Below are 55,647 nucleotides of genomic sequence, written 5' to 3' on the forward strand. Positions count from 1 at the left end.
GTGGCGTCGCCGCCCATGATGCCGGCGAGCGACTCGACCTCGCGGTCGTCGGCGATCACGCCGACCTTGTCGTCGACCGTGATGGTGGTGCCGTTGAGCAGCTTGAGCTGTTCGCCCGCCTTGCCCCAGCGCACCGTGAGGCCGCCATGGATCTTGTCGAGGTCGAAGATGTGGGTCGGCTGGCCGTACTCGAACATCACGTAGTTCGAGATGTCGACCAGCGGCGTGACGCTGCGTTGGCCGCAGCGCGCGAGGCGCTCGACCATCCACGCCGGCGTGGCCACCTTGGTGTTCACGCCGCGCATGATGCGGCCCGAGAAACGGCCGCAGAGCTCGGGCGCCTCGACCTTGACGGGCAGCACGTCGGTGAAGGCAGTGGCCACCGGCGTGATGGCCGGCGTCTTCAGCGGGGTACCGGTGAGCGCCGAGAGTTCGCGCGCCACGCCGTACACGCTCAGGCCGTGCGCCAGGTTGGGCGTGAGCTTGAGCGTGAGCAGCGCGTCGTCGAGCTTGAGCACATCGCGCACGTCGGCGCCGATGGGCGCGTCGGCGGCGAGCTCGAGCAGGCCGCCGTGGTCTTCGCTCAGGTGCAGTTCGCGTGCCGAGCACAGCATGCCCTGGCTCTCGACGCCGCGCAGCTTGCCGAGCTTGATGAGGAAAGGCTTGCCGTCTTCACCCGGCGGCAGTTCGGCGCCGACGAGTGCGCACGGCACCTTGATGCCGACGCGCGCGTTGGGCGCGCCGCACACGATGTTGAGCAAGGCGCCCTGCCCCGCATCGACCTGGCACACGCGCAGGCGATCGGCGTTGGGGTGCTGCACGGCTTCCTTGATTTCGCCGACCACGATGCGCGTGAAAGGCGGCGCCACCGGTCGGCGCTCTTCGACCTCGAAGCCGCCCATGGTGAGCGTTTCGGCCAGTGCGGCGCTGTCGAGGGGCGGGTTGCAGAACTCGCGCAGCCAGGATTCCGGGAATTGCATCTCTTCGATCTCGATCTGGTTTTTCTATGGATGGGGACTTACTGGAACTGCGAGAGAAAACGCAGGTCACCGTCGAAGAAGAGGCGCAGGTCGTTCACGCCATAGCGCAGCATGGTGAGCCGGTCGGGGCCCATGCCGAAGGCGAAGCCGATGTAGCGCTCGGGGTCGAGACCCATGTTGCGCACGACGTTCGGATGCACCTGGCCGGCGCCCGACACTTCGAGCCAGCGGCCGGCCAGCGGGCCGCTCTGGAACTGGATGTCGATCTCGGCGCTCGGTTCGGTGAACGGGAAGAAGCTCGGGCGGAAGCGCAGCACGAGGTCGTCGCGTTCGAAAAAGGTGCGGCAGAAGTCGGTGAAGATGACCTTCAGGTCCTTGAAGCTCACGTTCTCGCCGAGCCACAGGCCTTCGCACTGGTGGAACATGGGCGAGTGGGTGGCGTCGCTGTCGACACGGTAGGTGCGGCCCGGCGCGATCACGCGGATCTCGGGCGCCTTCACGGTGCCGGTCTTGTCGGCGGCAGCCGCAGCGAACTCGGCGGCGTACTTCTTGATGTGCTGATGCGCATAGCGCACCTGCATCGGGCTGGTGTGCGGACGCAGGTTGTAGGGGATGCCGTCGTCGCCGTTCAGGTCGACGTAGAAGGTGTCCTGCATCGAACGCGCCGGATGGTTCGGCGGGTTGTTGAGCGAGGTGAAGCTGTGCCAGTCGCTCTCGACTTCGGGGCCGTCGGCCACATCGAAGCCCATGCTCGAGAAGATCTCCTCGATGCGCTCCAGGGTGCGGCTCACGGGGTGCAGGCCGCCGGGGATGCGGCGCCGCCCGGGCAGGCTCACGTCGAGCGCTTCGGCGCGCAGCTGCAGGGAGAGCTCTTCGTCGGCCAGTTGCTGGCGGCGCTCGGTCAGCGCGGCCTCGATGGCCTGCTTGCCGACGTTGATCGCGGCGCCGCGGGACTTCTTCTCTTCGACACTCAGCGCGGCCATGCCCTTCATCAGCTCGGTGATGCGGCCCGACTTGCCGAGGAACTGCGCCTTGGCGTTTTCGAGCTCGGCGGGCGTCTTCGCTTCGGCGAAAGCGGCGCGTGCGGTGTCGACCAGGGAGTCCAACTCGTTCATAGCAACAAAAATCTTCGAGGGGAAATAAAAAAGAGCTGGAGCCTTTTCAAGCGCCAGCCCTTGAGCCGTGGGCGCAGGAGACTGCCCGAAGGCAGCAGCCTGCTGTGCAGAATCAAGCAGCCAGCTTGGCCTTGACCTGCTCCACGATGCCGGCAAAAGCGGCCTTGTCGTGCACGGCGATGTCCGCAAGCATCTTGCGGTCGATCTCGATACCGGCCTTGCGGATGCCGTTGGCGAACTGGCTGTAGGTCAGGCCCAGTTCACGCGAGGCGGCGTTGATACGCGCGATCCACAGCTGACGGAACACGCGCTTCTTGGTACGGCGGTCACGGTAGGCGTATTGGCCTGCCTTCATCACCGCCTGTTTGGCGACGCGGAAGACATTGCCGCGGCGACCGCGGAAACCCTTGGCGAGTGCGAGAACTTTCTTGTGGCGGGCGCGAGCCGTTACACCACGTTTGACGCGAGGCATGTGTTTTCTCCTTGTTCGTCTGAATTAAATGCCACGGCCGGGCAGCATGGCGGCGACAGAAACCATGTTGGTTTCATGCACTGCGACTGCACCACGGAGGTGACGCTTGTTCTTGGTGGTCTTCTTCGTCAAGATGTGACGCTTGAAGGCTTGACCGCGCTTGACGGTGCCACCGGGACGAACGCGGAAACGTTTTTTCGCGCTGCTCTTGGTCTTCATTTTGGGCATAAAAATGCTCCTTTAGTTTGTGCTCGTGAGGCGCCATGGATGCTCCACGGACTTGTTGGCCCCGAGACACTTCTTTATCTCGCCCCTGCCCGCGTTTCTTGCGAAACGCCGGCAAGGGCGAAATCCCTTCAAAACCTCGCTACTGCTACCGCGACCCTGGCGCTCAAGCCGCTGCGGGCGACGCGGCCGGAGCCGCAGCGTCTGCTGCCGGCTTCGGTGCACCACCGCCGGCCTTCTTGCGGCCCGGCGCGATCATCATGATCATCTGCCGGCCTTCGAGCTTCGGGAACTGCTCGACCATGATCAGGTCGCCCAGTTCATCGCGAATGCGCTGCAACAGCGCCAGGCCCAGCTCCTGGTGCGTGATCTCGCGGCCGCGAAAGCGCAGCGTGATCTTGCATTTGTCGCCGTCCTCAAGGAAGCGCTTGATGTTGCGCATCTTGATGTTGTAGTCGCCGTCGTCGGTACCGGGCCGGAACTTGATTTCCTTGACCTCGATGACCTTCTGCTTCGACTTCGCCTCGGCTGCCTTCTTCTGCTCGTGGTACTTGAACTTGCCGTACTCGATCAGGCGGCACACCGGCGGGTTGGCCGCCGCAACGACCTCCACCAGATCCACGTCGGCCTCGCCCGCAAGGCGCAGGGCCTCGGAAAGGCTCATGACACCCAATGGCTCGTTTTCCGGGCCGACCAGGCGGACTTCCGGGGCCATGATTTCCCGGTTCAGGCGGTGTTGGCGTTCCTCGCGGTGGCGGCGGTCGCGAAATGCAGTAGCGATGGTCAGAATCCTTCAAAAATTGCTACAAAATCTGTAGCGAACGCCGGTCAGTCCTCGCGAACAAGCGGCACGATTTGGCAGGGAAACATATGAGGTGTTTCAGAGACAAATCAACGCTTGTCAGCAACATCCTGGACGAGCCGTTGCACGAACGATTCGAGGGACATTGCACCGAGGTCTTGATTGCCCCGGGCGCGCACTGCGACGGCACCTGCTTCCTTTTCCTTGTCGCCCACGACGAGGATGTAAGGGAGCTTTTGCAACGAATGCTTCCGTATTTTATACGTAATCTTTTCGTTGTGCAGGTCAAGCTGAACCCTAAGCCCTTGATTTTGCAGCGCTTTCGCCACGTCCCGAGCGTAATCGGCCTGTCCTTCACTGATATTGAGCACCGCCACCTGCACCGGAGCGAGCCACGCGGGCAGTGCGCCCGAGTGGTGTTCGATCAGCATGCCGATGAAGCGCTCCAGGCTGCCGACGATCGCGCGGTGCAGCATCACGGGGTGCGCGCGGCCGCTCGATTCCGTCACGTACTCGCCGCCCAGGCGCTCTGCCGTGTTGAAGTCGACCTGCATCGTGCCGCACTGCCACTGGCGGCCGATGGCGTCGCGCAGCGTGTATTCGATCTTCGGGCCGTAGAAGGCACCGTCGCCGGGGGCAATCACGAAATCGACGCCCGAGCGGCGCAGCGACTCCATCACCGCATGCTCTGCCTTGTCCCACAGCTCGTCGGACCCCACGCGGTTCTCGGGCCGCGTGGCGACCTTGTAGAGGATGTCCGTGAAGCCGAAGTCGGCGTAGACCTTCTGCAGTTGGTCCGTGTACGCAATGCACTCCTCGAGGATCTGGTCTTCCGTGCAGAAGATGTGCCCGTCGTCCTGCGTGAAGCCGCGCACGCGCATGATGCCGTGCAGTGCGCCGCTGGGCTCGTTGCGGTGGCATTGGCCGAACTCGCCGTAGCGCAGCGGCAGGTCGCGGTAGCTGCGCAGGTCGCTCTTGAAAATCAGCACGTGACCCGGGCAGTTCATCGGCTTCAGCGCGTATTCGCGCTTCTCCGACTCCGTCGTGAACATGTTGTCGCGGTAGTTCTGCCAGTGGCCCGTTTTCTCCCACAGGCTCTTGTCAAGAATCTGCGGGCCCTTCACTTCCCAGTAGCCCGTGTCGCGGTAGATGCCGCGCATGTACTGCTCGACCTGCTGCCAGACCGCCCAGCCCTTCGGGTGCCAGAACACCAGGCCCGGCGCCGCTTCGTCGATGTGGAACAGGTCGAGTTCCTTGCCGAGGCGGCGGTGGTCGCGCTTCTCGGCTTCCTCGATGCGCTGGATGTACTGGTCGAGCTGCTTCTTGTCGGCCCATGCCGTGCCGTAGACGCGCTGCAGCTGCTCGTTCTTGGCGTCGCCGCGCCAGTAGGCGCCGGCCAGCTTCGTGAGCTTGAAGACCTTCAGGAAGCGCGTGTTCGGCACGTGCGGGCCGCGGCACATGTCGACGTATTCCTGGTGGTAGTACAGGCCCATGGCCTGCTCGTCGGGCATGTCCTCGACCAGGCGCAGCTTGTACTCCTCGCCGCGCGACTTGAAGACCTCGATGACTTCGGCGCGCGGCGTCACCTTCTTCACGACGTCGTAGTCCTGCGCGATCAGCTCGCGCATGCGGGCTTCGATCGCGGCCATGTCCTCGGGCGTGAACGGGCGCTCGTAGGAAATGTCGTAATAGAAGCCCTCGTCGATCACGGGCCCGATCACCATCTTGGCCGTCGGGTAGAGCTGCTTCACCGCGTGGCCGACCAAGTGGGCCGTCGAGTGGCGAATGATCTCCAGGCCCTCGTCGTCCTTGGGCGTGATGATCTGGAGCTTGGCGTCGTGGTCGATGATGTCGCTGGCATCGACGAGCTTGCCGTCGACCTTGCCGGCCACCGTCATCTTGGCGAGGCCGGGGCCGATGGACTGGGCCACCTGAGCCACCGAAACCGGGCCTGGGAACTCGCGGCGCGAGTTGTCGGGAAGCGTGATCTGGATCATGTGAAAACCTCGGGGAGAAAAACAAAAAAGCGCGGTGGATGCCGCGCTTTGCTTGGTTGTGAAGCTGGCAGAAACCAGCGAGCGCGGGGTTACCGGCCCTTTCCTTCGAAGAAGAAAAAGCCGCTGAGTCCTTGCGGAGTAGTTCGCGGTGTCATAACCAGGATGCCTTTCTCGCTCTTGTTGAGTGCGGAGTCCGCGATTCTAGCCGCTGCCCGCTCAGGCCGTGGGCGCGGTGTTCTTGAGCCCCAACACCTCGATGGGCTCGATCGACGGCGGCTTGGCGAACAGCTCGGGCGCCTTGGCCATCAGCGCCTGGGCAATCGGGCCGGTGAGGTGGGCCTGGCGCCCTGCCTCGTCCTCGAACGCGTCGAACACGCCAAAGGTGGTCGGGGACAGGCGCAACGCGAACCAGATCGGCGTGGTCTTCTCGTCGCGCGCCATCGCGAGGCCCGCTTCCAGGAACTTCTCGACGTCGCCTTCCTTGCCAGGCTTGGCTTCGAGGCGTGCGAACAGTGCGTACTTGATCATGCTCATCTCCTGAGTTGAACGGCGCGCGACATTGCGCGGCGTTGCCATGGACTCTAGGCACGCCGCCCCTCTGGAGCTATTGGCATTTTTGACATCTTTGATATCGTTATGGCCATGAAGATCGACGTACTCGCGCTCGACGGCGTGTTCGACACCGGCCTGTCCACGGTGCTCGACGTGTTCACCACCGCTAACGAACTGGCGGCCATGCTGCAGCTCGACGTGGCGCCGTTCGACGTCTCGGTGACGGGCGTTCGCAAGCGCGTGCGCACCTCGCAGGGTTTCACCGTGCCCGTGGCGCGCTCGCTTGGCACCGGCGCCGCCGATTGGCTGATCGTTCCCGCGCTCGGCTGCAAGATGCCCGACACGCTGGAGCCCGCCCTGCAGCGTGCCGACGTGCGCGATGCCTGCGCCGCGCTGAAGACGCGCTCGAACGAGCGAGCCAGCGTGGCGGCGGCATGCATCGGCACCTTCGTGCTCGCCGAAGCCGGCGTGCTCGACCACCACAAGGCAACCACGACCTGGTGGCTGGCCACGCTGTTCCGCCAGCGCTACCCGGCCGTGCAGCTGGAAGACTCGCGCATGCTCGTCAGCTCCGGCCACCTGGTCACCGCCGGCGCGGCGCTGAGCCATGTCGACATGGCGCTGTGGATCGTGCGCCAGGCGAGCCCCGAGCTCGCCACGCTGGTCGCGCGCTATCTCATCGTCGATTCGCGGCCGTCGCAGTCGGCCTATGTCATCTCCGACCACCTGTCGCACTCCGACCCGCTCGTGGAGCGTTTCGAGCGCTGGGCCCGCGGGCGCCTGGCCGACGGCTTCTCGCTCGACGAAGCCGCGCAGGCCGCGGGCACCAGCAAGCGCACGCTGGCCCGGCGCATGCAGCAGGTGCTGGGCAAGAGCCCTCTCTCGTACGTGCAGGATCTGCGGGTCGAACGCGCGGTGCACCTGCTGAAGACCAGCGACAAGAGCCTCGAGCAGATCGCAGGCATGGTGGGCTACGCCGACGGCGTCACGCTGCGCACCCTGCTGCGCCAGCGCCTGGGCCGCGGCGTGCGCGAAGTGCGCCTCGAGGCCTGACCCGAACAACAGAGCAGGCGCCCGCACGAAAAAGCCCGGCACATGGCCGGGCTTGAAAGCGGCAGCGAAGCCGCTGCCGTGGAACCGATCCGCGAGGATCAGTGGAACTGTTCTTCTTCGGTCGAGCCCGACAGCGCCTTCACGCTGGACGAGCCGCCCTGGATCACGGTGGTCACGTCGTCGAAGTAACCCGCGCCGACTTCCTGCTGGTGCGACACGAAGGTGTAGCCCTTTTCGCGCGCGGCGAACTCGGGTTCCTGCACCATGTTCACGTAGTGCTTCATGCCTTCGCCGCGAGCGTAGGCGTGGGCGAACTGGAAGGTGTTGAACCAGTTGATGTGGATGCCGGCCAGCGTGATGAACTGGTACTTGTAGCCGAGTGCGGCCAGGTCTTCCTGGAACGAGGCGATCTGCTTGTCGTCGAGGTTCTTCTTCCAGTTGAACGAGGGCGAGCAGTTGTACGAGAGCAGCTTGCCGGGGCAGGCAGCGTGCACGGCTTGCGCGAATTCGCGGGCGAAGCCGATGTCCGGCACGCCGGTTTCGCACCACACCAGGTCGGCGTAGGGCGCGTAGGCCACGCCGCGGCTGATGGCTTGCTCCAGGCCGTTCTTCACGCGGTAGAAGCCTTCCTGCGTGCGCTCGCCCGTCAGGAAGGGCTTGTCGTTGGCGTCGTGGTCGGACGTGATCAGGTTGGCGGCTTCAGCGTCGGTGCGGGCCAGGACGATGGTCGACACGCCCAGCACGTCGGCGGCGAAGCGCGCGGCAATCAGCTTCTCGCAGGCTTCGTGCGTCGGCACGAGCACCTTGCCGCCCATGTGGCCGCACTTCTTCACGGCAGCCAGTTGGTCTTCGAAGTGCACGCCGGCGGCGCCCGAGGTGATCATGTTCTTCATGAGTTCGAAGGCGTTCAGCACGCCGCCGAAACCGGCTTCGGCGTCGGCCACGATCGGCAGGAAGTAGTCGATGAACTCCTTGTCGCCCGGGTTCACGCCACGGCCCCACTGGATTTCATCGGCGCGGCGGAAGGTGTTGTTGATGCGGCGAACCATCGTCGGCACCGAGTCGTACGCATACAGCGACTGGTCGGGGTACATGCTTTCCGAGGTGTTGCCGTCGGCGGCGACTTGCCAGCCCGACAGGTACACGGCTTCCAGGCCGGCCTTGGCCTGTTGCATGGCCTGGCCAGCGGAGATGGCGCCGAACGCATTCACGTAGCCCTTCTTGGAGCCGCCGTTGATCTTGTCCCACAGCTTCTCGGCGCCGCGCTTGGCCAGCGTGTGCTCGATCGGGAAAGAGCCGCGCAGACGCACGACGTCGGCAGCGCTGTAGCCGCGCTTGACGCCCTTCCAACGGGGGTCGGTGGCCCACTCTTTTTCGAGTGCGGCAATTTGCTGTTCGCGGCTCAGTTGTTCTGTGAGGGTCTGGGGCATGGTCACTCCGTGAGGTTGGTTGAAGATTTGGCGTTGCGGCCGTGGAGTTACTTTAATCCGCACTCAGACTCTTATGTCTTATAGAAGACATATTTTTCACCAAACAAAATCAACAAGTTACGGAGATATTTCTCAATGCAAAATTATTTTTCTCATATTGAGAAAAAATATTGCGGCGCAGCAGCCGCAGATTTCGCAATGCGCAATCAATCTTTCGGTTGTGAAAACAGGCCCTCGCCAGGATCACACGCCGCATGCGCAATCCAATCGCCGCTGCCGATCACGCGCCGCCCAGCAATGCGCGACGGATGGATCTCATAGACCAGGCAATCGAGCGGCTGCCCGTCGACCTCCACGCGCACACGCCGCTTGATGTATTCACCGGAATCGTCGTCCGCGACTTCCTCGAGCACATCGAGCGCAGCCTCGACCGAGGGCTCGACCGCATACACCTCGCCCGTCACCCGCCCTGCGCCGCCCAGCACGACACCCGGATACGCACCCAGGTCGTACAGCGTGCCGGCAACGCTCGCCTGGCCGACCCACACGGGCAGCGGCCTGTAGCGCGCGATGTCGTTGCGCCCGCCGCGGCGCAGCGTGCCGTAAACAAAAACGTGGGGCATCATCGAACCGCCTTCTCCGCAACAACAACAGAACTTCAGTCTATTGAACTCCGCCGCCCCCGCATCAGGCCGTCTCGTGGCCTACGGCTGCCTGGCCTTGAGCATGTCGCTCGTCGGCGCCTACGTCGCCCTCTCCAAGCCCCTCGTCGTTGCGTTTCCGGTGCTGCTGCTCGCGTGGCTGCGCTTCGGCATCGCCGCGCTGGCCATGCCGCACTGGCTCAAGCGCACGCCCGACGAGCCGCCGATGACACGGCGCACGCGCGGCCTCGTGTTCCTCGAATCGTTCCTCGGCAACTTCCTGTTCTCGATCTGCATGCTCTACGGCGTGAGCCTGACGAGCGCGGTGTCGGCCGGCGTGATCATGGCGTCGATCCCCGCCTGCGTGGCTGTTGCGAGCTGGCTCTTCCTGCGCGAACGCATCACCGCGCGCATCGCCATGGCCATTGCGTGCGCGGCGTTCGGCATCGGCCTGCTGGCGCTTTCACCGGCGCACGCGAGCGCGCATGCCACGGCATCGCCCTCCGCCATGCAGTCGTCGCTTCCCTGGCTCGGCAACCTGCTGGTGTTCTGCGCGGTGCTCTGCGAGACGGCCTACGCGGTGATCGGCAAGTCGCTCACGGGACGCCTGGGGCCCAAGCGCATCGCCTCGCTCATCAACCTGTGGGGCTTCGTGCTGTCGATGCCCTTCGGCATCTGGTTCGCGCTGCAGTTCGATTTCACCGCCGTGCGCCTGGGCACCTGGGCATTGCTGGTGGCCTATGCGTTGGCCGCGAGCATCTGGACGGTGTGGCTCTGGATGAACGGACTTCGCCACGTACCAGCGGCACAAGCGAGTGTCTTCACCGTGCTGCTGCCCGTCAGCGCGGCGCTCGTGGGCGTGCTCGTGCTGGGTGAAAACCTCTCCTCGCCACAGCTGCTTGCGTTCCTCATCGCACTCGTGGGCGTGGTGCTTGCGACCTGGCCCGCGCGCAGAACGTGAAAAAGGGAGCTTCTCCCCTCTGAAAAAACAACAGCCCCCAATGAAAAAAGCGCTTTTCCCCTTGGAAACGCGTTTTTTCTCCTTTAGCATCCGCAATGCCACTGGAGACGCAAGTTTTTCATTGGTGAACGTTCAACCAAAAAAGGAAATCAACCATGGCAACTGCAAAGAAAGCTCCGGCAAAGAAAGCCGCCGCTCCCGCGAAGAAGGCTGCTGCTCCGGCAAAGAAGGCCGCTGCTCCTGCGAAGAAGGCTGCTGCTCCGGCAAAGAAGGCCGCTGCTCCCGCGAAGAAGGCTGCGGCTCCGGCAAAGAAGGCTGCTGCTCCTGCGAAGAAGGCCGCTCCCGCAAAGAAGGCTGCTCCCGCCAAGAAGCGCACGCCCAACGCCGCGTTCATGAAGGCCCTGACCCCCAGCCCGGCACTCGCCGCTGTGGTCGGCTCGACGCCGCTGCCGCGTACCGCCGTCGTGAGCAAGCTGTGGGACTACATCAAGAAGAACAACCTTCAAGACAAGGCCAACAAGCGCAACATCAACGCCGACGCCAAGCTGAAGGAAATCTTCGGCAAGGCCCAAGTGTCGATGTTCGAACTGGCCGCGCTGATTGGCAAGCACGTCAAGTAAGCGTTCGGGAGCCTCGCGATCCTGAATCAGGAAGCCCGCTTCATGCGGGCTTTTTTTTCGCCTGCAAGGCGCTCTGCGACGCCTCTCTTCCCTCTTCGAAGAAGCGTGCCGGCGTGCAGCCGAAGTGCTTGCGGAAGGCCTCGATGAAGGCGCTCACCGAGCTGTAGCCCACCGTCAATGCCACCGCGGTCACGCTCCCGCGCAGGCTCAGCAACTCCACCGCCTTGAGCAGGCGCGCCTGCTGGCGCCACTGCGCGAAGCTCAGGCCCGTCTCGGCCGCGAAGCGGCGCGTGAGCGTGCGGCGCGCCATGCCGATGCGATCGGCCCAGTCGTCGATGCCGTCCGCAAGCGCCGGTTCGTTCGCCAGCGCGGCAGCCATCGCGGCCAGGCGCCTGTCTTGCGGCATGGGCAAGTGCAGCGACTGCGGCCCGCTCGCCGCCAGCTCGTCGATCAGCACGCCCACCAGGCGCGCGCGGCGGGGCTCCAGCAGCGCATCGGATGGGTCCAGCGAGATCAGCCGCTCCAGCAGCCCGCCGAGCAGCGGCGTGACGGCGAACACATGCGGCCCGTCAGGCAACACCTGCGCCGCCTGCGCGTCGATGTGCAGGCTCCAGCCCGCCGTGGCGCCGAAGCTCTGCGCCGCATGCGCGCAACGCGGCGCGATCCAGCCGATCCATCCCGGCGGCTGCACCCAGCGGCCCGACGGCGTCTCGATGACCTGCAGGCCCTCTCGCAACGCGAACAGCTGCCCGGTCTCGTGCGCGTGGTAACCGGTGACGCGCGGCGCCTCGTACGTGGTGAGCCAGAGCTTCACGGGCGCCTCAGCCGCCATGGCTGGCCCGCCGGCGGCATCGATTGGCCCCGCGCCGCAAGCCGCCGAGTGCCCCGCTGCCTAGCATCGAGTCCATCTTCAACACGCCACTCAAGGAGCATCCATGAAAGCCCAGGACATCATTCCCGACGGACAGGACTTCACCATCATCGGCGGCCGCACCGTGCGCAAGGGCTCGGTCGGCGCCTTCCTCGCCAATGCGCGAATCCTCGAGGACGCGAGCGCCTCGGCCGAAGACAAGCAGTCGGCCCGGCAGGACCTGCACGCGCTCGTGCCCACGCTCGACGCGCTCGGCCTGTTCGACGTGTTCGAGTTGCGCTCCACCACGCTGCGCGAGGAGCTGGAAGAGGCTCGGGCCCGCCACCATGGCGCCGCGCTCAGCCCTTCGCCTGCTGCTGCTGTTGTTGCTGCAGCTTCGCCGAGCGCGTGATCGTGCCCAGCGTGCCGCGCGTGCTGATCACCTCGGGGTCGAGCGGAATCTCGATCAGCGTGCCGGTGTCGGCCGCCAGCGCGCGCAGCAGCGCGGCTTCGAACTGCGCGGTTTCCGTCACGCGCTCGGCCGCATAGCCGTAGGCGCGCGCAAGGCCGCAGAAGTCGGGGTTGCGCAGCGCGGTGCCGCTCGTGCGTTCGGGGTATTCGCGCTCCTGGTGCATGCGGATGGTGCCGAACATGCCGTTGTTCAGCAGCACGACGATGCTCTTGCCGCCGTGCTGCGAGGCCGTCGCCAGCTCCTGCCCCGTCATCAGGAAATCGCCGTCGCCGGCAATCGTGAAGGCCACGCGCCCCGTCGCGAGGTTGGCCGCGATGCCCGCAGGCACGCCGTAGCCCATCGCGCCGCTGGTCGGCGCCAGCTGCGTCTTCGCGCCCTTCGTGAGGCCGTGGTATCGAAAGTAGCGGTGCACCCAGCTCGCGAAGTTGCCCGCGCCGTTGGTGATGGCCGCATCGGCTGGCAGGTGCTTCTGCAGCAGCGCAACCACCGCCGCCATGTCGACCGGCCCGCGCGGCGTCTCGGCCGGCATGCCGGCCAGCGCCTGCGGCACGAGGTTGGCCTCGTAGTCGGCATGCGCCTGCAGCGTCCACTCTTCCCACGGCAGCGTCGGCGGCGCGCTCAGCACCTCCAGGCTGCGCGCGGCGGCGCTCATGCCGGCGTTGATGGCCAGGTCGGCCTGGTAGACGCGGTTGAGTTCTTCCGCGCTCGCGTGGATGTGCACCAGCGTCTGCTTCGCCTTGGGCGCTTCCAGCAGCGTGTAGCCGCCCGTCGTCATCTCGCCCAGGCGCGGGCCGATCGCCAGGATCAGGTCGGCGTCCTTCACGCGCTGCGCGAGCTTCGGGTTGATGGCGATGCCGACGTCGCCCGCGTACAGCGGGTGATGGTTGTCGAAGGTGTCCTGGAAGCGGAAGGCGTTGGTCACCGGCAGGCGCCAGTTCTCGGCGAAGCGCTGCAGCGCCTGCGCGGCCTGCGTCGTCCAGCCGCCGCCGCCGGCAATCACCAGCGGGCGCTGCGACTTCAGCAGCAGCTCGCGCAAGGTGCGCAGCGCGCCGGGGTCGCTCCACGGCTCGACGGCCTCGACGCGCTTCAGGGGCCGCGCGGCCGTCTCGCTGCGCAGCATGTCTTCCGGCAGCACCAGCACCACCGGGCCGGGCCGGCCGTTCATCGCGGTGGCGAAGGCGCGCGCGATGTATTCGGGAATGCGGTTCGCGTCGTCGATGCGCTCCACGCGCTTGGCGAAACCCTTGGTGCTCGGCCCGAAGAAGCTGGCGTAGTCGACCTCCTGGAAGGCCTCGCGGTCTCGGAAGTCGCTGCCGACGTCGCCCACGAAGAGCACCATCGGCGTCGAGTCCTGGAAGGCGTTGTGCACGCCGATCGACGCATTGGTCGCGCCCGGCCCACGCGTCACGAAGCACACGCCCGGCCTGCCGGTGAGCTTGCCGTGGGCCTCGGCCATGAAGGCCGCGCCGCCCTCCTGGCGGTTGACGATGAAGCGCGCGCGCTCGCGGTAGGCGTGGAAGCCGTCGAGCACCGCCAGGAAGCTTTCGCCTGGCACGCCGAACGCCATCTCCATGCCTTGTTCGATCAGGCACTCGACGATCAGGTGGCCCGCGGGTTGTGATGTACTCATGAGAAGTAGAACCTCAGCTGCAAATGTCTTCGGCAATTATGTGCGCCCCCTCTCCATGTCTTGCGTTAATTCACCAATTGGTTAAATTCGCGCCATGAAGGCCCCCAAGGACCCCACACCCCCCGCCGAAAGTCTCGAACCCCGCTCGCGAGACGCCGACCGCTCGCAGCTCGCCATCCTCGCGTCGGCGCGCGACGAGTTCTCCGCGCGCGGCCTCGCCGGCGCGCGCATGGACAGCATCGCCGAGCGCGCGGGCCTCAACAAGCGGCTCATCTACTACTACTTCGGCAGCAAGGACGACCTGTTCCTTGCCGTGCTGGAGCGCGTGTACGCCGACATCCGCGCGGCCGAGCAGCGCCTGCACCTCGACGAGATCGAGCCTGTCGAGGCCATCCGCCAGCTGGTGTCGTTCACCTGGCACTACTACCTGGAGCACCCCGAGTTCATCACGCTGCTCAACAGCGAGAACCTGCACGGCGCGGCGCACCTGAAGCGCTCCGAGCGCATCCAGGAGATGAACTCGCCGCTGGTGCAGCTGCTGGACACCGTGCTGGAGCGCGGCAAGAGAGACAACCTCTTTCGCGCCGGCGTCGACCCGGTGCAGCTGTACATCTCCATCGCGTCGCTCTGCTACTTCTACCTCTCGAACAACCACACGCTGTCGGCCATCTTCGGGCGCGACCTGCGGGCACCCAAGGCGATGGCGCAACGCCTCTCGCACATGACCGACCTCGTGCTGGGCTACGTCCTGCACTGACCGGCACGCGCCCCGCTCCGGGGCGCGCTCTCACCTCCCTTCTCTCTTTCGCTCTCCGGGTATTCACTAGGCAGCCGCCGTTGACGCTGCGGCGCAGCCGTTCCTAAAATCGGTAATTCACTCATTGGTGAATTGATCGATCAAGAAAGCGGCCCGGCCGCGCGGAGACAAGACTTGAAGCCCTTTGCAAAAACCGCCAGCACAGGACGCACCGCCGTCCTTGCCTCGCTGACCTGCATCGCCGCCGTGCTCTCGGCCCTGCCGGGCCTCGCCGCCGCGCAGTCCGGCTACCCGACCAAGCCGATCCGCGTGATCGTTCCGTTCGCTGCCGGCAGCACCACCGACATCATTGCCCGCGCCATCACCGACAAGATGAGCGTCAGCATGGGCCAGACGCTGGTCATCGACAACCGCGGCGGCGCCAGCGGCACCATCGGCCAGCAGGCGGTGGCCACCGCCGCGGCCGACGGCTACACGGTGATGATCCATTCGTCGTCGCACACGGTGAGCCCTTCCACCTTCGCCAAGCTGCCCTTCGACACGGTGCACGACTTCGCGGGCGTCACGCCCATCTCGTCGCTGCCCAACGCGTTGGTGATCTCGCCCGGCAAGAACATCAAGACCCTGCCGCAGCTGCTGGCCGCGGCGCGCGCCAAGCCCGGCAGCATGAATTTCGCTTCCGCCGGCCAGGGCAGCGCCACGCACCTGAACGCCGAGAAGTTCAAGATGGCCGCGAAGATCGATGCGACCAACATTCCCTTCAAGGGATCGGGCGAGGCCGTCACCGAGGTGCTCTCGGGCCGCGTCGACTACTACTTCTCGCCCATTGCGCCGGTCATCGGCCAGATCAAGGAAGGCCAGCTGCTGGCGCTGGCGGTGGGTTCGCCCAAGCGCGCCGCCGCCCTGCCCGACGTGCCCACCACCACCGAGGCCGGCGTGCCCGGCTCGGAGTTCAACTTCTGGATCGGGATGATGGCGCCCGCCAAGACGCCGCGCGACATCGTCGACCGCCTGAACGCCGAAGTGGCGAAGGCGCTGGCCACGCCCGAGGTGAAGGAGCGCTTCGCCAAGCTCGGCGCCGACCCCTGGACGCTCAAGCCCGCGCAGTTCGACGCCTACATCAAGGAAGAGATCGCGAGCAACGCCGAACTCGTGAAGGCCGCCGGCCTCTCCGTCCCGCAGTAAGCACACAGCCCCCCCAAGAAGAAAGCCCCGGTCCCCGCCATGCTCCGCAAGCTCCTGCTCTCCCCGGCCCTGCGCCCGTTCATCCTCATCTTGCTGCTGCTGGTGCTGTGGGACCTGGCGATCCGTCTCTTCAGGATCCCGGCCTACCTCGTCCCCCCGCCGTGGGAGGTGGTGAAGCAGCTGGTGGCCGAATGGCCGCGCCTTTTGGCCGAAAGCTGGAAGACCACGCTCGCCACGCTGGGCGGCTTCGGCCTGACGATCCTGATCGGCATTCCGATGGCGATGGTCATCGCCTACTCGCGCGTGGTGGAATCGTACGTGTACCCGCTGCTGGTGTTCTCGCAGAGCATTCCCAAGGTGGCGATTGCGCCGCTGTTCGTGGTGTGGTTCGGCTTCGGCATCTTCCCGAAGGTCATCAGTGCCTTCCTGCTGGGCTTCTTCCCGGTGGTGGTGTCCACGGTGATGGGCTTCAAGTCGGTCGAGCCCGACATGCTCGACCTCTCGCGCTCCATGGGCGCGAGCCGGCTGCAGACCTTCTTCAAGATCAGCCTGCCGCAAGCGCTGCCGCAGATCTTCAGCGGCCTGAAGGTGTCGGTCACGCTGGCCGTGGTGGGCGCGGTGGTCGGTGAATTCGTCGGCTCCAACTCGGGCATCGGCTACGTGCTGCAGGTGGCCAACGGCAACTTCGACCTGCCCCTGATGTTCGCCGCGCTGGTCGTGCTGTCGAGCATCGGCGTGATCCTGTTCGTGGCCGTCGACCTGGTCGAGCGCGTGATGATTCCCTGGCACGCCTCGCAGCGCCACGCCCACTGAGTTCCTCCCCGTTTCAAGTTCCTTCGCAAAGCCAACAACTCCTGGAGACAAACCATGAAGAAACTGCTTCCGTCGCTGCTCGCCGTCGCGGCCCTGGCCACACTCACCACCTTCGCCGTCGCACCTGCCCACGCCCAGGCTGAAAAGCCCAAGGACAAGGTCACGCTGATGCTCAACTGGTACCTGTACAGCGAGCACGCGCCCTTCTTCCTGGGCAAGGAAAAAGGCTTCTACGCCGAGGAAGGCATCGACCTCGACATCCAGGAAGGCCGCGGCTCCGCCGTCACCGCGCAGGCGGTGGCCGCCAAGTCGGCGACCTTCGGCTACATCGACGTCACCACCATGATCAAGGCCGCCGCCAAGGGCGCGCCGCTGAAGTCGACCGGCGTGCTGTTCCAGGTGAGCCCGATGTCGGTCATGGGTTTCTCCGAGAAGAACATCAAGACGCCCAAGGACATCGTCGGCAAGACCGTGGCCGTGACACCGGGCGACTCCATGTCGCAGATGTGGCCGCTGTTCCTGAAGGTCAACAACATCACCGCCGACCAGGTGAAGATCGTCTCGGGCGACGGCCAGACCAAGCTCAATGCCGTGACCAACGGCCAGGCCGACCTGCTGCTGGGCTACGTGATGGACCAGGCCATCAAGCTGCAGGACGCCACGGGCAAGCCGGTGACGCCCATCCGCTTCGCCGACTCGGGCGTGAACCAGATCAGCTCCGGGATCATCACCAACAAGAACCTGCTGACCGAGAACCCCGACCTGGTGAAGCGCTTCATGCGCGCGTCCACCAAGGCCGCCGAAGCCGCCGAGAAGAGCCCCGAAGCCGCGGTCGACGCCATGCTGAAGGCCAACGCCAAGGCCGGTGTGCGCGACACGCTGATCGTGGGCATGAAGCAGAGCGTGGCGCTTTATCACACGAAGGAAACGGCCAACCAACGCCCGTACCGCGTGAGCATGAAGAACGTGAGCGACTCGCTCGACCTGCTGGTGCAGTACGGCGGCATGGACGCATCGACGCGCGGCAAGCCCGAAGACTACGTGACGCTCGACTTTCTTCCCTGATCGCCTGCCGCCATCCTGAACCCGCGCGCTCCCTGCCTGTCACCTCTCACGCATTCCATGTCCCAAGTCAACCTGATCGAAGCGCGCGGCGTCTCGAAGATCTACCCCAGCAAGGACGGCCCGGTCGAGTCGCTCAAGCCGCTCGACTTCGCCATCGCGCAAGGCGAGTTCGTCTCCGTCGTCGGCCCTTCGGGCTGCGGCAAGAGCACGCTGCTGAAGATGGTGGCGGGCCTGCTGCCCATCAGCGGCGGCAGCCTCACGCTGGCGGGCAAGCCGATCGTCGGCCCGCAGAAGGACGTGGGCATCGTGTTCCAGAGCGCGGTGCTGCTGCCCTGGCGCAGCGTGGAAGACAACATCCTGCTGCAGGCCGAAATGCGCCACCTGCCCAAGGAAGCGTCGCGCAACCGCGCGCGCGAGCTGATGGCCATGGCCGGCCTGAAGGGCTTCGAGGGCAAGTACCCCTGGCAGCTGTCGGGCGGCATGCAGCAACGCGCGTCGATCTGCCGCGCGCTGCTGCACGACCCGTCGGTGCTGCTGATGGACGAGCCCTTCGGCGCGCTCGACGCCATGACGCGCGAGAAGATGAACCTGGAGCTGCAGCGCATCTGGATGGCGTCGAAGAAGACGGTGATGCTCATCACCCACAGCATTCCGGAAGCCATCTTCCTGTCGGACCGCGTGATCGTGATGAGCGAGCGGCCAGGCTCCATCGCGGCGGTGTACGACATCGACCTGCCGCGCGCCCGCACGCTCGACATGATGGCCTCGCCGGAGTTCGGCGCGTACACGAAGCTGGTGCGCGCGCATTTCTTCTCCCAAGGCATCCTGGACCACTGAGGGCACCGGCCATGGACGCGACCCGTTTTCACGTCGAGGAGATCCGCTTTGCCGAGCGCAACGTGGCGCTGCGGCTGCCGTTTCGCTTCGGCGCCGCCACCGTCACGGCCTGCCCGCAGGTCTATGTGAAGGCGCGCATCCGCCTGGCCGACGGCCGCACGGCCGAGGGCTGCGCCGCCGAGATGATGATTCCCAAGTGGTTCGACAAGAACCCCGCGCTCACCAACGAACAGAACTTCGAGCAACTGCGCTTCGCCCTGCGCGATGCGCGCGAGGCCTACACCGCCGAGCCCGACGCGCAGACCGCGTGGACGCACTTCGCCTCCAACTACGCCGCGCTGCAGTCGCGCGCCAAGGCCAAGGGGCTGCAACCGCTGGTGGCCAGCTACGGCCCGGCGCTGATCGACCGCGCCCTGCTCGACGCGCTGTGCCTGCACAAGGGCGTGGGCTTTGCGGCGGCGATGAGCAGCAACCTGAGCGGCATCGACATCGCGGGCAGCGGCCTGGCCGACGACCTCGCCGGCTTCGACATGCCCGCCTTCCTGGCAAAGCAGTCGCCGCGCACGCGCATTGCCGCGCGCCACACGGTGGGGCTGGCCGATGCCATCGACGACGGCGAAGCGCTGCCCGACGCCCCCGCCGACGGCCTGCCCGCCACGCTGGCGGGCGCCGTGCGCCGCTACGGCCTCACGCATTTCAAGCTCAAGCTGTGCGGCAACACCGCGCAGGACATCGACCGGCTGCAGCGCATTGCCCGCGTCATCGACGGCCACGCCCAGCTCGTGACGCTCGACGGCAACGAGCAGTACGCCGACGCCGGCGACTTCGCCGTCTTTCTCGACCGCATGCTGTCCACGCCCGTGCTGTGGAAGCTAGCGCAGAAGACGGTGTTCGTCGAGCAGCCCATTCGCCGTGATGCGGCGCTGCAGCGCGACGTGTCCGCGCTGGGCAAGCGCATTCCGCTGCTCATCGACGAGTCCGACGCCACGCTCGACGCCTTCGTGCAGGCCCGCGCACTGGGCTACACAGGCGTGTCGAGCAAGAGCTGCAAGGGCTTCTACAAGTCGGTGATCAATGCCGCGCGTTGCGCGCAGTGGAACGCAGGCAGCGAAACGCCGCGCTACTTCCTCTCCGGCGAAGACCTCACCATGCAGGCCGGCATCGGCGTGCAGCAAGACCTGGCGCTGGTCGCCTGGCTCGGGCTGTCGCACGTGGAGCGCAACGGCCACCACTACGTGAACGGCCTGGCCGCAGCGCCAGAGGCCGAGCAGCAGGCCCTGCTGAAGGCCCACCCGGGCCTGTACGAACCGAGCGACGGCGCCGTGCGCCTCGCCATCCGCGAAGGGCAGCTCGACCTGTCCTCGCTCGCCGATGCACCTGGCTTCGCCACCGGCAAGCCGGGCGCCGGCATCTCGTGGGACGCCATGCGTTCCGTCTACTGAAGCACAGCTTCTCCCCGCCTTATCTCTCTCGCATCTCAAGGAAGAAAACGATGGCCACCCAACGTCTCGGAATCATCATGCACGGCGTCACCGGCCGCATGGGCATGAACCAGCACCTGATCCGCTCCATCTGCGCCATTCGCGCGCAAGGCGGCGTGACGCTGTCGAACGGCGACAAGGTCATGCCCGACCCGATCCTCATCGGCCGCAACGCCGAGAAGATGGAGGCGCTGGCCAAGGCGCACAACATCGCACGCTGGGGCACCGACCTCGACAAGGCGCTGGAGAACAAGGACGACACCATCTTCTTCGACGCCGGCACCACGCAGATGCGCCCCACCCTGCTGGCCAAGGCCATCCGCGCCGGCAAGCACGTGTACTGCGAGAAGCCGATTGCCACCAACCTGAACGAAGCCGTGGAAATCGCGCGCCTGGCCGAAGGCTCGGGCCTGAAGCACGGCGCCGTGCAGGACAAGCTCTTCCTGCCCGGCCTGCGCAAGCTCGACATGCTGCGCCGCGCCGGCTTCTTCGGCCGCATGCTCAGCGTGCGCCTGGAGTTCGGCTACTGGGTGTTCGAGGGCGACCTGCAGCCCATCCAGCGCCCGAGCTGGAACTACCGCAAGGAAGACGGCGGCGGCATGATCCTGGACATGATGTGCCACTGGCGCTACGTGCTGGACAACCTGTTCGGCGAGGTGAAGTCGGTGTCGTGCATCGGCGCCACGCACATTCCCAAGCGCTGGGATGAAGAAGGCAAGCCCTACGAGGCGACGGCCGACGACGCTGCCTACGCCACCTGCGAACTCACGGGCCACAACGGCGAGCCGGTCATCGCGCAGATCAACATGAGCTGGGCCACGCGCGTGCGCCGCGACGACCTCGTGACCTTCCATGTGGACGGCACCGACGGCTCGGCCGTGGCGGGCCTGTCGAGCTGCCGCGCCCAGTCGCGCGTGGCCACGCCGCGCCCGGTGTGGAACCCCGACGAGAAGCAGACCATGAACTTCCTCGACCAGTGGCAGGAAATTCCGGACTCGCAGGTCTACGACAACGGCTTCAAGATCCAGTGGGAGCACTTCATTCGCCACGTGGTCGAGAACGCCCCCTACCGCTGGACGCTGCCCGAAGGCGCCAAGGGCGTGCAGCTGGTCGAGGCCGCGCTCGAGTCGTGGCAGGACCGCCGCTGGGTCGACGTGCCCACGCTGAAGGTCTGAGGCACACGCCATGGCTCTTTCGCTGACCCTCCCCACCGCCGCCGGCACGCTCGCGCCGTACACGCTGCGCGGCACCACGCCCGCCAAGCCCGATGCGGGCGTGACCTTCAACCGCATCGTCTACTCGGCCGCCCACGTCGTGGCCGACCCGCTCGCGGCCATCGACCCGTGGCTGCAGTGCGCGGTCGACTGGGACACCACCATCGCCTACCGCCGCCACCTGTTCTCGCTGGGTCTGGGCGTGGCCGAGGCCATGGACACCGCGCAGCGCGGCATGGGGCTGGACTGGCCCACCTCGCTCGAGCTGATCCGCCGTTCGCTCGACGCCGCGAAAGACGTGCCCGGCGCGCTGGTCGCCTCGGGCTGCGGCACCGACCACCTGAACATCGACGACGTGAAGAGCGTCGACGACGTGATTCGCGGCTACGAGGAGCAGATGGCCGCCATCGAGGCACTCGGCGGCAAGCTCATCGTCATGGCCAGCCGCGCGCTGGCCCGCGTGGCGAAGAGCCCGGCCGACTACGAGCGCGTGTACGACCGCATCCTGAGCCAGGCGAAGCAGCCGGTGGTGCTGCACTGGCTGGGCGACATGTTCGACCCGGCGCTGGCGGGCTACTGGGGCACGAAGGACGTCGACGCGGCCATGGACACCGCGCTGGGCATCATCGCGGCGCATCCCGACAAGGTCGACGGCATCAAGATCTCGCTGCTCGACAAGGACAAGGAAATCGCAATGCGCCGACGCCTGCCCAAGGGCGTACGGATGTACACGGGCGACGATTTCAACTACGCCGAGCTGATCGCGGGCGACGGCTTCGGCGACGAGCCGACGCACGGCAAGAGCGATGCGCTGCTGGGCATCTTCGACGCCATCGCTCCCGCGGCCAGCGCTGCATTGGGCGCATTGGCCCAAGGCAACACCGAGAAGTTCCACGCGATCCTCGGCCCCACGGTGCCGCTGTCGCGCCACATCTTCGCGGCGCCCACGCGCTTCTACAAGACCGGCGTGGTGTTCATGGCCTGGCTCAACGGCCACCAGAAGCACTTCACCATGGTCGGCGGCCAGCAGAGCACACGCTCGCTGCCCCACTTCGCCGAACTGTTCCGGTTGGCCGACGCGGCCAACCTGCTGGAGCAGCCCGAGCTCGCGGTGCGGCGCATGAAGACGCTGCTGGCTTTGCACGGCGTCGAAGGCTGAGGCAGGCCATGCGCGATTTCTCGCAGAACCACGACTGGCTGTCGATCAACACCGCCACGGTGCGCAAGCAGTCGGGCACCGAGGTGCCGCTCGACCGCATCATCGACCAGTGCGCGGAGCGCGGCATCCGCGCGATCAGCCCATGGCGCGACCAGGTGGCGGCCGTCGGCCTCGACAAGGTCGCGAAGCAGTTGAAGGCGCACGGCATGGGCCTCTCGGGCTACTGCCGCGGCGGCTTCTTCCCCGCGCCGGACGCCGCGGGCCTGAAGGCCGCGCTGGACGACAACCGCCGCGCCATCGACGAGGCGAAGACGCTCGATGCGCCTTGCCTCGTGCTGGTGGTTGGCGCACTGCCCGGTGCGCTCGACGGCAAGGCCGCGTACACCGACATCGGCCGTGCGCGCTCAGAGGTGCGCGACGGCATCGCCGCCTCGCTCGAATACGCCCGCGAAGTCGGCATGCCGCTCGCCATCGAGCCCCTGCACCCGATGCAGGCGGCCGACCGCGCGTGCATCAACACGCTCGAACACGCGCTCGACATCTGCGACGAACTCGACGCGGGCAGGAGCGGCATGCTGGGCGTGGCGCTCGACATCTACCACGTGTGGTGGGACCCGAAGCTGCAACAGCAGATCGCGCGCGCCGGCCGTGAGCGGCTGTTGGCGTACCACGTGTGCGACTGGCTCACGCCGACGCGCGACCTGTTGAGCGACCGCGGGATGATGGGTGACGGCGTGGTCGAGCTGAAGAAGATCCGCGGCTGGGTGGAAGACGCGGGCTTCGCGGGGTTCAGCGAGGTCGAGATTTTTTCGAACCTTGATTGGTGGCAGCGGTCGGGGGCTGAAACGCTCGGCGTTTGTATCGAGCGGCACAAGAAAGCCGTGTAGGCGGCTTGCTGTTCTTGTTGGGGCATGTTCGTTCGGGGGCGTGCCCTGAACAATGCCGAGCACCGCCAAGCGCCAAGCAAAGAACAATCAGCTGTGCTGCAATCCGCCCCATGGCTGACCCGACCCTCGACGACCTGCGCCGCTACGCCGTGGCGCGCACCCTCCTCAAGCCGACCACGCTGCCCGCCGCGATCCGCCAGCTCGGCTTCGTGCAGGCCGACCCGATCCGCGCCCCCGCGCGCGCGCAAGACCTCACGCTGCGCCATCGTGTGAAGGGCTACCGCGCGGGCGATCTCGAAAGCCGCTACACGCGCCTCGCGGTGGAAGAGGACTGCCTGGTCAACTACGGCTTTCTGCCGCGCGAGCATCTCGCGCTGATGCACCCGCGCGAAGCCAGGCAGGCATGGGACGCCGACACGCGCCGCAAGGCCGCCGAGGTGCTGGCCTATGTGCAGGCGCACGGCCCGGTGCATCCGCGCCAGGTGGAACTGCACTTTGCGCACGGCCGCATCCAGAACTACTGGGGCGGCTCCAGCAACGCGAGCACGCACCTGCTCGACGGCATGCACTACCGCGGCATGCTGCGCGTGGTGCGGCGCGACAGCGGCACGCGCGTGTACGAGGCGGTGACGCACGCGCCCGCCGATGACAGCCCCGCCGGCCGCGCCCAGCGCGCCGCGGCCCTGATCGCCCTGGTGGTGCGCAAGTACGCGCCGCTGCCGGCCGCGAGCCTCACGTACCTGGTGCGGCTGCTGGGCTATGGCGCGCCGCACCTGTCGCCGCAGACGCAGGCGGCGTTGCGCCTCGCGCGCGAGGAGCTTGCGAGCTGCCGCATCGACGGCACCACCTGGTATTGGCCCGCCGACGAGAACCCGGCCTCGCGCCGCCATGCGCCCGACGACGCGGTGCGCCTGCTGGCGCCTTTCGACCCGGTCGTGTGGGACCGCCGCCGCTTCGAGCTGCTCTGGGGCTGGACGTACAAGTTCGAGGCCTACACGCCCGCGCCGAAGCGGCAGTTCGGCTACTACGCGCTGCCGATGCTCGTGCACGACCGCGTGATCGGCTGGGCCAACATGACCGCGCCGGCGGGCGGGCTGCAGCCGAGCTTCGGCTACGCGGGCAAGAAGCCGCGCGACGCGGCCTTTCGCGCGGCGCTCGACGACGAGCTGCACCTGATGACGCAATTCCTGGCCGGGCGCTGAGCACGGCCGCGGCCGCCACGTACCGCTGCTGAAGAAAATCCCCGCGCCACCGAAGGTCTGGCGCGCGGGCGACAACCCCGCGCGCCGGCGGGCTTCTAGAATCGCGCGGTTGTCCGCATCGTCGGACGGCAAGCGTTCTCAGGGCGGGGTGAAACTCCCCACCGGCGGTGATGGCGGCGAAAGCTGCACAAGCCCGCGAGCGCCTGGAGCCCGCCATGGGTTCCGGGGTCAGCAGATTTCGGTGCGATTCCGAAGCCGACGGTCACAGTCCGGATGAAAGAGAGCGCGAAATGCGGGCTGGCCCGCGCGCTTTGCCTTTGTCGGCAAGCGCGCGAGCGGGCCTGTGGTTTCGTGCGCCCTGATTCAGGAAACCTGCTTTCTAGAGGCACACCATGAGTCAGATCAACGACCTTCCCCTTTCCGCCATTCCCGGCTCGGGCTCCGCGTCCGGTTCGCCGCGCGGCACGCGCATCGCATTCGTCGAGGCGCAATGGCATTCCGACATCGTCCACCAGGCCCGCGACGCCTTTCTCGAGGAGATGGCGCGCCAGGGCGTGGCGCGCGAGCTCATCGACATCTTCGACGTGCCCGGCGCCTTCGAGATTCCGCTGCACGCCAAGCGTCTCGCCAACTCGGGCAAGTACGCGGCCATCGTCGGCTGCGCGCTGGTGGTCGACGGCGGCATCTACCGCCACGAGTTCGTCGCGAACACGGTGGTCAACACGCTGATGTCGCTGCAGCTGGAAACCGACGTGCCGATCTTCTCGGCCGTGCTCACGCCGCACCATTTCCACGAGCATGTGGAGCACCGCAAGTACTTCCACCGCCACTTCGCGGTGAAAGGCACCGAAGTGGCCGAGGCCTGCGTGAAGACGCTCGAAGGCCTGAAGCAAGTCGACGCGCTGCTGGCCGCGTGACAAGGGCCGCACGGCTGCAGTAATCTGGGCGGATGCCTGCAGCATCCGCATCCGAATCCGAGTCCGCGTCCGCGTCTGCCGCTGAAGACCGCTACGTTCTGTACGGTGCGCCCGGTTCGGGCGCCACGCCGGTCCACGCCGCGCTGACGCTGATCGGCGCGCAGGTCGAGACCATCGACATCGCCACCTGGGAAAGCGAGGCAGAGCGCGAACGCGTGTCGGGCGTGAACCCGATGCGCCAGGTGCCCGCGCTGTTGCTGCCTTCGGGCGAGCTCATGACCGAGAGCGCGGCCATCCTGTTGTGGCTCGGCGACCGCTATCCGCAAGCCGGCCTCGGCCCCGCGCCCGACAGCCCGCTGCGTGCGCGCTACCTGCGCTGGATGGTCTATCTGCCAGCCGCGATCTACTCGCTCTTCTGGGTGCGCGACGAGCCTTCGCGCCTCGTGCCCGATGCCGCGGCGCAAGCGACGATGCTCGAGCGCAGCGCCGAGCGCATCGCGCACTGCTGGCACCTGATGGACACGCAGATCGGCGAGCCGGCACCCTACCTGCTCGGCGAGCACTTGAGCATGCTCGACCTGTACGTGACCGTGATGTCGCGCTGGACGCCGACCCGTGCGCGCTTCGACCGCGAGGCGCCGCGCATGGCCGGGGCGGTGAGGCGCGTCGATGCCGATCCGCGGCTCGCCGCGTTCTGGGCGGCGCGCTTTCCGTTCGTGCCGGGGTGGGAACAGGGCAACGGCTGAGGTGGCCACTTCTTTTCGATAATCCACGCCATGACCGCACGCACCCCCACCACCGCCTACCCGATGACGATCTACCACAAGCCCAACTGCAGCACGTCGCGCAACGTGCTGTCGCTGATCCGCGAAAGCGGCGTGGAGCCCGAGATCGTGCTGTACCTGGAAACGCCGCCGTCGCAGAAGAAGCTGCGCGAACTGGCCAAGGCCATGGGCCTGGGCGCGCGCGACCTGCTGCGCGCCAAGGAAGCGCCCTACGAGGAACTGAAGCTGGCCGACGAGAAATTGACGGACGACCAGCTGTTCGACGCCATCGCCGCGCACCCGATCCTGCTGCAGCGCCCGATCGTGGTGTCGCCGCGCGGCACGCTGATGTGCCGGCCATGGGAACGCGTGCGCGAGATCCTGCCGGCCTGACACCGGCTCCGAGGTTCAGCCTGCGGGCTGCTGCGCCAGGCCCCACGCCACGTGTTCGCGCACGAGCTCGCTCGAATGCGCGGCGCGCGTGGCCAGCGCCTCGTGCGCACCGCCCTCGCCCGCCCGCGCCGCATTGCCCAGCGCCACCGCGATGTTGCGCAGCCAGCGCTCGTGGCCGATGCGGCGAATGGGGCTGCCTTCGGTGCGGCGCAGGAAATCTTCTTCGGTCCACGCGAACAGCTCGGCCAGCGTGCGCCCGGTGAGGCCTTCGCGCGCGTCGAAGTCGGGCAGCGTGCTCTTCTTCGCGAACTTGTTCCAGGGGCAGATCAGCTGGCAGTCGTCGCAGCCGTAGATGCGGTTGGCCATCAGCGGGCGCAGCTCGTCGGGAATCGGCCCGCTGTGCTCGATGGTGAGGTACGAGATGCAGCGCCGCGCGTCCAGCCGCCGCGGCGCCACGATGGCCTGCGTCGGGCAGATGTCGATGCAGGCGCTGCAATTGCCGCAGTGCGCGCTGACGGGGTCGCTCGGCGGCAGCGCCATGTCGACGTAGATCTCGCCCAGGAAGAACATCGAGCCCGCGTTGCGGTCGAGCACCAGCGTGTGCTTGCCGCGCCAGCCCTGCCCGCTGCGCGAGGCCAGCTCGGCCTCGAGCACGGGGGCCGAGTCGGTGAAGGCGCGATGGCCGAACGGGCCGACCTCTTCGGCGATGCGCTCGGCCAGCCTCGCGAGCCGGTTGCGCAGCACCTTGTGATAGTCGCGGCCCCGCGCATAGACCGACACGATGGCCTCGCCGGGCCGCGCGAGGCGATCGAATTCCACGGCCTGCCACTCGGGCGAGGTGTCGCGCGGCAGGTAGTCCATGCGCGCGGTGATCACGCTCACCGTGCCCGGCACCAGCTCGGCCGGACGGGCGCGGCGGGTGCCGTGTGTTGCCATGTATTGCATCTCGCCATGGAACCCATGGGCCAGCCATTGCATCAGACCGTCCTCGGCGCTCGATAAATCGACGCCCGCGATTCCGATTTGGGAGAATCCGAGTTCCCGGGCCAAGGCCTGAATACGCACAACGAGTGGATGGCTGACGATCACTTGCCGATTGTAGAAACGACAAAGACCGCCCGTACGCTGTGCTGGCGCAGCGAGGACGACACCGACGCCTTCGCGCGCGCGCTCGCGGCCTCGCCCGCGGTGCGCGACGCATTCATCGCGCTGCATGGCGACCTTGGCGCGGGCAAGACGACTTTCGTTCGCCACCTGCTGCGCGCGCTCGGCATCGCCGGGCGCATCAAGAGCCCCACCTACGCGGTGGTCGAACCCCACGAGGCACCCGACGGCCTGCAGATCTTCCATTTCGACTTCTATCGCTTCAGCGATCCGCGCGAATGGGACGACGCCGGCTTCCGCGACATCTTCGCGGGCCCCGGGCTCAAGCTGGCCGAGTGGCCGGACAACGCCGCGGGCCGTACACCACCGGCTGACCTCGCTATTAAAATAGAAGCAATGACCGACGACACACGCAGCGTGAGCCTTCTCGCGAACACCCCTCGCGGCAGCGATCTGCTGGCGCGCATCACCGCATGAAGGCGGGCGGCCTGAAACGGCGCGTGCTGCTGCAGGGCGGCAGCATCGCGCTGATGCTCGGCGTGCACCAGATCGCGCGCGGCGCCAGCATCCTCGCCGTGCGCGTGTGGCCCGCCGCCGACTACACGCGCGTGACCATCGAGTCCGACACGCGCCTGAGCTCGCAGCAGCTCGTGGTGGGCAGCCCGCCGCGGCTGGCGGTGGACATCGAGGGCATCGACCTCAACCCCGAGCTGCGCGAGCTGGTCGGCAAGATCAAGCCGGGCGATCCGTACATCAACGGCCTGCGCGTCGGGCAGAACGCACCGAAGGTGGTGCGCATCGTGTTCGACCTGAAGCAGGCCGTGGTGCCGCAGGTGTTCTCGCTCGCGCCGGTGGCCGCATACAAGCACCGGCTGGTGCTCGACCTGTACCCGGAGCAGGCCATCGACCCGATGGAGGCGCTGATTGCCGAGCGCCTGCGCGATGCGCCGCGCGCCGGCAGCAGCAGCGGCTCCGCCGTCGCCGGCATCGCCCCTTCGCCCGCGCCCTCATCCGCTCCCGCGGTCGATCCGCTGGGCGAGCTGATGGCGCAGCAATCGATGCGCCCCGGCCCGCCCGCGCCACCGCCGCCCGTGACATCCGGCCCCGACCGGCCGCCCGTGCTCGTGGTGCCCGCGCCCCCGCCGCCGGTGGTGGGCACCGCGCCCGTCAGGCCCGTGCCGCCACCGCCACCGCCCCCCGCCGCACGCGGCGGCACCGCCACCGCGAGCCGCACCGACCGCATCATCATCGTGGCGCTCGACCCCGGCCACGGCGGCGAAGACCCCGGCGCCACCGGCCCGAGCGGCACGCGCGAGAAAGACATCGTGCTGCAGGTGGCGTTTCGCCTGCGCGACCGCATCAACGCGGGCAGCGTCAGCGGCAACCCGATGCGCGCCTTCCTCACACGCGACGCCGACTTCTTCGTGCCGCTGGGCGTGCGCGTGCAGAAGGCCCGCCGCGTGCAGGCCGACCTGTTCGTGAGCATCCATGCCGACGCCTTCACCACGCCCGCCGCGCGCGGCGCCAGCGTGTTCGCGCTGAGCCAGAGCGGCGCCTCGAGCAGCGCGGCGCGCTGGATGGCCAACAAGGAAAACGACGCCGACAAGGTGGGCGGCGTGAACGTCGGCGGCCACGAGGCGCAGGTGCAGCGCGCGCTGCTCGACATGAGCACCACCGCGCAGATCAACGACAGCCTGAAGCTCGGCGGCGCGATGCTCGGCGAGATCAAGGGCATCGGCGCGCGGCTGCACAAGGGCCAGGTCGAGCAGGCCGGCTTCGCGGTGCTGAAGGCGCCCGACATTCCCAGCGTGCTGGTGGAGACGGCCTTCATCAGCAACCCGGAAGAAGAAGCGAACCTGCGCCGCGCCGATTACCAGGAGAACCTGGCCGATGCGCTAATGCGCGGCATCCAGCGTTACTTCGCGCAGAACCCGCCGCTGGCGCGCAGCCGGCAACTCTGACGGCACTGGCACTGTCAGGCACTGTTGTCGGGGCACGCTTTGCAAAGCCGAAGCGTGCCCTGCTGTCCCACGAAGGGCCGCCCGTGAGACCGCACAGGCAGGCGCGGCAGGCTCCTACAAGGCGTGCGCGGGCCTTCTGGACATGATGGCCCATCACTCTTCGAAAGGTGGACATCATGAACACACGTCTCTGGATCGCTGCAGCCGCAGCCACTTCGGTCATGACGATTGCAGGCTGCGCAAGCGGCCCCAACCAGAACCTCGGTACTGGTGTCGGTGCAGTAGGCGGTGCGCTGGTGGGCAATGCCATCGGCGGCAACACCGCAGCCACCGTGGGTGGCGCGGCCATCGGCGGCATCATCGGCAACCAGGTCGGCCGCAATGCCGACGAGCGCAACTACAACCGCCAGCGTTACCCGCAAGGCAGCGGCTACTACCCGGGCAACGGCCCCAACTATTGAGCCTGACGAGTCAACTGAGTCATCAAGCCCCCAACGAAAAAGCGCGCCCTCCGGCGCGCTTTTTTCATGGGTGAATGAGCGACGTTCAGGCCTGCGCTTCGCGCGCCTTCTCCGCCTTCGAGGCGCGCCATGCGCCGAAGATGGCCAACAGGCCCGGCACGAAGATCAGCGCCCAGATGATCTTGTCCAGGTGCTGGCGCACGAACGGCAGGTTGCCGAAGAAGTAGCCGGCGGTGGCAATGCCCAGCACCCAGATCAGCCCGCCCACCACATTGAACATGGTGAACTTCGCGCGGCTCATTTCGGCCACGCCGGCCACGAAGGGCGCGAAGGTGCGAATGAAGGGCATGAAGCGCGCCAGGATGATCGTGATGCCGCCGTAGCGCTCGTAGAAACCGTGGGCCTGGTCGAAGGCCTTGCGGTTGAACAAGCGCGAGTTCTCCCACTGGAACACCTTCGGCCCGAAGTAGCGCCCGATCGAGTAGTTGCACTGGTCGCCCAGGATGGCCGCGGCAATCAGGATGCCGCAGGCCAACGGGAAGTTCATGAGCCCCGCGCCGCACAGTGCGCCTACGATGAACAGCAGCGAGTCCCCGGGCAGGAACGGCATGACCACCGCGCCGGTCTCCACGAAGACGATGAGGAACAGCAGCGCGTAGACCCAGGGGCCGTAGGCAATGACGAAGGCCTCGAGATGTTTGTCGACGTGCAGGATGAAGTCGACGAGAAAGCTGATGATTTCCATGGGCGCGGATTATCCTTGCTGAACCCGAACGCTCTCTGAATCACCCCATGCTGCACGTACGCGCCGCCACCGATGCGGACTGGCCGGCCCTCTGGTCCCTGCTCGAGCCCACCTTCCGCCGCGGCGACACCTACACCTTCGCCACCGACGTCACCGAGGCCGAGGTCCGCCACGCATGGATGACCCTGCCCGCCGGCACCTTCGTCGCCTGCGACGACCAGGGCGCGGTGCTCGGCACCTATGTCATCAAGGCCAACCAGCCCGGCCACGGCGCGCACGTGAGCAACTGCGGCTATGTGGTGTCCGAGGCGGCGCGCGGCCTGGGCGTGGCCTCCGCGCTGTGCGAACACTCGCAGCAGGAGGCGCTGCGCATGGGCTTTCGCGCGATGCAGTTCAACTTCGTGGTGTCGACCAACGAGGGCGCGGTGCGCCTCTGGCGCAAGCTGGGCTTCGCCATCGTGGGCACGCTGCCCGGCGCGTTCAGGCATCCGCAGCACGGGTTCGTCGATGCGTATGTGATGTTCAAGCAGTTGCAGGCCTGAGCATCCCGCATCGAACGCCCTGGCAGAGCGCCGGAGAACACAGCGCTTTTAGAATGCCCCGGTGAGCGCCCTCCCCACTTCCATCGCCCCTGTTCAACGCCGTCCGATCCGCGAGCTTCCCGACGAGCTGATCAGCCAGATCGCCGCCGGCGAAGTGGTCGAACGGCCCGCCTCGGTGGTGCGCGAGCTGCTGGACAACGCGCTCGACGCGGGTGCCAGCCACATCACGGTGCGGCTGGCTTCGGGCGGCGTGCGGTTGATCTCCGTGGAAGACGACGGCCTGGGGATTCCGCGCGAAGAGCTCACGGTGGCCCTGCGCCGCCATGCCACCAGCAAGATCGCGAGCCTGAACGACCTCGAGACGGTCGGCACGATGGGCTTTCGCGGCGAGGCGCTCGCGGCCATCAATGCGATCGCCGAACTCAGCATTCTTTCGCGCTTCACCGGCGCGGACACGGCCTACGCGCTCGACGGGCGCACCGGCGAGCTGCGGCCGGTGGCGCGCGCCACCGGCACCACGGTGGAGGTGCGCGAGCTGTTCTTCGCGACGCCGGCGCGCCGCAAGTTCCTGAAGACCGACGCCACCGAACTGGCCCACTGCATCGAGGCGGTGCGCCGCCATGCGCTGGCGCGGCCCGAAGTGGGCTTCTCTGTCTGGCACGACGGCAAGCTGGTCGAGCAGTGGCGCGCCGCCACGGTGCGCGAACAGCGCCTGGCCGACGCGCTGAGCGACGACTTCGTGTCGCAGAGCGTGGCCGTCGACCGCACGGGCGGCGCGGTGCGCGTGGTCGGCCGCGCCGGCATTCCCGACGCGGCACGCTCGCGCGGCGACCAGCAGTTCTTCTACGTCAACGGCCGCTTCGTGCGCGACAAGGTGCTGTCGCACGCCGTGCGCAGCGCCTACGAGGACGTGCTGCACGGCCAGCGCCAGCCCATTTACGTGCTGTACCTCGAGATCGACCCCTCGCGGGTCGACGTGAACGTGCACCCGACCAAGATCGAGGTGCGCTTTCGCGACGGGCGCGAGGTGCACCAGGCGGTGCGCCACGCCATCGAGGACGCGCTGGCCGCCCCACGCGCCAGCGACGCCGTGGTGCCGGCCGCGCCGCAGCAGTCGTTCTTCAAGGCGAATCCGCTGCCACCGAACGCCAGCTGGGCGCAACCCGCTATCAATTTCGTAGCTCGTGAACGCGGCGAAGGCGATTTCGAGGCGATGTGGCCGCAACGCACCGAGCCGCGCGCGCCCGACCATGCGGCGGAGTCGACGCCCGCCGCATGGCCGCAAGCGGACAGAGCCGATGGAGCGAATGGCGCCAATGGTGCCGATATGGCCGCCACCGAATTCCGCCCGCCCGCCCCCCTGGCCACGCAAGACGACGCCTGGCCGCTGGGCCGCGCGCTGGCGCAGCTGCAGGGCATCTACATCCTGGCGGAGAACAGCCAGGGCCTGGTGATCGTCGACATGCACGCGGCGCACGAGCGCATCGTCTACGAGCGGCTGAAGACGCAGCTCGACGGTGCGTCCATCAGCAGCCAGCCGCTGCTGATTCCGGCCACTTTCGCCGCCACGCCGCAGGAAGTGGCCACGGCCGAGGCCTGCGCGGCGGTGCTGCCGACGCTGGGGCTGGAAATCACGCCCTTCTCGCCGCGCACGCTCGCGGTGCGCGCCGTGCCCGGAACGCTGGCCGACGGCGATCCGGTGGAGCTCGCGCGCAGCGTGCTGGCCGAACTGGGCCAGCACGACGCCAGCACCGTGGTGCAGCGCGCGCAGAACGAACTGCTGTCCACCATGGCCTGCCACGGGGCGGTGCGGGCCAACCGGAAGCTCACGATCGACGAGATGAACGCACTGTTACGCCAGATGGAAGCAACAGAACGTTCGGACCAGTGCAACCACGGTCGGCCGACCTGGCGGCAGCTGTCCATCCGCGAGCTCGATTCGCTGTTCATGCGCGGCCGATAGCTCGATTACGCACGTTTTGGGTGATTTTCAAGGGCCTGACGGGCCCTTTTCGCCGCTTTTCTAGGGTTTTCCGCAGGCCGGCGTACGTCATCGGGATGGCGGGCACGCACGTTGCATAGGTTCTGCAAAGCGCCAATGAGCGTTGTGTCGGGGGGTTACCAAGGTGCAATGTCGGCGCATCGCGGTGAGAGCAGGTGAAACTTTTAGGCCGACTTCGCTGTCCCTCAACCCCATGATGAAACGCTGGACCCTCCTCGCGTCTGTCCTCTCGCTCTGCGCCCTGCTGGCAGCCGGTTGCTCGACGCTCGACGCCCAGCAGCGCGAATGGATCTTCCAGCCCAGCGACCGCAGCTGGGGCAACACCGCCTCCATGGCCCAGGGCATGGAGGACGTGTGGATCGACTTCCAGTCCTCCCTCACCGGCGAGCCGGCCCGCCTGCACGGCCTGTGGCTGGGCGGCGCGCCCGAGACCACCGACACGCCCGTGCTGCTGTACCTGCACGGCGCCCGCTACAACGTGGCCGGCTCGGCGCCGCGCATCCAGCGCATGCACGAGCTGGGCTTCTCGGTGCTGGCCATCGACTACCGCGGCTTCGGCAAGAGCTCCAAGGGCCTGCCCTCGGAGGAATCGGCCCGCGAGGACGCCCGCGCCGCCTGGACCTGGCTGGCCGCGCGCCACCCCAAGCAGCACCGCTACATCTTCGGCCACTCGCTGGGCGGCGCCATCGGCATCGACCTGGCGGCGCATGTGAACGACGAGAGCGGCACCATCGTGGAGAGCACCTTCACCTCGATCGCCGACGTGGTCAGCAGCTTCAAGTGGGGCTGGCTGCCGTTCAGCCCCCTCATCACGCAGCGCTTCGAGGCGATCAACAAGGTCAAGGACATCGGCTCGCCGCTGCTCGTGGTGCACGGCACCGCCGACAGCCTGATCAACCCCACGCTGGGCCGCAAGCTCTACGACGCGGCCACCGTGCCCAAGCTGTTCGTGCTGGTCGAGGGCGGCTCGCACCACAACACCAACTCGGTCGGCGAAACGCAGTACCGCGCGGCGCTCACGCAGCTGTTCCGCATGAAGCCGGAAAGCATGGTCGCCAGCAACGGCGGCGCGCCGCGGCCCACACCGCGCCTCGCTCCGCCGGCAACCGGCGCGCTCACGCCGCAGGATGTGAGCGGCAAGGTGCAGACGCCGGTGCCGGCAGCGATCTGACCGACGCCGATAGACCCTGATCGGGCTTTGATCGGCCTTGGCAGGCCCTGCCTGACCCTCACCCGGGCGCCGCTGTGCGCCCGATCGCGCCGCTGCCGCGCAGCGCGAAGACGAACACCCCGCCCATCGCCAACGCAAGCCCGCACAGCATGCCCGCGTAGCCCGTGCGGTCGAGCAGGAAGCCCGCGCCCACCGGCACCGCCAGGCGGCTCAGCGCGAACAGGCTGGCCTGCAGGCCGTAGTCGGCCGCCTGGTGGCCGTCACGTGCGAAGAACATCATCAGCCCGAAGGCCAGCGAGGCCGCCGCGCCCATCGCCAACGCGACCAGCAGCGCCGCGGCGCCCAGCCATGCCGCCGGCGCGCGCAACGCCACCACGGCCGCGAGCACGGCGATGCACAGGAAGCCCAGCAGCGTGACGCCCGGCACCGCGCGCGCCACGCCGACGCGCCGGACGACGCCGGCAGCCACCACGCTGGCCACCGCCGCGACCAGCCCGCCGCCTACGCCCACCAGCCACGCGACCTGCGGCACGGCAAAGCCGCGGTCGAGCAGCAGCGGTTTCAGGAAGAACCACGCCGCGCCGATGAACGGGAAGCACGACAGCAGCAGCACGGTCCACGCGCGGGCGCCCGGCTGCTCGAAGTAGCCCTGCGCACGGCCGCTCGACACGCCGCGCGAAGCGAGCGGTGCCTGCGCAGCGATCGGCGCCGCGCCTTCGTCGATGCACAGCAGCGCAAGCGCGCCGATCACCAGCAGGCCCGCCATGAACCAGAACGGCGCGGCCCACCCCCACTTCGCCTGCACCAGCAGCATCAGCCCGCCGCCGACGATGGCCCCCAGCGACAGCGCCGCCGAGCGCAGGCCGCCCGCGCGCAGGCGCGCCGACGCGGGCAGCAGGCGAATGGCGAGCGCGTTGACGGGAATGTCGGCCCACGTCGCCATCAGCGCGGAGGCGACGGCCAGCACGCAGAGCGTGACGCGGTCCGACAGCAGTTCGCGTTGCCCCAGCAGCGCGAGCACCGCCGCGAAGCCCAGGCACAGCAGCACAGCCCATCCGCGGTACTGCCCGCCCCTGAAGCGATACCGCTCCACCGGCACGGCCAGCAGGAACTTGAAGACCGCCGGCAACCCCGCGAGCTGGAAGAGGCCGATCTCCCACCCGCTCCAGCCGTGCTGCCGCATCAGCACCGGCAGCCCCAGCCAGAGGTACACGCTGGGCGCGGTCGTCGCCAGGTTCAGCCCCGCGAAGAGCGCCTGGTGCAGGTTCTCGCGCAGGCGGCTCATGCGTTGGGCCTGCGCGCCACCAGCACCTGCAGCGGTGCCATCGGGAACTCCGGCGACGCGAAGCGCCGCAGGCATTGGAAGCCGGCGCGCTCCAGCGCGGCCTCGCCCGAGCCGGCCGCGCCCACGTGGCGCCCGAGCACCATCATCGGCAGGTAGAACGGCAGCACCGCCGCGGCCTGCTCGCGCGAGGCGCCCACCTCGGCATGCGCGCAGACAAAGAGGCCACCGGGGCGCAGCGCCGCCAGCACCCTGCGCAGCATCGCGTCGACGTCGGGCACGAAGTGCAGCACCGACGAGCACCAGACGAGGTCGTGGCCTTCGCCGATGCTGTCGCGCGTCCTGTCGCCCCCGGCGTCACCACCTGCACCATCACCTGTACGGCCACCTGCATCGCCGCCGATGTCGCCGCCGATGTCGCCGCCCACGGCGCGCACCCGGTGCGACAGCTGCTCGCGCGCGATGTTCTCCCCGGCAACCGCGGCCGTCGCCGGGCCGTCGAACACCACGCCTTGCGAATCGGGCCAGAGCTTGGCCAGTGCAATGCCGATCCATCCCGGTCCGCCGCCCAGGTCGAGCCAGCGCCGCGTCTGCGCGGCCTCGGGCACGCGTGCCATCACGTGCAGCGCGGCGTCGACGCTCACCGCGCGCTGTTCCTGGCCGATCTGCACGCGCGCGGCCTGCGCCCAGTCGAGGTCGGAGCCGGTGGGGGCGCGCGGCACGTCTTGCCCTTGCTCCGGGCGAAGTTGCCTGCCCAGCCGTCCGCCCGCCCCACGCAGGCTGCGCAGGCGAAACAGCAAGGCGTCGGCGCAGAACGCTGCCGAGTCGGCCAGCAGGTAGCGGCGCGCGCCTTCGCTCACGCGGTAGCGGTGCGGCATGTCGCCGTCGGCTTCGGTGCGATCGAGCACGTCGATGCTCCACAGCAGGTCGAGCAGCGGCGCGGTGGCCGCGGGCTGCAGGCCGAGCCGCCGGGCGGTGTCGTGCGCGGTGGCGTAGTCGCGCAGCGCGTCGGGCACGCCGAGCTCCAGCGCGGCGGCCAGCGCGTCGGCCTGCACGGCGGCCGAGGCGATGTCCCAGTAGCGTTGCAAGGGATGGGGGTGGTAGCTGAAAGGCATGGCTGTCGGATTCACCAAGGCAGTGTTGAAAGAGAAAAACGGCGCGCGCATCACATCCGCCAGTTCAGCCGCACACCGACTTCGCGCGGCGGGCTGTAGACGGAGACGATGCCGTTCTGGTAGCCCACGGCGTCGTAGCGCCGGTTGGCCAGGTTGCGCACGTAGGCCGTGAGTTCCCACGGGCCCTGCGTGTAGCCGGCCGACATGTCGAGCCGGCCATAGCCGTTGCGGCTGTAGCGGTTGGCCGCGTCGAGGTAGACCTTGCCCGTGCCCGACAGCGTGGCCTGCACGTGCCAGCCCTTGGGCGCGTCGTAGCGCAGGCCGACGTGGCCGTCGATGTCGGGCGCGAACGGGTTGCGGTGGCCGTCGTACACGGCGCTGCCGTCGCGAAAGCGATCGAAGCGCGTGCGGTTCAGCGCCAGGCCGGCGCGCAGCTGCCAGCCCTGGCCGAAGAGGTAGTCGAGCTCGAACTCGGCACCGGTCGCATGCGCCGATGCGGCGTTGGTCACATACACCGTGCCCGGCACCGGCATCTGCTGCACCTGCATGTCGTTCACGCGCATGGCATACACCGAGGCCGCGTAGCGCAGCCGTTGCCCGGCGACGGCGCCCTTGGCGCCGAACTCCAGCGAGCGCACCTTCTCCGGCTGGTAGGCCGCATAGCCCGCGGCCGGCACGAAGACGTTGAAGCCGCCCGCGCGGAAGCCGTCGGACAGGCTCGCATACAGCTGGTGCGTGGGCGCGAGCTGGTACTGCAGCGCGAGCTTGGGCGAGACATGCGTCCAGCCGGCCTTCCGCGCCGCGCTGCCTGCATTGCCTGCATTGCCCGCATTGCCCGCACCGTCGCCAGCCGTGAAGCGCACCGCGTTGCGCTCGACGCGCGCCCCCGCCGACACCGACCACGCGCCGCCCAGCGGCACGTTCCAGTGCGTGAACAGCGCCGACGAATGGCCGTCGAGCGTGGCCGGCGTGAGGCTGCTCACGAGCGGCAGCTTCTGCTCGTTCAGCAGGTCATGGTCGTCGCGGTCGAGGTACACGCCCGCGAGCCACTGCGCGCCGCCGAGCCGGCCTTCGAGCCGCAGCTCCTGCGACAGCGTGCGAAAGCGGTGGTTGCGGCCGATGTGGAGCAGGTCGGCGCTCTGGAAGTCGGTGTCCTGCTGCACGCGGTCGTCGACGTTGTTCTGCGCGGTGATGGAACGCAGGCGCAGCTCATTGCCGAAGTTGTGCGTCACGTCCAGCGACAGGCTGCGCCCGCGCGATCGGTTGAAGCTCGGCGTGCCTGAACGCACCGTGGCACGCTCGGCGCCGGGCGAGCCCCACAGGGCCGCGCCGTCGTCGTAGTCCTGGCTGGCGAAGCGCAGCGTGGCGTCGGTGCGCGCGCTGGGCGTCCAGCGCAGCGCCAGGCGCAGCGCGCGGCGTTCGCGGTCGTCCTCGGTGCGGCCGGTGAGGGTGTTGCGGATGAAGCCGTCCTGGCGCGAGCTCTCGGCCGCGATGCTCGCGTAGAGCGTGTCTTGCATCAGCGGCCGGCTCAGCGAGAAGCGCAGCGCGCGGCGGTCGCGGCTGCCCGCCTCCACGCCCACGGTGGTGCGCGCTTCGTTGCCGGGGCGGCGCGTGTGGATGCCGATGACGCCCGCTTCCGCATTGCGCCCGTACAGCGTCGACTGCGGGCCGCGCAGCACCTCGACGCGGTCGACGTCGAGCAGCGCGTCGTCGAAGCCCTGCGCCATCAGCGTGGGCACGCCGTCGAGCAGCAGCAGCGTGGACGACGAGAAGCTGAAGAAGTTGGCGCTGAGCCCGCGCATCACCGGCGACAGCACGCCGGCCTGGCCGAAGGGCTGGAAGCTCAGGCCGGGCGTGAGCTGCTCCAGCGTCTGCAGGCCGATTGCGCCCTGCGCCTCGAGCGTGTCGCCGTCGAGCACCGACACGCTGGTCGGCACCGCGTCCAGCGGCTGCGCCTGCTTGGTGGCGGTGACGGAGATCGCGGGCAACGCGGGGGCGCTGTCCTGATGCTGCGCGGCGGCCGTGCCGCACAGCGCGCACAACAGCGGGCAAGCCCAGGCCGCGCGCGCCCCGGGAGAGAAAAGCAGTGAAGCCATGTGTGGAAATCGCAAGGAGAAAAAGAGGCTCGAGGCCGTGACGGGAAGCTCGAACAAGCGTATTTCCAAACGAGAATGACTATCATCTGATTCGATTGCATTCCGGGCTGTTTCGTATGCATTCGCTTTCGGCCACCGAGCCACCCCGTTTCACTACCCCCGTTTCACCGAGCCTCGCCATCGCCTTTCACATCGCCGCCACCGAAGCCCGCACCGCCCCATCCGCCGCGCCGGGCTGGGTGCGCCAGCAACTGCCCGACGCGGTGGGCGACTGCCACGCGGAGCGCCTGCAAATCGACCGCGGCCTGGCCGTGGTGCGCTCGCGCTACCTGCCGCTGCGCGACCTCGCCGAGCACAGCGCGCAGCAGGACGGCACGCGCCGGTTGATCCTCACCTTCGCGCTGCAGGGCGACTCGGGCTACGAGGCCCACGGCGGCGAGCGGCTGGCCTTCAGCGCGGGGTTCACCACCGTCTCGGCCGCGCGCGACAGTGTGGGCGAGCGGCGCTACCATGCCGGCGAAGCGGTCACGCAACTGCGCCTGCTGGTCGACGAAGACACGGTGCTGCGCTACTTCGGCGAGGAAGGCCGCCGCAGGCTGCTGCCCGACACCGGCCTGCGCGAGCTGGCCTTCGGGCGCACCTGCGCCGCGAGCGCCGTGCATGCCGCGGCACTCGGCCGGCGCACCGCGCGGGAGGCACCGAGCCCGCTCGACCTGCACATCCACGCGCTGACCCTGCTGGCCAACGAGATGCGCGCGCTGCAAGCCCCGGCGCCGGCGCCGGCAAGCACCGCCTTCAGCCCGCAGGACATCCGCAAGCTCGAGCAGGCGCGCGACCTCATGCAGGCGCGGATGCAATCGCCGCTGACCGTGGCCTACCTCTGCGCCAGCGTCGGCCTCGGCGAATCGAAGCTGCAGCGCGGCTGCCAGGAACTGTTCGGCGCCAGCCCCTACCGCCTGCTGCTCGAACTGCGCATGCGCCGCGCGCTTGCGCTGCTGGAGGCCGGCAGCCAGGTCGCGCAGGCCGCATGGCAGGTGGGCTACGCGCACCCGGCGAATTTCAGCGCGGCCTTCACCCGGTTCCATGGCCGCACGCCAAAAACGGTGCGGAGCCGCAAGACCTGAAGCACGGGCGGGCTCGCGCCATTTGCTACCCTCGGCGCACCATGTCTCCCAGCTTCGTTCCGGCCGCCGAGGCCGCCACCCCGGCATCGCCAGGCGCCGCCCCCTCTCCCGCTCCTCTTCGTTACCTTGCACTGGCCGGCCCCACGGCCTCCGGCAAGACCGCCGCCGCGCTCGCGCTGGCCCGCCTGCAGCCGGTGGAGATCATTTCGGTCGACTCGGCCCTGGTCTATCGCGGCATGGACATCGGCACCGCCAAGCCCACCGCCGCCGAGCAGGCCGCCGTGCCGCACCACCTGATCGACATCCTCGATGCGCGCGAGAGCTACAGCGCCGCCGCCTTCGTGGCAGACGCCACGCGGCTCGTCGGCGAGATCCGCGCGCGCGGCGCGCTGCCGCTGCTGGTGGGCGGCACCATGCTGTACTTCAAGGCGCTGTTCGACGGCATCGACGCCATGCCCCCGGCCGACGCGGCCGTGCGCGCGCACATCGACGCCGACGCCGCCGCGCACGGCTGGCCCGCCATGCACGCGCGGCTCGCGCAGGTCGACCCGGTGACGGCCGCGCGGCTCGCGCCGCAGGACAGCCAGCGCATCCAGCGCGCGCTCGAGGTGTGGGCCACCAGCGGCAAGCCGCTGTCGAGCTTTCATGCGAGCGACAACAAGACGGCGCGGCCGCTCGAAGGCGGCATGCTGTTCTCGCTGGAGCCGGGCGAGCGCGCCTGGCTGCACGGCCGCATTGCCGAGCGCTTCGACGCGATGCTGACGGCCGGCTTCCTCGACGAGGTGCGCGCGCTGCGTGCGCGCGGCGACCTGTCGACCGACCTGCCCTCGATGCGCTGCGTCGGCTACCGGCAGGCCTGGGAAACGCTGGACGCCTGCGGCGATGCGGCGCCCGGCGCCAAGGCCATGGCCGACCTGCGCGAACGCGGCATCGCGGCCACGCGCCAGCTCGCCAAGCGGCAGGTCACGTGGCTGCGCAGCATGCCGCAGCGCACCGTGATCGCCTGCGACGCGCCCGATGCCGTGCAGACCGCCGTTCACCTCATGGCTCAGGCCACTCAAGCAACCCAAGCCCACCACGCCGGATGACGCTGCGCATAACCAACCTCGGCAAGCACTACGGCGAAGCGCCTGTCTTCGAGAACGTGACGCTCGGCGTCGAGCCCGGCGAGTTCGTCGCCATCGTGGGGGAATCGGGTGTCGGCAAGTCGACCCTGCTCAACTGCATGGCCGGTCTCGACAGCTGGGACCAGGGCACGGTGACGCACGACGGCACCGACATCGGCGCGCTCGGCGGCGAAGCCTGCGCGCTCTGGCGGCGCCGCCATGTCGGCTTCGTGTTCCAGGCCTTCCATGTGCTGCCGCACCTGGACGTGGCGCAGAACGTGGCGCTGCCGCTGATGCTGCTGGGCCGGCAGAACGAAGAAGGCCGCGTGGCGAAGATGCTCGACGCGGTCGGACTGCCCGGCATGGGCGCGCGGCTGCCGCAGACGCTGTCGGGCGGCCAGCTGCAGCGCGTGGCGATTGCGCGTGCGCTGGTGCACCGCCCCGCCCTGCTGCTGGCCGACGAGCCCACGGGCAACCTCGACCCCTCGACCGCCGCGAAGGTGATGGACCTGCTGATCGGCCAGACCCGCGAGCACGGGGCGTCGCTGGTGCTGGTCACGCACTCCGAGAGCGCGGCGGCCCGCGCGGATCGCCTGCTGCACCTGACGGCCGGCGGCATCCGCGCCTGAGCGCGGACCCGTCGGCTCAGTCCGGCATTACGGCGGGGTTACCGCGGGTTTACTGCGGCGCGATCAGCGCGGCGAAGCGCGACAGGTCGACGTTGCCGCCGCTGATCACGATGCCCACGCGCTGGCCTTCGATGGCCTTGGCCGCCGCGATGGCGCCCGCGAACGCGAGGCAGCCGGTGGGCTCCACCACCATCTTCATGCGCTCAGCGAAGAAGCGCATGGCTTCGACGAGCTGCTCGTCGGTCACCGTGAAGATGTCGTCCACGTCACGGCGGATGATGCCGAAGGTGTACTCGCCCAGGTGCTGCGTCTGCGCGCCGTCGGCGATGGTCTTCGGCGTTTCGATGTGCACGATCTTCCCGGTCCGGAACGACTGCTGGCCGTCGTTGCCCGCCTCGGGTTCCACGCCGTAGACCTTGCATTCGGGCGCCAGCGCGCGCGCCGACAGCGCCGAGCCCGACAGCAGACCGCCGCCGCCGAGGCACACGAACAGGTGGTCGAGCGGGCCGGTCTCCTCGATCAGTTCCTTCACCGCCGTGCCCTGGCCCGTGAGCACGTCGGGGTGGTCGTACGGCGGAATCATCGTCATGCCGCGCTCCTGCGCGAGCCGCCTGGTCAGGGCCTCGCGGTCCTCGGTGAAGCGGTCGTACATCACCACTTCGGCGCCGTAGCCCTTGGTGGCGGCCACCTTGGCCGCCGGCGCGTCCTTGGGCATGACGATCACGGCCGGCATCGACAGCAGGCGCGCCGACAGCGCGATGGCCTGCGCATGGTTGCCGGACGAGAACGCGATCACGCCGCCCTTGCGCTGCGTGGCGTCGAACTTAGACAGCGCATTGAACGCACCGCGGAACTTGAACGCGCCCATGCGCTGGAAGTTCTCGCACTTGAAGAAGAACTCCGCGCCCCAGCGCGCGTTGGCGGTGCTGGAGCGCAGCACCGGCGTGCGGTGGGCATGGCCCTCGAGCCGCGCGGCCGCGGCGATGACGTCGTCGTAGGTAGGTAGTTGCATGCGCCGAGCTTAGCGGCGGCCTGCAATTCTTTGCAGTCCCGATGGGTAAAAACCCGGGATACGCGCCGGCCGCAAAGTTCGTACTCTGTATACAGAGTTCAAAGAGAGACCCGCCATGCCCGCCCAGCTCCTCAGCATCGAAGTCGCCCCCGACCTCGTCGACCAGGTCTACCGCGCCCTGCTCGGCGCCATCAGCAGCGGCACGCTCGCGCCGGGCGAGCGCATCACGCAGGAAGACATCGCGCAGCGTCTCTCGGTCTCGCGCCAGCCCGTGCTGCAGGCGCTGCGGCTGCTGAAGAAGGACGGCTTCGTGCTCGACGCGCCCGGCCGCGGCGTGCTGGTGGCGCCGCTGGAGGCCGAGGCGATGCGCAAGGTCTACCAGGTGCGCGGCGCGCTCGACGTGCTGGCCGCGCGGCTGGCGGCGCAGCAGCGCTTTCGCATCGACCCCAAGCTCATCGAACGGGGCCGGCGCGCGGCGCGCGGGCGCAATGTGGAAGCCATGCTCGACGCCGACGTGGCCTTTCACCAGGCCATCTACGAGGCCTCGGGCAACCCGCTGATCGGCCAGAGCGCCGCGCCGCACTGGCGCCACCTGCGCCGCGCGATGGGCGCGGTGCTGCAGGCCGAGCCGCAGCGCGAATCGCTGTGGGACGAGCACGAAGCCATTGCCCAGGCCATTGCCGCCGGCCACGTGGAGCGCGCCGCGCGTCTGAGCGAGGAGCACGTCTCGCAGGCCAGCGAGGCACTGGGCGCGCGGCTCGCGCAGCAACTGGCGCGCGCCGCAACCCCTTCCCCCGGACCCACCCCGCAGACCACCCAGCGAAAAAAAGGAGACAAGGCATGAAGCTGACCCCCGAGCAACGCGCGCAGTTCGAGCGCGACGGATACCTGTTCTTTCCCGGCCATTTCTCGCCCGAGGAAACCAGGGCACTGACCGACGCGGTGCCCGAGCTGTACAGCAAGCGCGAGGCCTTCAACGTGCGCGAGAAAGGCTCCGACGCCGTGCGCACCAACTTCGCCGCGCACCTCATCAGCGAGCCTTTCGCTCGGCTGGCGCGGCACCCGCGCATGGTGGGCCCGGTGAGCGATCTCTTCAAGGAAGAGGTCTACATGCACCAGTTCAAGATCAACGGCAAGATGGCCTTCGAAGGCGAGGTGTGGCAGTGGCACCAGGACTACGGCACCTGGCTCAACGACGACCTGATGCCCACCGAGCGCGCGATGAACGTCGCGATCTTCCTGGACGACGTGACCGAGCACAACGGCCCGCTGATGTTCATTCCGGGCAGCCACCGCAAGGGCGTGGTCGATGCGAAACACGACCTCACCACCACCAGCTACCCGCTGTGGACGGTCGACAACGACCTGATCCGCCAGCTGGTGGAGCGCGCCGGCGGCAAGCAGGGCGGCATCGTCTCGCCCAAGGGGCCGGCCGGCTCGATGATCCTGTTCCACAGCTGCCTGGTGCATGCCTCGGGCAGCAACCTGTCGCCGTTCAACCGCGTGGCGGTGTACCTGAGCCTGTGCGCGGTCAGCAACCACATCCGCCGGCACAAGCGGCCCGAGTACATCGCGCACCGTGACTTCACGCCCATCGAGATGCTGCCCGACGACTGCCTGCTCAAGCCCTACCCGGTCGACGTGCCGTGGAAGAGCGGCCTGCCCGAGAGCGCGCTGCGCACCTCGCTCGCGCTGATCGAACCCGTGGAGGCCTGAACACCATGAGCCTCTATACCCGCCTGCAGCAACGCGCCGCCGAAGGCCGCCCCATCCGCATCGGCCTGATCGGCGCCGGCAAGTTCGGCGCCATGTACCTCGCGCAGATTCCGCGCACGCCCGGCGTGCAGCTGGTGGCCATTGCCGACCTGTCGCCCGACGCGGCCCGCGTCAACCTGGAGCGCGTGGGCTGGCAGCCCGGACGCGCCGCCGCCGGCTCGGTGCAGGAGGCGCTGAAGCACGGCACCACCTGGATCACCGACGACTGGCAGGCCGTGACGCGCGAGCCCTCCATCGACATCGTGGTCGAGTGCACCGGCAACCCCATCGCCGCGGTCGACCATTGCCTGGATGCATTCGCGCACGGCAAGCACGTGGTCAACGTGACGGTGGAGGCCGACGCCTTCTGCGGCCCGCTGCTCGCGCACAAGGCGCGGCAGGCCGGCGTGGTGTATTCGCTGGCCTTCGGCGACCAGCCCGCGCTGATCTGCGACCTGGTCGACTGGGCGCGCACCTGCGGCTTTCCGGTGGTGGCGGCCGGGCGCGGCCACAAGTGGCTGCCGCACTTCACCGAGTCGACGCCCGAGACGGTGTGGGGCAACTACGGCCTCACGCCCGAGCAGGCGAAGCGCGGCGGCCTCAACCCGAAGATGTTCAACAGCTTCCTCGACGGCTCCAAGCCGTCCATCGAAAGCTCGGCCGTGGCCAACGCCACCGGCCTCGGCGTGCCGTCGGACGGCCTGCTCTACCCGCCCGCGAGCGTGGAAGACATTCCCTTCGTCACGCGCCCGAAGAGCGAAGGCGGCGTGCTCGAGCGCAAGGGCATGGTCGAGGTGGTGTCTTCGCTGGAAGCCGACGGCCGCAAGATTCCGTACGACATCCGCATGGGCGTGTGGGTCACGGTGGAGGCCGAGACCGACTACATCAAGAACTGCTTCGAGGAATACAACGCCCACACCGACCCGAGCGGGCGCTACTTCACGCTGTACAAGCGCTGGCACCTGATCGGGCTGGAGGTCGGCATGTCGGTGGCCAGCGTGGCGCTGCGCGGCGAGGCCACCGGCGTGGCCAGCTGCTGGAACGCCGACGTGGTGGCCACCGCCAAGCGCGACCTGGCGGCCGGTGAAATGCTCGACGGCGAAGGCGGCTACACCGTGTGGGGCAAGCTGCTGCCGGCCGAGCGCTCGCTGCGCCTGGGCGGCCTGCCGCTGGGGCTGGCGCACAACGTCAAGCTGGTGCGCCCGGTGAAGAAGGGGCAGAGCCTGAGCTGGGCCGACGTGGCGATCGACACCGCCACCGGCGCCTACAGGCTGCGCCAGGAGATGGAGGCCATGTTCACGCCCGCGGTGCAGGCCCGGGCGGCCTGAGCCGACAGGCCCGTGAACCGGGGCGGCAGGGAAACGGGGCATTGCGCCCGGCCGCCATAAGCGAAAAAATATTCTGCTCGACGCGGCCACCCCGTGTCGAAATGGCCGCCGGCGGGCCGTCATTGTGGTGAGCGATCCTGCTCAGCTTCTTCCCTACCGGAGAGACACCATGCAGTACATGTTGATGTTCTACCAGCCCGCGGCCGAATTCGAGCAACGCGAAGACGCCGCCTCCCAGGCCTACCGCGCCAGCTGGATGGCCTACGCCGACGCCGTGCGCCAGGCGGGCATTTCGCTCGGCGGCCACGGCCTGCTGCCGCCCATGACCGGCACCACGCTGCGCGTGCGCGGCGACAAGCGCCAGGTGCAGGACGGCCCCTTCGCCGACACCAAGGAGCAGCTCGGCGGCTACTTCGTGATCGACGTGGCCGACCTGGACGCGGCGCTCGAATGGGCGGCACGCGCGCCCTGCGCCACCAGCGGCGGGGTCGAGGTGCGCCCCGTGTTCACCGCCACCGCGATGGCATCGGCGGCGTGACGGCCCCGGCGGCGCCTTCCACGGCTGCGGCGGCGGCGGCTGCAGCGGCCGCCGCAGCTTCAGCAGCCGCTGCGCCGGCTTCGTTCAACGTCGCCGAGCGCGCGGCGCGCGAATCCTACGGCCGGCTGCTGGCCATCCTGTCCGCGCGCACGCACGACATCGCCGCCTCGGAAGACGCGCTGGCCGACGCCTTCGCGCGCGCGCTCGACCGCTGGCCCGCCGACGGCGTGCCGCAGCAGCCCGACGCCTGGCTGCTGAGCGTGGCGCGCCATCGCAAGCTCGACGCCTGGCGCCACACCCGCGTGCAGGACAAGGCCACGCAAAGCCTGATGCTGCTGGCCGGCGAGGTCGACGAGGGCACCACCGACGGCGCCGCCGTGCCCGACGAGCGGCTGCGCCTGCTCTTCGTGTGCGCGCACCCGGCCATCGACGCGCCGGCGCGCGCGCCGCTCATGCTGCAGACCGTGCTCGGGCTGGACGCCGCGCGCATGGCCGGCGCCTTCCTGACCTCGCCCTCCACCCTCGGCCAGCGGCTGGTGCGCGCCAAGGCCCGCATCCGCGCGGCCGGCATTCCCTTCGAGTACCCGCAGGCGCGCGACCTGCCGCACCGGCTGCAGGACGTGCTCGACGGCATCTACGCGGCCTACGGCACCGGCTGGGACGACGTGGACGGCGCCGACGCCCTGCCTCGCGGGCTGACCGCGGAGGCCATCGACCTGTGCCGCATCCTGTGCCGGCTGATGCCGCAGGAGCCAGAGCCGCTCGGCCTGCTGGCGCTCATGCTGTTCTGCGACGCGCGCATGGCGGCGCGCCGCAGCGACACCGGCGCCTACGTGCCGCTCGACCAGCAGGACATCACGCGCTGGAACCACCAGTTGCTGGCCGAGGCCGAGCACCACCTGCGGCACGCGTCCACGCTGCAGTCGCTGGGCGCGTACCAGCTGGAGGCCGCCATCCAGTCGGCGCACTGCGAACGCCGCGCGGGCGCGCCGGTGCCGCCCGAGACCATGGTGTCGCTGTACGAAGGCCTGCTGGCGCTGCGCCCGAGCATCGGCGCGCAGGTCAGCCGTGCCTGCGCGCTGGCCAACGCCAGGGGACCGGAGGTCGGACTGCAGGCGCTCGACGCGATTCCCGCCGGCGAGGTGACCAGCTACCAGCCCTTCTGGGCGGCGCGGGCGCACCTGCTCGCGAACGGCGGCGCGCGCGTGGCGGCGCGCCAGGCCTATGCGCGTGCGATCGGGCTCAGCAGCAGCGCGGTGGTGCGGGCGTACCTGCATGCGATGTCGGACCGCCTGTGACCGGCCCTGACCGGCCTTGAACGGCCTTGAACGGCCCCGTGCAGACTATTTCGTGTTGAAGGTGCGCGGAAAGAGCGCCGCCTGCGAGCGGTCGCGCAGCCGGTAGCTCATGGCCGGGCGGCCCAGGCTGCCGGTGACCATGCCGGCCTCTTCCATGAACTCGCCGTCGAGCATGCGCTTGCGGAAAGCGCTCTTGTCGATGTCGCGGCCCAGCACCACTTCGTAGGTGTGCTGCAGCGCCGGCAGCGTGAACGGCTCCTCGAGCAGGAAGGCCGGCAGCGACGTGTATTCGACCTTGCTGCGCAGCCGGGCGATGGCCGCGTCGAGCAGCTCGCCATGGTCGAAGGCCAGCCGCTTGCGCGATGCCGCATCGACCTCGAACCACGCCACTTCGGCCGCGTTCGCGCCGCTGCGCAACTGCATCGCCTGCACCGGAATCAGCGCATAGAAGCAGTGCGTGGCCGACCAGCCGCGCGGGTCGCGCTGCGCCCCGCCCCAGCTGCCGAGCTGCTCGAGGTAGGGCGTGACCACGCCGGTCTTCTCGCGCAGCTTGCGCTGCGCGCAGGCCAGCAGCGTGGCGTCTTCGTCGATGTTCACGAAGCCGCCCGGCAGCGCCCACTTGCCGGGAAACGGCTCGTCGGTGTCGGCGGGCCGCTTCACCAGCAGCACCTGCAGCGCGTCGTCGCGCACGGTGAACATCACCACGTCGACCGTGACCAGCGGGCGCGGAAAGGTCAGGGGCGGGAACCTGGGCGATGGCGTATTCACGGGATGGCTTGACTCCGGATTTATTAGTTGTACTATACAACCCTTGATTAGTTGCACAGGGCAACTTTCATGGAAATCACAAGAACTACAACGAAGGAACAAGAACAAATGAACGACGCTGTCACACCCCTGCCCACCGAACGGCACATCGCGCAGCGCGCGCGCTGGCCGAAAAGCGGGCAACACATCCTGGCCCACCACGACGCGCATTCCGTCGTCGTGTACCAGGCCTATCGCCCCGAGATCGGCGAGTACGCCATTCGCCACGGCCGGCTCGACGGCCCGGCCTTCAGCCTTTCGCGCATGAGCTGGATCAAGCCGAACTTCCTGTGGATGATGTACCGCAGCGGCTGGGGCACCAAGGAAGGCCAGGAGGTCACGCTGGGCCTGCGGCTGCGCCGCGCGTTCTTCGAGCGCGTGGTGCGCGAGGCCGTGCCTTCGACGTTCAACGCGAGCCAGGCCGGCTACCCGAGCCGAGAGGCATGGCAGGAAGCCGTCGGCCGCTCCGAGGTGCGCCTGCAATGGGATCCCGACCACTCGCCGCGCGGCGGCAAGCTGGAGCGCCGCGCGATCCAGCTCGGCCTGCGCGGACGTACCCTCGCAGCCTTCGCGCACGAAGAACTGCTGGAGGTCATCGACATGCGCGCCTTCGTGGACACGCAGCGCCCGCTCGCGCAAGACGATGACCCCGCGCTGCAACTGCCGGTGGAGCATGTGCTCGACATCGGCACCTGAGACTGAACAACAAGGAGAGAGAAAAAATGACGACCGACACACCGAACCAGGCAGCCGCGCCGCGAAGCACCCGCGACCTGCCCGCCTACTTCGCGCAAGGCCACCGCCCCGAGTACCTGCTGTTCTGGGGCCACCAGGCGCCGAAGACCGGCGTGAACAAGAGCTGCTTCAGCCAGTGGTTCGAGGCCGGGTTCAAGGCCGATGGCATCAGGTACCGCACGGCCGAGCACTTCATGATGGCCGGCAAGGCGCGCCTGTTCGGCGACGAGGCAACCTGCGAGCGCATCCTCGCGGCCCGCACGCCCGGCGAGGCCAAGAAGCTGGGCCGCGAGATCCGCGGCTTCGACGAGACGGCCTGGGTGGCCGCGCGCCTGGACATCGTGACGCGGGGCAACGTCGAGAAGTTCGCGCAGAACCCGGCGCTCGGCGCGTTCCTGCTCGGCACTGGCCACCAGGTGCTGGTGGAGGCCAGCCCGGTCGACGCGATCTGGGGCATCGGCCTGGCCGCCACCGACCCCGCCGCGCAAGACCCGCGCGAATGGAAGGGCCTGAACCTGCTGGGCTTTGCACTCATGGCCGCGCGCGATGCGCTGAGGCAGCCGCGATGACCGGCACCGATCGCTACCGCGGCTGCCTGCTGGGCCTGGCCTGCGGCGATGCCGTGGGCACCACGGTCGAGTTCCGCCCGCGCGGCAGCTTCGCGCCCGTGACCGGCATGCAGGGCGGCGGCCCCTTCGGGTTGATCGCGGGCGAATGGACCGACGACACCTCGATGGCGTTGTGCCTCGCGGCCAGCCTGCTGCACTGCAAGGGCTTCGACGCGGTCGACCAGATGAACCGCTACTGCAACTGGCGCAGCGTGGGCTACATGAGCAGCACGGGGAACTGTTTCGACATCGGCCTGACGGTGTCGGGCGCCCTCACCCGCTACCTTGCGTCGGGCGATCCGTTCGCGGGCGACCCCGACCCGCGCACCGCCGGCAACGGCGCGCTGATGCGGCTCGCGCCCGTGCCGATGTTCTACGCGGCCAGCGCGCAAGCCACCTGGCAGCAGGCCGGCGAGAGCACGCGCACGACGCACGGCGCGCTCGAAGCCATCGGGTGCTCGCAGCTCTTTGCGCTGCAGTTGCGCGCGGCATTGCACGGCGAAGGCAAGGCGGTGATTCTTTCGACGGCGCCGCTGGCCCCGTTGAGCGACAAGGTCGCCGCGCTGGCGCGTGGCGACTACGCCGCGAAACCGGTCGCGCAGATCAAGGGCTCGGGCTACTGCGTCGAGTCGCTCGAAGCGGCGCTCTGGTGCTTCGCGCACACCGGTTCGTTCGAAGAAGCCGTGCTGGCCGCCACCAACCTGGGCGACGACGCCGACACCACCGCGGCCATCTGCGGACAGCTCGCGGGCGCCTTCTACGGCGCGGACGCCATTCCGCGGGACTGGCGCGACAAGCTGGTGATGCGCGGCGACATCGAGCAGATGGCCGACCAGCTGCTGGCGCTCGCAGGCTGAGCCCGGGCCTCTACTCCTGCTGCACGGACGTGGCTTCGCCCGTGCGCCGCGCCTCGAGCTGGCTGCCGCCCTGCGCCAGCGTGACGCCGACCACCGCATTGCGCTCGTCGCGCCGGAACACCAGCTGCGCGCCGATGGCCGTCACGGCGAAGCGGTCGGTGCCCGTGGGCGTGAGCGCGTTGTAGCCGCGCCCCGTCTCGCGCACCAGCAGCTTGCCGCCGCGCACCGTGAACACCAGCGCCTTGGTCTTGCTCATGCGGAACTCGCCCTTGTAGTCGTCCAGCCGCGCGGGATCGATCGGCACCTCGACGCTCGACACCGGGTAGCGGCTCTTGCCGATGGCCAGCATCACCGGCTGCATCGGCGCGCGCGCGTTGCTGCTGAGCACGACCAGCGCCTCGCCGGTGTCTGGCGCCAGCAGCCACAGCGTGCGGTAGCCCTCGGTGAGGCCCGCGTGCCAGTAGGTGCGGCGCCCGCCCTCGGGTCCGCGCACCATCACCGCGTAGCCGATCTCGGCGCCCTCGTAGCGCGCCAGCGGTGTGAGCATGCGCGCCGCCGCCGGGCCCAGCGGGCCGCCGGCGCCCGCGAGGATGGCGCGGCTGAAGATCATCATGTCGGCGGCCGTGGAGCGCAGCGCGCTGGCCGGCGCATAGGCCTGCATGTCGAACAGCGGCTGGCGGCGGTCGCCGGCAAAGGCCGGGGCCATGCGCGAGGCCTTGTCGCCGAGCGGGATCACGGTGTCGTTCATGCCCAGCGGCTCGGTGATGCGCGCGCGCACCAGTTCGCCCCACGAGGTCTTGTAGTGCTCCGCCAGCAACTGCCCGAGCAGCGCCATGCCGAAGTTGCTGTATGCCGCCTCGCACGGCGGCGCGGCGGCCGTGAGCCTGATGCGCGCCAGCGCCGCCCAGAACATCGGCCTGTCGAAGCTGCGGAACTGTTCGGCCAGCGGCGCGCCGCCCGTGACGCCGTCGGCCATCACGGGCATGCAGCCGGTGTGCGTGACCAGCTGGCGCAGCGTGACCGAAGCCACGGCCGGCGCGAGCCCTTCCACCTTGCCGTCGGCCTTGCCCTCGAGCAGCTTGCCGACCGTGTCGTCGAGCTTCAGGTCGCCGCGCTCCACCGCCTGCGCGAGCAGCAGGCCGGTGAACACCTTGGTGACCGAGCCGATCTCGAACATCGGCTGCTCGGCGCTGTTGGCCGCGATCGGGCGCGGCGTGGACGGCGGCTCGGGGTTGTAGGCCGCACCGTAGGCCGCCTGCCCGTTGCGCAGCGTGCCGACCACCAGCGTGCCGCGCTCGGCGCCGAGCGCGGCCTTGGCCAGCACCGCGGGTTCGCTGGCCAGAGACAGTGCGGACGGCACGGACAACGGCGGTGCAGATTGAAGCTGCGCCGCCGCATGGCCGGCCAGCAACGGCGCGAGCAGCCAGGCCGCGAAGCAGCGGCGGTACAGGTCGGAGGGCAACAGCCGCATCGTCGGATTCCTCTGGCGTCGTCGAAGATCGGGGATCGAAAGAGGCGCCATGGTGCCACGCCTGTGTAACCTTTCTTGCGCCGCCACAATCGGGTGATGCGCGCATTGCTCACCACCTTCTCCTGGCAGGAACTCCGCCACCACCCCTGGCGCAACGCGGCCGCCGTGCTGGCCGTGATGCTGGGCGTGGCGCTGGCGTTCTCGGTGCAGCTGATCAACGCCTCCGCGCTCGACGAGTTCTCCAGCGCCGTGCGCTCGGTGAACGGACAGCCCGACCTGGAAGTGCGCGCCGTGCAGGGCGGCTTCGACGAGGCCGTGTTCGCCCGGCTCGCGCGGCACCCGCAGGTGACGCTCGCCAGTCCCGTGGTCGAGTTCCAGGGCCTGGCGCTGGCCGGCGAGCAGCAGGTGCCGATGCGCGTGATCGGCATCGACGCGCTCGTGCTGCCGACCATCGCGCCCGCGCTGATGCCGCAGCCCGCGGCCGGCGCCGACCGCTTCGCGCTGTTCGCGCCGGGCCAGGTGTTCCTCAACGCCGCCGCGCGCAGCGCGCTCGGCCTGCCCGCGCAGGCACCCGCCGGCACGCGCGAGACGGTGCAGCTGCGCAGCGGCGACGCATGGCAGAAGCTCACCGTGGCCGGCCACGTCGCCGCCAGCGGCACGGCCCTCGCGGTGATGGACATCGCCGCCGCGCAAGACCTCTTCGGCCAGGGCGGACGCCTGAGCCGCATCGACCTGCGGCTCGCGCCCGGCACCGACCGCGCCACCTTCATGGCCGCGCTGCAGAAGTCGCCCGACTGGCCCGCCGGCGTGCAGTTCGCCGAGCCGGGCGACGCCGCCGAGCGCGTGAGCAACCTCTCGCGCGCCTACCGCGTCAACCTCACGGTGCTGGCGCTGGTGGCGTTGTTCACGGGCGCGTTCCTCGTGTTCTCGGTGCTCGCGCTCAGCGTGGCCAAGCGCGCGCAGCAGTTCGCGCTGCTCGGCGTGCTCGGCCTCACGCCGCGCGAGCGGCTGAAGCTGGTGCTGGCCGAGTCGCTGGTGCTCGGCCTCATCGGCAGCCTCGCCGGCCTCGCGTTGGGCACCGCGCTCGCAGCCTTCGCGCTGAAGGTGCTCGGCGGCGACCTGGGCGGCGGCTACTTCGAAGGCGTCGCGCCCACGCTGCACTGGAGCGCCGGCGCCGCGCTGCTCTACGGCGGCCTGGGCGTGGCCGCCGCGCTGGTCGGCGGCTGGTGGCCCGCGCGCGCGGCGCAGGCGTTGCCCGAAGCGCAGACGCTCAAGGGCCTGGGCGCCGCGCCCACGCAGGGCAACAGCCACTGGCTCGCGCTCGGCCTCATCGCGCTGGGCGCCGTGCTGGCCAACGTGCCTGCCATCGGCGGCATTCCGGTGGCGGCGTACCTGTCGGTGGCCTGCCTGCTGGTGGGTGGCATCACCGCCCTGCCCTGGCTCATCGCGCTGCTGTACGACCGCATCGCGCCGCTGTTCGCGCAGCGCGTGCTGCCCATGCTGGCCGTGGAGCGCGCGCGGCGCATGCGCGGCACCGCGGCCGTGGCGGTCAGCGGCGTGGTCGCCAGCCTGAGCCTGGCCGTCGCGCTCACGGTGATGGTCGCGAGCTTCCGCGACTCCGTGACGCAATGGCTCGACGTGGTGCTGCCCGCCGACCTGTACGTGCGCGCCACCTCGGGCGGGCGCGGCAGCAACACCGGCAACAGCAGCAGCACCGACACCGCCACCTTCGCGCCGGCCTTCGTGCAGTCGCTGGCGCAGTTGCCCGGCGTGGCACGCACGGGCACGCTGCGCACCCAGTCGCTGCAGCTCGACGCCACGCGGCCCGCCGTGGCGCTCATTGCGCGCAGCCTCGAGGGTGGCGCCACCCAGTCGCTGCCGCTGGTGGGCACGGCCGTGCCGGTGCCCGAGGGCCAGATCGGCATCTACGTGAGCGAGCCGATGGTCGAGCTGTACGGCGCCGAGCCCGGCACCGTGTTCGCGCCGCTGTCGGACGCGATGGGCCTCGCGACCGCGTCGAAGACGCCGCAGACCTTCTTCGTGGCCGGCGTGTGGCGCGACTATGCGCGGCAGTTCGGTGCCATCACGATGGACGCGCGCGACTACGAGCGCATCACCGGCGAGCGCAACGTGAGCGACGTCGCGCTGTGGCTCGCGCCCGGCGCCGCCGAAGGCGAGGTGCAGGCCGCCGTGCGCGCGCTGGCGGCGCGGCAGGGCGGCGGCTCCGCGGAGTCGGTGGAGATCGCGTCCGTCGGCCAGATCCGCGTGACCTCGCTGCGCATCTTCGACCGCAGCTTCGCCGTGACCTACTGGCTGCAGGCCGTGGCCATCGCCATCGGCCTGTTCGGCATTGCCGCGAGCTTCAGCGCGCAGGTGCTGGCAAGGCGCAAGGAGTTCGGTCTGCTCGCGCACCTGGGCTTCACGCGCCGGCAGGTGCTCGCGGTGGTCGCGGGCGAAGGCGCGGCGTGGACCGCCATCGGCGCTGTCGCCGGGTTGGGACTCGGGCTGGCTGTGTCCGTGGTGCTTGTGAAGGTCGTGAACCCGCAGAGCTTCCACTGGAGCATGGACTTGCTGGTGCCGTGGGAGCGGTTGCTGGGGTTGTGTGCGGCCGTGGTTGCGGCGGGAACAGTGACCGCATGGATGGCAGGCAGGGCTGCCGCTGGAAAAGATGCGGTGCTGGCAGTAAAGGAAGACTGGTAGGCCCACAAGGCAGCCAGGCACCGAAGGCGCAAAGCGCTGCCAGTGCCCACTGGCCGAGCGAAGCAAAGGCCCGACCGGTCCCCAAGCCCTTCTGGCTGCGCCGAGTGCGAAGCGAGTTTGGGTGGGCCCCCGCGAAACGTGAGCACCGCAGCTTGCCCGCAGCGACGCGGAGGGACGCAGACAGCAGGGTCGCCTTTCTTTCGCCCCTACTTTTCTTTGGCGAAGCAAAGAAAAGCAGGCAGCCTGCCGGGGCGAGACCCGGCCCCGGAAACCAAACAAGGCCATGGCTCCCACAACACACGACTTGTAGACTTCCCCCATGCAGCAGCCCTCACCGCACCTCAACTCGACCACCAGCGCCAACTGGCTCGACACCGCCATCCGCCGCATCGAGGCCGACTACCAGCGCAGCGCAGACACCCACCTCATCCCCCTCCCGCTCCCTTCCCTCGCAGCGCAGGGCATCGACCTGTACCTGAAAGACGAGTCCACGCACCCCACAGGCAGCCTCAAGCACCGGCTCGCGCGTTCGCTCTTTCTCTATGCGCTGTGCAACGGCTGGGTCCGCGAAGGCACCACCATCGTCGAAGCATCGAGCGGCTCGACCGCAGTGAGCGAGGCCTACTTCGCCCGCCTCCTGGGCCTCCCCTTCATCGCCGTGATGCCCCGTACCACGTCTCCCGAGAAGGTTGCGCAGATCGCCTTCTACGGCGCGAGCTGCCACTT

55 protein-coding genes and 1 riboswitch (2 of these 56 cut by a window edge) are annotated in these 55,647 nt (G+C 68.7%); of the genes, 36 read left to right on the forward strand and 19 right to left on the reverse strand.

Annotation, left to right across the window (positions count from 1 at the left end; genetic code table 11):
* The 7 genes from pheT to BM004_RS06905 form a co-directional block, all read right to left on the reverse strand.
* On the reverse strand, positions 1-980 hold the beginning of the coding sequence (pheT, locus tag BM004_RS06875) for a phenylalanine--tRNA ligase subunit beta (protein ID WP_093212128.1). The gene continues 1,462 nt to the left of window position 1, outside the view; 980 of the gene's 2,442 nt are visible here — the first part of the coding sequence; it begins with the start codon at positions 978-980; its stop codon lies off the left edge, out of view.
* 38 nt (positions 981-1,018) lie between these two features.
* The gene (gene pheS / locus BM004_RS06880) at positions 1,019-2,095 is read right to left on the reverse strand and encodes a phenylalanine--tRNA ligase subunit alpha (protein ID WP_093212130.1); all 1,077 of its coding nucleotides are present in this window, start codon (positions 2,093-2,095) and stop codon (positions 1,019-1,021) included.
* A 112-nt stretch (positions 2,096-2,207) separates the two neighbouring features.
* Positions 2,208-2,567 carry a 50S ribosomal protein L20 gene (rplT, locus tag BM004_RS06885; RefSeq protein WP_007832499.1) on the reverse strand — a complete coding sequence of 120 codons (360 nt, stop codon included), beginning with the start codon at positions 2,565-2,567 and terminating at the stop codon, positions 2,208-2,210.
* A gap of 24 nt (positions 2,568-2,591) precedes the next feature.
* Complete coding sequence (gene rpmI / locus BM004_RS06890; RefSeq protein WP_007832497.1) at positions 2,592-2,795, reverse strand: 50S ribosomal protein L35; 204 nt, start codon at positions 2,793-2,795, stop codon at positions 2,592-2,594.
* A gap of 163 nt (positions 2,796-2,958) precedes the next feature.
* On the reverse strand, positions 2,959-3,582 hold the full coding sequence (gene infC / locus BM004_RS06895; RefSeq protein WP_093212132.1) for a translation initiation factor IF-3: 624 nt from the start codon (positions 3,580-3,582) through the stop codon (positions 2,959-2,961).
* A 101-nt stretch (positions 3,583-3,683) separates the two neighbouring features.
* On the reverse strand, positions 3,684-5,591 hold the full coding sequence (thrS, locus tag BM004_RS06900; protein WP_093212134.1) for a threonine--tRNA ligase: 1,908 nt from the start codon (positions 5,589-5,591) through the stop codon (positions 3,684-3,686).
* A gap of 216 nt (positions 5,592-5,807) precedes the next feature.
* On the reverse strand, positions 5,808-6,119 hold the full coding sequence (locus BM004_RS06905) for a putative quinol monooxygenase (protein ID WP_093213001.1): 312 nt from the start codon (positions 6,117-6,119) through the stop codon (positions 5,808-5,810).
* A gap of 114 nt (positions 6,120-6,233) precedes the next feature.
* Here BM004_RS06905 and BM004_RS06910 point away from each other — a divergent pair, with 114 nt between their 5' ends.
* A complete protein-coding gene (locus tag BM004_RS06910) occupies positions 6,234-7,196 on the forward strand; it encodes a GlxA family transcriptional regulator (protein ID WP_093128738.1) in 963 nt (320 codons plus the stop codon).
* A gap of 98 nt (positions 7,197-7,294) precedes the next feature.
* Here the strand turns inward: BM004_RS06910 and aceA are convergent, their stop codons facing one another.
* Positions 7,295-8,626 carry an isocitrate lyase gene (gene aceA, locus BM004_RS06915; protein WP_093128659.1) on the reverse strand — a complete coding sequence of 444 codons (1,332 nt, stop codon included), beginning with the start codon at positions 8,624-8,626 and terminating at the stop codon, positions 7,295-7,297.
* 206 nt (positions 8,627-8,832) lie between these two features.
* Entirely contained in the window at positions 8,833-9,252 is a 420-nt protein-coding gene (locus BM004_RS06920) for a gamma-glutamylcyclotransferase family protein (protein WP_093212136.1), read from the reverse strand.
* A 40-nt stretch (positions 9,253-9,292) separates the two neighbouring features.
* Here BM004_RS06920 and BM004_RS06925 point away from each other — a divergent pair, with 40 nt between their 5' ends.
* Together BM004_RS06925 and BM004_RS06930 are read left to right on the forward strand one after the other, a co-directional pair.
* The gene (locus BM004_RS06925) at positions 9,293-10,228 is read left to right on the forward strand and encodes a DMT family transporter (RefSeq protein WP_093128657.1); all 936 of its coding nucleotides are present in this window, start codon (positions 9,293-9,295) and stop codon (positions 10,226-10,228) included.
* 155 nt (positions 10,229-10,383) lie between these two features.
* Positions 10,384-10,848, forward strand: coding sequence for an SWIB/MDM2 domain-containing protein (locus BM004_RS06930; protein WP_093128656.1), 465 nt, complete (start codon positions 10,384-10,386; stop codon positions 10,846-10,848).
* A 40-nt stretch (positions 10,849-10,888) separates the two neighbouring features.
* On the opposite strand, the gene BM004_RS06935 is transcribed toward BM004_RS06930, so the two are convergent.
* Entirely contained in the window at positions 10,889-11,662 is a 774-nt protein-coding gene (locus BM004_RS06935) for an AraC family transcriptional regulator (RefSeq protein WP_256219820.1), read from the reverse strand.
* A gap of 121 nt (positions 11,663-11,783) precedes the next feature.
* On the opposite strand from BM004_RS06935, the gene BM004_RS06940 reads away from it, so the two are divergent.
* Complete coding sequence (locus BM004_RS06940) at positions 11,784-12,110, forward strand: hypothetical protein (RefSeq protein WP_093212140.1); 327 nt, start codon at positions 11,784-11,786, stop codon at positions 12,108-12,110.
* Here the strand turns inward: BM004_RS06940 and BM004_RS06945 are convergent.
* Complete coding sequence (locus BM004_RS06945; RefSeq protein ID WP_093212142.1) at positions 12,058-13,800, reverse strand: thiamine pyrophosphate-binding protein; 1,743 nt, start codon at positions 13,798-13,800, stop codon at positions 12,058-12,060. The two genes, BM004_RS06940 and BM004_RS06945, sit on opposite strands and share 53 nt — an antisense overlap.
* A 94-nt stretch (positions 13,801-13,894) precedes the next feature.
* Here BM004_RS06945 and BM004_RS06950 point away from each other — a divergent pair, with 94 nt between their 5' ends.
* From BM004_RS06950 to arsC, 13 genes are all read left to right on the forward strand, one after another.
* Positions 13,895-14,557, forward strand: coding sequence for a TetR/AcrR family transcriptional regulator (locus BM004_RS06950; RefSeq protein WP_093128652.1), 663 nt, complete (start codon positions 13,895-13,897; stop codon positions 14,555-14,557).
* Positions 14,558-14,785: 228 nt separating this feature from the next.
* The gene (locus BM004_RS06955; RefSeq protein ID WP_256221533.1) at positions 14,786-15,742 is read left to right on the forward strand and encodes a tripartite tricarboxylate transporter substrate binding protein; all 957 of its coding nucleotides are present in this window, start codon (positions 14,786-14,788) and stop codon (positions 15,740-15,742) included.
* Positions 15,743-15,781: 39 nt separating this feature from the next.
* Positions 15,782-16,555, forward strand: a complete 774-nt coding sequence (locus BM004_RS06960; protein ID WP_093212144.1) for an ABC transporter permease — start codon at positions 15,782-15,784, stop codon at positions 16,553-16,555.
* Positions 16,556-16,609: 54 nt separating this feature from the next.
* Entirely contained in the window at positions 16,610-17,620 is a 1,011-nt protein-coding gene (locus BM004_RS06965) for an ABC transporter substrate-binding protein (protein ID WP_093212146.1), read from the forward strand.
* A gap of 57 nt (positions 17,621-17,677) precedes the next feature.
* Positions 17,678-18,457: an ABC transporter ATP-binding protein gene (locus BM004_RS06970; RefSeq protein ID WP_093212148.1), complete on the forward strand. Its 780-nt coding sequence runs from the start codon at positions 17,678-17,680 to the stop codon at positions 18,455-18,457.
* Between the two features lie 11 nt (positions 18,458-18,468).
* Entirely contained in the window at positions 18,469-19,899 is a 1,431-nt protein-coding gene (locus tag BM004_RS06975) for an enolase C-terminal domain-like protein (protein ID WP_093212150.1), read from the forward strand.
* A gap of 50 nt (positions 19,900-19,949) precedes the next feature.
* Entirely contained in the window at positions 19,950-21,113 is a 1,164-nt protein-coding gene (locus tag BM004_RS06980) for a Gfo/Idh/MocA family protein (RefSeq protein WP_093212152.1), read from the forward strand.
* A 10-nt stretch (positions 21,114-21,123) separates the two neighbouring features.
* Positions 21,124-22,311, forward strand: coding sequence for a dihydrodipicolinate synthase family protein (locus tag BM004_RS06985; protein WP_093212154.1), 1,188 nt, complete (start codon positions 21,124-21,126; stop codon positions 22,309-22,311).
* A gap of 8 nt (positions 22,312-22,319) precedes the next feature.
* Positions 22,320-23,198, forward strand: a complete 879-nt coding sequence (locus tag BM004_RS06990; protein WP_093212156.1) for a sugar phosphate isomerase/epimerase family protein — start codon at positions 22,320-22,322, stop codon at positions 23,196-23,198.
* 110 nt (positions 23,199-23,308) lie between these two features.
* Complete coding sequence (locus BM004_RS06995) at positions 23,309-24,400, forward strand: DNA glycosylase AlkZ-like family protein (protein WP_093212158.1); 1,092 nt, start codon at positions 23,309-23,311, stop codon at positions 24,398-24,400.
* 130 nt (positions 24,401-24,530) lie between these two features.
* Positions 24,531-24,689, forward strand: a riboswitch (FMN riboswitch).
* 103 nt (positions 24,690-24,792) lie between these two features.
* Complete coding sequence (locus tag BM004_RS07000; RefSeq protein WP_093212160.1) at positions 24,793-25,317, forward strand: 6,7-dimethyl-8-ribityllumazine synthase; 525 nt, start codon at positions 24,793-24,795, stop codon at positions 25,315-25,317.
* Between the two features lie 32 nt (positions 25,318-25,349).
* The gene (locus BM004_RS07005; RefSeq protein WP_093212162.1) at positions 25,350-26,063 is read left to right on the forward strand and encodes a glutathione S-transferase family protein; all 714 of its coding nucleotides are present in this window, start codon (positions 25,350-25,352) and stop codon (positions 26,061-26,063) included.
* A gap of 30 nt (positions 26,064-26,093) precedes the next feature.
* Positions 26,094-26,474, forward strand: coding sequence for an arsenate reductase (glutaredoxin) (arsC, locus tag BM004_RS07010; RefSeq protein ID WP_093128640.1), 381 nt, complete (start codon positions 26,094-26,096; stop codon positions 26,472-26,474).
* Between the two features lie 15 nt (positions 26,475-26,489).
* Here the strand turns inward: arsC and queG are convergent, their stop codons facing one another.
* Entirely contained in the window at positions 26,490-27,563 is a 1,074-nt protein-coding gene (gene queG, locus BM004_RS07015) for a tRNA epoxyqueuosine(34) reductase QueG (RefSeq protein WP_177206403.1), read from the reverse strand.
* On the opposite strand from queG, the gene tsaE reads away from it, so the two are divergent.
* The 3 genes from tsaE to BM004_RS07030 all read left to right on the forward strand — a co-directional run bounded on the left by tsaE (position 27,549) and on the right by BM004_RS07030 (position 30,000).
* On the forward strand, positions 27,549-28,055 hold the full coding sequence (gene tsaE, locus BM004_RS07020; RefSeq protein WP_093128639.1) for a tRNA (adenosine(37)-N6)-threonylcarbamoyltransferase complex ATPase subunit type 1 TsaE: 507 nt from the start codon (positions 27,549-27,551) through the stop codon (positions 28,053-28,055). The two genes, queG and tsaE, sit on opposite strands and share 15 nt — an antisense overlap.
* Positions 28,052-29,539 (forward strand): N-acetylmuramoyl-L-alanine amidase, encoded by a 1,488-nt coding sequence (locus BM004_RS07025; RefSeq protein WP_093212164.1) that lies wholly within the window; start codon positions 28,052-28,054, stop codon positions 29,537-29,539. Before tsaE ends, BM004_RS07025 begins: the two co-directional genes overlap by 4 nt.
* 176 nt (positions 29,540-29,715) lie before the next feature.
* Positions 29,716-30,000, forward strand: coding sequence for a glycine zipper domain-containing protein (locus BM004_RS07030; protein WP_093128736.1), 285 nt, complete (start codon positions 29,716-29,718; stop codon positions 29,998-30,000).
* Positions 30,001-30,085: 85 nt separating this feature from the next.
* Here BM004_RS07030 and BM004_RS07035 read toward each other — a convergent pair whose 3' ends face one another.
* Positions 30,086-30,745, reverse strand: coding sequence for a DedA family protein (locus BM004_RS07035; RefSeq protein WP_093128637.1), 660 nt, complete (start codon positions 30,743-30,745; stop codon positions 30,086-30,088).
* Between the two features lie 47 nt (positions 30,746-30,792).
* Between BM004_RS07035 and BM004_RS07040 the strand changes: the two genes are divergently transcribed.
* The 3 genes from BM004_RS07040 to BM004_RS07050 all read left to right on the forward strand — a co-directional run bounded on the left by BM004_RS07040 (position 30,793) and on the right by BM004_RS07050 (position 34,460).
* The gene (locus BM004_RS07040; protein WP_093212166.1) at positions 30,793-31,287 is read left to right on the forward strand and encodes a GNAT family N-acetyltransferase; all 495 of its coding nucleotides are present in this window, start codon (positions 30,793-30,795) and stop codon (positions 31,285-31,287) included.
* Between the two features lie 61 nt (positions 31,288-31,348).
* Positions 31,349-33,250, forward strand: a complete 1,902-nt coding sequence (gene mutL, locus BM004_RS07045; RefSeq protein WP_093212168.1) for a DNA mismatch repair endonuclease MutL — start codon at positions 31,349-31,351, stop codon at positions 33,248-33,250.
* Positions 33,251-33,482: 232 nt separating this feature from the next.
* Positions 33,483-34,460, forward strand: a complete 978-nt coding sequence (locus BM004_RS07050) for an alpha/beta hydrolase (RefSeq protein ID WP_093128634.1) — start codon at positions 33,483-33,485, stop codon at positions 34,458-34,460.
* Between the two features lie 58 nt (positions 34,461-34,518).
* Here the strand turns inward: BM004_RS07050 and BM004_RS07055 are convergent, their stop codons facing one another.
* Genes BM004_RS07055 through BM004_RS07065 form a run of 3 tightly spaced genes read right to left on the reverse strand, consistent with a single transcriptional unit; the run spans position 34,519 to position 38,953 of the window.
* Positions 34,519-35,745: an MFS transporter gene (locus BM004_RS07055; RefSeq protein ID WP_093212171.1), complete on the reverse strand. Its 1,227-nt coding sequence runs from the start codon at positions 35,743-35,745 to the stop codon at positions 34,519-34,521.
* Positions 35,742-36,857, reverse strand: a complete 1,116-nt coding sequence (locus BM004_RS07060; protein WP_093212173.1) for a class I SAM-dependent methyltransferase — start codon at positions 36,855-36,857, stop codon at positions 35,742-35,744. Before BM004_RS07060 ends, BM004_RS07055 begins: the two co-directional genes overlap by 4 nt.
* A 50-nt stretch (positions 36,858-36,907) precedes the next feature.
* Positions 36,908-38,953: a TonB-dependent receptor gene (locus BM004_RS07065; RefSeq protein ID WP_093212175.1), complete on the reverse strand. Its 2,046-nt coding sequence runs from the start codon at positions 38,951-38,953 to the stop codon at positions 36,908-36,910.
* Between the two features lie 116 nt (positions 38,954-39,069).
* Between BM004_RS07065 and BM004_RS07070 the strand changes: the two genes are divergently transcribed.
* From BM004_RS07070 to BM004_RS07080, 3 genes are read left to right on the forward strand one after another with little or no spacing between them, the layout of a single operon-like run.
* Positions 39,070-40,077 (forward strand): helix-turn-helix domain-containing protein, encoded by a 1,008-nt coding sequence (locus tag BM004_RS07070; protein ID WP_093212177.1) that lies wholly within the window; start codon positions 39,070-39,072, stop codon positions 40,075-40,077.
* 41 nt (positions 40,078-40,118) lie between these two features.
* On the forward strand, positions 40,119-41,165 hold the full coding sequence (gene miaA, locus BM004_RS07075; protein ID WP_093212179.1) for a tRNA (adenosine(37)-N6)-dimethylallyltransferase MiaA: 1,047 nt from the start codon (positions 40,119-40,121) through the stop codon (positions 41,163-41,165).
* Entirely contained in the window at positions 41,162-41,812 is a 651-nt protein-coding gene (locus BM004_RS07080; protein WP_093212181.1) for an ABC transporter ATP-binding protein, read from the forward strand. The genes miaA and BM004_RS07080 overlap by 4 nt, the downstream gene beginning before the upstream one ends.
* Positions 41,813-41,861: 49 nt before the next feature.
* On the opposite strand, the gene BM004_RS07085 is transcribed toward BM004_RS07080, so the two are convergent.
* Positions 41,862-42,824, reverse strand: coding sequence for a threo-3-hydroxy-L-aspartate ammonia-lyase (locus BM004_RS07085; protein ID WP_093212183.1), 963 nt, complete (start codon positions 42,822-42,824; stop codon positions 41,862-41,864).
* Positions 42,825-42,939: 115 nt separating this feature from the next.
* On the opposite strand from BM004_RS07085, the gene BM004_RS07090 reads away from it, so the two are divergent.
* The 5 genes from BM004_RS07090 to BM004_RS07110 all read left to right on the forward strand — a co-directional run bounded on the left by BM004_RS07090 (position 42,940) and on the right by BM004_RS07110 (position 47,743).
* Positions 42,940-43,668 carry a GntR family transcriptional regulator gene (locus tag BM004_RS07090; RefSeq protein WP_093212185.1) on the forward strand — a complete coding sequence of 243 codons (729 nt, stop codon included), beginning with the start codon at positions 42,940-42,942 and terminating at the stop codon, positions 43,666-43,668.
* Positions 43,665-44,540: a phytanoyl-CoA dioxygenase family protein gene (locus BM004_RS07095; protein ID WP_093212187.1), complete on the forward strand. Its 876-nt coding sequence runs from the start codon at positions 43,665-43,667 to the stop codon at positions 44,538-44,540. Before BM004_RS07090 ends, BM004_RS07095 begins: the two co-directional genes overlap by 4 nt.
* Before the next feature lie 5 nt (positions 44,541-44,545).
* Complete coding sequence (locus BM004_RS07100) at positions 44,546-45,907, forward strand: NAD(P)H-dependent oxidoreductase (protein ID WP_093128625.1); 1,362 nt, start codon at positions 44,546-44,548, stop codon at positions 45,905-45,907.
* 169 nt (positions 45,908-46,076) lie between these two features.
* Entirely contained in the window at positions 46,077-46,445 is a 369-nt protein-coding gene (locus BM004_RS07105; protein ID WP_093128624.1) for a YciI family protein, read from the forward strand.
* Between the two features lie 125 nt (positions 46,446-46,570).
* Positions 46,571-47,743, forward strand: a complete 1,173-nt coding sequence (locus tag BM004_RS07110) for an RNA polymerase sigma factor (RefSeq protein WP_093128734.1) — start codon at positions 46,571-46,573, stop codon at positions 47,741-47,743.
* 45 nt (positions 47,744-47,788) lie between these two features.
* Here BM004_RS07110 and BM004_RS07115 read toward each other — a convergent pair whose 3' ends face one another.
* The gene (locus BM004_RS07115) at positions 47,789-48,511 is read right to left on the reverse strand and encodes an NUDIX hydrolase (RefSeq protein ID WP_093212189.1); all 723 of its coding nucleotides are present in this window, start codon (positions 48,509-48,511) and stop codon (positions 47,789-47,791) included.
* Positions 48,512-48,619: 108 nt separating this feature from the next.
* Here BM004_RS07115 and BM004_RS07120 point away from each other — a divergent pair, with 108 nt between their 5' ends.
* From BM004_RS07120 to BM004_RS07130, 3 genes are read left to right on the forward strand one after another with little or no spacing between them, the layout of a single operon-like run.
* Positions 48,620-49,246 carry a DUF4291 domain-containing protein gene (locus BM004_RS07120; RefSeq protein WP_093212192.1) on the forward strand — a complete coding sequence of 209 codons (627 nt, stop codon included), beginning with the start codon at positions 48,620-48,622 and terminating at the stop codon, positions 49,244-49,246.
* A 26-nt stretch (positions 49,247-49,272) separates the two neighbouring features.
* Positions 49,273-49,854 (forward strand): NADAR family protein, encoded by a 582-nt coding sequence (locus tag BM004_RS07125; RefSeq protein WP_093212194.1) that lies wholly within the window; start codon positions 49,273-49,275, stop codon positions 49,852-49,854.
* The gene (locus BM004_RS07130) at positions 49,851-50,750 is read left to right on the forward strand and encodes an ADP-ribosylglycohydrolase family protein (protein ID WP_093212196.1); all 900 of its coding nucleotides are present in this window, start codon (positions 49,851-49,853) and stop codon (positions 50,748-50,750) included. Before BM004_RS07125 ends, BM004_RS07130 begins: the two co-directional genes overlap by 4 nt.
* A 10-nt stretch (positions 50,751-50,760) precedes the next feature.
* On the opposite strand, the gene BM004_RS07135 is transcribed toward BM004_RS07130, so the two are convergent.
* Positions 50,761-52,221 (reverse strand): serine hydrolase domain-containing protein, encoded by a 1,461-nt coding sequence (locus BM004_RS07135; protein WP_093212197.1) that lies wholly within the window; start codon positions 52,219-52,221, stop codon positions 50,761-50,763.
* Between the two features lie 96 nt (positions 52,222-52,317).
* On the opposite strand from BM004_RS07135, the gene BM004_RS07140 reads away from it, so the two are divergent.
* Both BM004_RS07140 and BM004_RS07145 read left to right on the forward strand, forming a co-directional pair.
* The gene (locus BM004_RS07140; protein WP_093212199.1) at positions 52,318-54,921 is read left to right on the forward strand and encodes an FtsX-like permease family protein; all 2,604 of its coding nucleotides are present in this window, start codon (positions 52,318-52,320) and stop codon (positions 54,919-54,921) included.
* Positions 54,922-55,240: 319 nt separating this feature from the next.
* Positions 55,241-55,647, forward strand: the 5' portion of a protein-coding gene (locus BM004_RS07145) for a PLP-dependent cysteine synthase family protein (RefSeq protein ID WP_093212201.1). 679 nt of this gene lie beyond the right edge of the window; 407 of the gene's 1,086 nt are visible here — the first part of the coding sequence; the start codon lies at positions 55,241-55,243; its stop codon lies off the right edge, out of view.

Source organism: Variovorax sp. OK212 (genome assembly GCF_900112425.1).
GTDB lineage: Bacteria > Pseudomonadota > Gammaproteobacteria > Burkholderiales > Burkholderiaceae_C > Variovorax.

Bases quoted from the DNA above. Each gene is read 5' to 3' on its own strand.
- pheS (WP_093212130.1), bottom strand. From the start codon at position 2,095: ATGAACGAGTTGGACTCCCTGGTCGACACCGCACGCGCCGCTTTCGCC.
- rplT (WP_007832499.1), bottom strand. From the start codon at position 2,567: ATGCCTCGCGTCAAACGTGGTGTAACGGCTCGCGCCCGCCACAAGAAA.
- rpmI (WP_007832497.1), bottom strand. From the start codon at position 2,795: ATGCCCAAAATGAAGACCAAGAGCAGCGCGAAAAAACGTTTCCGCGTT.
- thrS (WP_093212134.1), bottom strand. From the start codon at position 5,591: ATGATCCAGATCACGCTTCCCGACAACTCGCGCCGCGAGTTCCCAGGC.
- BM004_RS06905 (WP_093213001.1), bottom strand. From the start codon at position 6,119: ATGATCAAGTACGCACTGTTCGCACGCCTCGAAGCCAAGCCTGGCAAG.
- BM004_RS06910 (WP_093128738.1), top strand. From the start codon at position 6,234: ATGAAGATCGACGTACTCGCGCTCGACGGCGTGTTCGACACCGGCCTG.
- aceA (WP_093128659.1), bottom strand. From the start codon at position 8,626: ATGCCCCAGACCCTCACAGAACAACTGAGCCGCGAACAGCAAATTGCC.
- BM004_RS06920 (WP_093212136.1), bottom strand. From the start codon at position 9,252: ATGATGCCCCACGTTTTTGTTTACGGCACGCTGCGCCGCGGCGGGCGC.
- BM004_RS06930 (WP_093128656.1), top strand. From the start codon at position 10,384: ATGGCAACTGCAAAGAAAGCTCCGGCAAAGAAAGCCGCCGCTCCCGCG.
- BM004_RS06940 (WP_093212140.1), top strand. From the start codon at position 11,784: ATGAAAGCCCAGGACATCATTCCCGACGGACAGGACTTCACCATCATC.
- BM004_RS06945 (WP_093212142.1), bottom strand. From the start codon at position 13,800: ATGAGTACATCACAACCCGCGGGCCACCTGATCGTCGAGTGCCTGATC.
- BM004_RS06950 (WP_093128652.1), top strand. From the start codon at position 13,895: ATGAAGGCCCCCAAGGACCCCACACCCCCCGCCGAAAGTCTCGAACCC.
- BM004_RS06960 (WP_093212144.1), top strand. From the start codon at position 15,782: ATGCTCCGCAAGCTCCTGCTCTCCCCGGCCCTGCGCCCGTTCATCCTC.
- BM004_RS06965 (WP_093212146.1), top strand. From the start codon at position 16,610: ATGAAGAAACTGCTTCCGTCGCTGCTCGCCGTCGCGGCCCTGGCCACA.
- BM004_RS06970 (WP_093212148.1), top strand. From the start codon at position 17,678: ATGTCCCAAGTCAACCTGATCGAAGCGCGCGGCGTCTCGAAGATCTAC.
- BM004_RS06975 (WP_093212150.1), top strand. From the start codon at position 18,469: ATGGACGCGACCCGTTTTCACGTCGAGGAGATCCGCTTTGCCGAGCGC.
- BM004_RS06980 (WP_093212152.1), top strand. From the start codon at position 19,950: ATGGCCACCCAACGTCTCGGAATCATCATGCACGGCGTCACCGGCCGC.
- BM004_RS06985 (WP_093212154.1), top strand. From the start codon at position 21,124: ATGGCTCTTTCGCTGACCCTCCCCACCGCCGCCGGCACGCTCGCGCCG.
- BM004_RS06990 (WP_093212156.1), top strand. From the start codon at position 22,320: ATGCGCGATTTCTCGCAGAACCACGACTGGCTGTCGATCAACACCGCC.
- BM004_RS06995 (WP_093212158.1), top strand. From the start codon at position 23,309: ATGGCTGACCCGACCCTCGACGACCTGCGCCGCTACGCCGTGGCGCGC.
- BM004_RS07000 (WP_093212160.1), top strand. From the start codon at position 24,793: ATGAGTCAGATCAACGACCTTCCCCTTTCCGCCATTCCCGGCTCGGGC.
- BM004_RS07005 (WP_093212162.1), top strand. From the start codon at position 25,350: ATGCCTGCAGCATCCGCATCCGAATCCGAGTCCGCGTCCGCGTCTGCC.
- arsC (WP_093128640.1), top strand. From the start codon at position 26,094: ATGACCGCACGCACCCCCACCACCGCCTACCCGATGACGATCTACCAC.
- tsaE (WP_093128639.1), top strand. From the start codon at position 27,549: ATGGCTGACGATCACTTGCCGATTGTAGAAACGACAAAGACCGCCCGT.
- BM004_RS07025 (WP_093212164.1), top strand. From the start codon at position 28,052: ATGAAGGCGGGCGGCCTGAAACGGCGCGTGCTGCTGCAGGGCGGCAGC.
- BM004_RS07030 (WP_093128736.1), top strand. From the start codon at position 29,716: ATGAACACACGTCTCTGGATCGCTGCAGCCGCAGCCACTTCGGTCATG.
- BM004_RS07035 (WP_093128637.1), bottom strand. From the start codon at position 30,745: ATGGAAATCATCAGCTTTCTCGTCGACTTCATCCTGCACGTCGACAAA.
- BM004_RS07040 (WP_093212166.1), top strand. From the start codon at position 30,793: ATGCTGCACGTACGCGCCGCCACCGATGCGGACTGGCCGGCCCTCTGG.
- BM004_RS07050 (WP_093128634.1), top strand. From the start codon at position 33,483: ATGATGAAACGCTGGACCCTCCTCGCGTCTGTCCTCTCGCTCTGCGCC.
- BM004_RS07055 (WP_093212171.1), bottom strand. From the start codon at position 35,745: ATGAGCCGCCTGCGCGAGAACCTGCACCAGGCGCTCTTCGCGGGGCTG.
- BM004_RS07060 (WP_093212173.1), bottom strand. From the start codon at position 36,857: ATGCCTTTCAGCTACCACCCCCATCCCTTGCAACGCTACTGGGACATC.
- BM004_RS07065 (WP_093212175.1), bottom strand. From the start codon at position 38,953: ATGGCTTCACTGCTTTTCTCTCCCGGGGCGCGCGCGGCCTGGGCTTGC.
- BM004_RS07070 (WP_093212177.1), top strand. From the start codon at position 39,070: ATGCATTCGCTTTCGGCCACCGAGCCACCCCGTTTCACTACCCCCGTT.
- miaA (WP_093212179.1), top strand. From the start codon at position 40,119: ATGTCTCCCAGCTTCGTTCCGGCCGCCGAGGCCGCCACCCCGGCATCG.
- BM004_RS07080 (WP_093212181.1), top strand. From the start codon at position 41,162: ATGACGCTGCGCATAACCAACCTCGGCAAGCACTACGGCGAAGCGCCT.
- BM004_RS07085 (WP_093212183.1), bottom strand. From the start codon at position 42,824: ATGCAACTACCTACCTACGACGACGTCATCGCCGCGGCCGCGCGGCTC.
- BM004_RS07090 (WP_093212185.1), top strand. From the start codon at position 42,940: ATGCCCGCCCAGCTCCTCAGCATCGAAGTCGCCCCCGACCTCGTCGAC.
- BM004_RS07095 (WP_093212187.1), top strand. From the start codon at position 43,665: ATGAAGCTGACCCCCGAGCAACGCGCGCAGTTCGAGCGCGACGGATAC.
- BM004_RS07100 (WP_093128625.1), top strand. From the start codon at position 44,546: ATGAGCCTCTATACCCGCCTGCAGCAACGCGCCGCCGAAGGCCGCCCC.
- BM004_RS07105 (WP_093128624.1), top strand. From the start codon at position 46,077: ATGCAGTACATGTTGATGTTCTACCAGCCCGCGGCCGAATTCGAGCAA.
- BM004_RS07120 (WP_093212192.1), top strand. From the start codon at position 48,620: ATGAACGACGCTGTCACACCCCTGCCCACCGAACGGCACATCGCGCAG.
- BM004_RS07125 (WP_093212194.1), top strand. From the start codon at position 49,273: ATGACGACCGACACACCGAACCAGGCAGCCGCGCCGCGAAGCACCCGC.
- BM004_RS07130 (WP_093212196.1), top strand. From the start codon at position 49,851: ATGACCGGCACCGATCGCTACCGCGGCTGCCTGCTGGGCCTGGCCTGC.
- BM004_RS07135 (WP_093212197.1), bottom strand. From the start codon at position 52,221: ATGCGGCTGTTGCCCTCCGACCTGTACCGCCGCTGCTTCGCGGCCTGG.
- BM004_RS07140 (WP_093212199.1), top strand. From the start codon at position 52,318: ATGCGCGCATTGCTCACCACCTTCTCCTGGCAGGAACTCCGCCACCAC.